The sequence below is a fragment of the Stutzerimonas tianxiuensis genome (genome assembly GCF_053470365.1).
The window spans coordinates 1-45465 of the sequence record NZ_JBPVWS010000018.1 but is presented as its reverse complement, the minus strand read 5'-3'; the positions used below and the strand labels follow the sequence as shown (position 1 = coordinate 45465).

General features: G+C 59.2%; 42 protein-coding genes. 24 read left to right on the top strand and 18 right to left on the bottom strand.

The window, feature by feature from the left end; genetic code table 11:
- Nucleotides 1-12 precede the first annotated feature (12 nt).
- The 3 genes from ispE to ACSSNI_RS19285 are packed head-to-tail and all read right to left on the bottom strand — an operon-like array spanning nucleotide 13 to nucleotide 3224.
- Entirely contained in the window at nucleotides 13-873 is an 861-nt protein-coding gene (ispE, locus tag ACSSNI_RS19295; protein WP_200637355.1) for a 4-(cytidine 5'-diphospho)-2-C-methyl-D-erythritol kinase, read from the bottom strand.
- Nucleotides 873-1493: a lipoprotein insertase outer membrane protein LolB gene (lolB, locus tag ACSSNI_RS19290; protein WP_159967341.1), complete on the bottom strand. Its 621-nt coding sequence runs from the start codon at nucleotides 1491-1493 to the stop codon at nucleotides 873-875. The genes ispE and lolB overlap by 1 nt, the downstream gene beginning before the upstream one ends.
- A gap of 3 nt (nucleotides 1494-1496) precedes the next feature.
- Nucleotides 1497-3224, bottom strand: coding sequence for a tetratricopeptide repeat protein (locus ACSSNI_RS19285; protein ID WP_200637357.1), 1728 nt, complete (start codon nucleotides 3222-3224; stop codon nucleotides 1497-1499).
- Nucleotides 3225-3406: 182 nt separating this feature from the next.
- Here ACSSNI_RS19285 and hemA point away from each other — a divergent pair, with 182 nt between their 5' ends.
- The 6 genes from hemA to ACSSNI_RS19255 all read left to right on the top strand — a co-directional run bounded on the left by hemA (nucleotide 3407) and on the right by ACSSNI_RS19255 (nucleotide 8818).
- Nucleotides 3407-4675, top strand: a complete 1269-nt coding sequence (gene hemA / locus ACSSNI_RS19280) for a glutamyl-tRNA reductase (RefSeq protein WP_102838013.1) — start codon at nucleotides 3407-3409, stop codon at nucleotides 4673-4675.
- Nucleotides 4672-5754 (top strand): peptide chain release factor 1, encoded by a 1083-nt coding sequence (gene prfA / locus ACSSNI_RS19275; RefSeq protein ID WP_102838012.1) that lies wholly within the window; start codon nucleotides 4672-4674, stop codon nucleotides 5752-5754. The genes hemA and prfA overlap by 4 nt, the downstream gene beginning before the upstream one ends.
- Before the next feature lie 70 nt (nucleotides 5755-5824).
- Nucleotides 5825-6655, top strand: coding sequence for a peptide chain release factor N(5)-glutamine methyltransferase (prmC, locus tag ACSSNI_RS19270; protein ID WP_200637358.1), 831 nt, complete (start codon nucleotides 5825-5827; stop codon nucleotides 6653-6655).
- A gap of 19 nt (nucleotides 6656-6674) precedes the next feature.
- Nucleotides 6675-7430, top strand: a complete 756-nt coding sequence (locus ACSSNI_RS19265; RefSeq protein ID WP_200637359.1) for a molybdopterin-synthase adenylyltransferase MoeB — start codon at nucleotides 6675-6677, stop codon at nucleotides 7428-7430.
- Entirely contained in the window at nucleotides 7423-8214 is a 792-nt protein-coding gene (gene murI / locus ACSSNI_RS19260; RefSeq protein WP_200637360.1) for a glutamate racemase, read from the top strand. Before ACSSNI_RS19265 ends, murI begins: the two co-directional genes overlap by 8 nt.
- Nucleotides 8215-8299: 85 nt before the next feature.
- Complete coding sequence (locus tag ACSSNI_RS19255) at nucleotides 8300-8818, top strand: acyloxyacyl hydrolase (RefSeq protein WP_159967347.1); 519 nt, start codon at nucleotides 8300-8302, stop codon at nucleotides 8816-8818.
- Nucleotides 8819-8851: 33 nt separating this feature from the next.
- Here the strand turns inward: ACSSNI_RS19255 and ACSSNI_RS19250 are convergent, their stop codons facing one another.
- The 3 genes from ACSSNI_RS19250 to upp all read right to left on the bottom strand — a co-directional run bounded on the left by ACSSNI_RS19250 (nucleotide 8852) and on the right by upp (nucleotide 11165).
- On the bottom strand, nucleotides 8852-9169 hold the full coding sequence (locus ACSSNI_RS19250) for a YkgJ family cysteine cluster protein (RefSeq protein WP_200637361.1): 318 nt from the start codon (nucleotides 9167-9169) through the stop codon (nucleotides 8852-8854).
- Nucleotides 9170-9261: 92 nt separating this feature from the next.
- Nucleotides 9262-10524, bottom strand: a complete 1263-nt coding sequence (locus ACSSNI_RS19245) for a uracil-xanthine permease family protein (RefSeq protein ID WP_448259980.1) — start codon at nucleotides 10522-10524, stop codon at nucleotides 9262-9264.
- Between the two features lie 2 nt (nucleotides 10525-10526).
- Nucleotides 10527-11165, bottom strand: coding sequence for a uracil phosphoribosyltransferase (upp, locus tag ACSSNI_RS19240; RefSeq protein WP_102838006.1), 639 nt, complete (start codon nucleotides 11163-11165; stop codon nucleotides 10527-10529).
- Between the two features lie 174 nt (nucleotides 11166-11339).
- On the opposite strand from upp, the gene ACSSNI_RS19235 reads away from it, so the two are divergent.
- The 4 genes from ACSSNI_RS19235 to ACSSNI_RS19220 all read left to right on the top strand — a co-directional run bounded on the left by ACSSNI_RS19235 (nucleotide 11340) and on the right by ACSSNI_RS19220 (nucleotide 18626).
- Nucleotides 11340-11897 carry a hypoxanthine-guanine phosphoribosyltransferase gene (locus ACSSNI_RS19235; RefSeq protein WP_148924479.1) on the top strand — a complete coding sequence of 186 codons (558 nt, stop codon included), beginning with the start codon at nucleotides 11340-11342 and terminating at the stop codon, nucleotides 11895-11897.
- Between the two features lie 483 nt (nucleotides 11898-12380).
- Complete coding sequence (locus ACSSNI_RS19230; RefSeq protein WP_200637363.1) at nucleotides 12381-14258, top strand: DUF1302 domain-containing protein; 1878 nt, start codon at nucleotides 12381-12383, stop codon at nucleotides 14256-14258.
- 108 nt (nucleotides 14259-14366) lie between these two features.
- Nucleotides 14367-15728 (top strand): DUF1329 domain-containing protein, encoded by a 1362-nt coding sequence (locus ACSSNI_RS19225; RefSeq protein ID WP_159967350.1) that lies wholly within the window; start codon nucleotides 14367-14369, stop codon nucleotides 15726-15728.
- 276 nt (nucleotides 15729-16004) lie between these two features.
- Nucleotides 16005-18626: a LuxR C-terminal-related transcriptional regulator gene (locus tag ACSSNI_RS19220; protein WP_200638148.1), complete on the top strand. Its 2622-nt coding sequence runs from the start codon at nucleotides 16005-16007 to the stop codon at nucleotides 18624-18626.
- A 141-nt stretch (nucleotides 18627-18767) separates the two neighbouring features.
- Here ACSSNI_RS19220 and ACSSNI_RS19215 read toward each other — a convergent pair whose 3' ends face one another.
- From ACSSNI_RS19215 to ACSSNI_RS19200, 4 genes are all read right to left on the bottom strand, one after another.
- The gene (locus ACSSNI_RS19215) at nucleotides 18768-19037 is read right to left on the bottom strand and encodes a DUF3509 domain-containing protein (protein ID WP_200637364.1); all 270 of its coding nucleotides are present in this window, start codon (nucleotides 19035-19037) and stop codon (nucleotides 18768-18770) included.
- A gap of 130 nt (nucleotides 19038-19167) precedes the next feature.
- Entirely contained in the window at nucleotides 19168-19431 is a 264-nt protein-coding gene (locus ACSSNI_RS19210) for a YebG family protein (protein WP_200637366.1), read from the bottom strand.
- 107 nt (nucleotides 19432-19538) lie between these two features.
- A complete protein-coding gene (locus ACSSNI_RS19205; protein ID WP_200637368.1) occupies nucleotides 19539-20003 on the bottom strand; it encodes a multidrug transporter in 465 nt (154 codons plus the stop codon).
- A 130-nt stretch (nucleotides 20004-20133) separates the two neighbouring features.
- Complete coding sequence (locus tag ACSSNI_RS19200) at nucleotides 20134-20595, bottom strand: DUF721 domain-containing protein (protein WP_200637370.1); 462 nt, start codon at nucleotides 20593-20595, stop codon at nucleotides 20134-20136.
- Nucleotides 20596-20833: 238 nt separating this feature from the next.
- Between ACSSNI_RS19200 and secA the strand changes: the two genes are divergently transcribed.
- The 7 genes from secA to ACSSNI_RS19165 all read left to right on the top strand — a co-directional run bounded on the left by secA (nucleotide 20834) and on the right by ACSSNI_RS19165 (nucleotide 30493).
- The gene (gene secA, locus ACSSNI_RS19195) at nucleotides 20834-23572 is read left to right on the top strand and encodes a preprotein translocase subunit SecA (protein WP_102837997.1); all 2739 of its coding nucleotides are present in this window, start codon (nucleotides 20834-20836) and stop codon (nucleotides 23570-23572) included.
- Nucleotides 23573-23683: 111 nt separating this feature from the next.
- Nucleotides 23684-24901, top strand: coding sequence for a bifunctional glutamate N-acetyltransferase/amino-acid acetyltransferase ArgJ (argJ, locus tag ACSSNI_RS19190; protein ID WP_200637372.1), 1218 nt, complete (start codon nucleotides 23684-23686; stop codon nucleotides 24899-24901).
- A 78-nt stretch (nucleotides 24902-24979) separates the two neighbouring features.
- The gene (locus ACSSNI_RS19185; protein WP_200637374.1) at nucleotides 24980-25918 is read left to right on the top strand and encodes a Nudix family hydrolase; all 939 of its coding nucleotides are present in this window, start codon (nucleotides 24980-24982) and stop codon (nucleotides 25916-25918) included.
- Between the two features lie 192 nt (nucleotides 25919-26110).
- Nucleotides 26111-26674, top strand: a complete 564-nt coding sequence (gene ahpC, locus ACSSNI_RS19180) for an alkyl hydroperoxide reductase subunit C (RefSeq protein WP_102837994.1) — start codon at nucleotides 26111-26113, stop codon at nucleotides 26672-26674.
- A gap of 139 nt (nucleotides 26675-26813) precedes the next feature.
- Complete coding sequence (ahpF, locus tag ACSSNI_RS19175; protein ID WP_200637376.1) at nucleotides 26814-28379, top strand: alkyl hydroperoxide reductase subunit F; 1566 nt, start codon at nucleotides 26814-26816, stop codon at nucleotides 28377-28379.
- A 229-nt stretch (nucleotides 28380-28608) separates the two neighbouring features.
- Nucleotides 28609-29736, top strand: a complete 1128-nt coding sequence (locus ACSSNI_RS19170; RefSeq protein ID WP_200637378.1) for a DUF3182 family protein — start codon at nucleotides 28609-28611, stop codon at nucleotides 29734-29736.
- Nucleotides 29720-30493: an alpha/beta hydrolase family protein gene (locus ACSSNI_RS19165; RefSeq protein ID WP_200637380.1), complete on the top strand. Its 774-nt coding sequence runs from the start codon at nucleotides 29720-29722 to the stop codon at nucleotides 30491-30493. The genes ACSSNI_RS19170 and ACSSNI_RS19165 overlap by 17 nt, the downstream gene beginning before the upstream one ends.
- Here ACSSNI_RS19165 and ACSSNI_RS19160 read toward each other — a convergent pair.
- From ACSSNI_RS19160 to ACSSNI_RS19140, 5 genes are read right to left on the bottom strand one after another with little or no spacing between them, the layout of a single operon-like run.
- A complete protein-coding gene (locus ACSSNI_RS19160) occupies nucleotides 30490-31515 on the bottom strand; it encodes an ion transporter (protein ID WP_200638149.1) in 1026 nt (341 codons plus the stop codon). The two genes, ACSSNI_RS19165 and ACSSNI_RS19160, sit on opposite strands and share 4 nt — an antisense overlap.
- Nucleotides 31508-32098 carry a cob(I)yrinic acid a,c-diamide adenosyltransferase gene (locus tag ACSSNI_RS19155; RefSeq protein WP_148924492.1) on the bottom strand — a complete coding sequence of 197 codons (591 nt, stop codon included), beginning with the start codon at nucleotides 32096-32098 and terminating at the stop codon, nucleotides 31508-31510. Before ACSSNI_RS19155 ends, ACSSNI_RS19160 begins: the two co-directional genes overlap by 8 nt.
- A 14-nt stretch (nucleotides 32099-32112) precedes the next feature.
- Nucleotides 32113-34128, bottom strand: a complete 2016-nt coding sequence (locus tag ACSSNI_RS19150; protein WP_200637382.1) for a sensor histidine kinase — start codon at nucleotides 34126-34128, stop codon at nucleotides 32113-32115.
- 42 nt (nucleotides 34129-34170) lie between these two features.
- Complete coding sequence (locus ACSSNI_RS19145) at nucleotides 34171-35088, bottom strand: putative 2-dehydropantoate 2-reductase (RefSeq protein WP_200637383.1); 918 nt, start codon at nucleotides 35086-35088, stop codon at nucleotides 34171-34173.
- Nucleotides 35085-36053 (bottom strand): response regulator, encoded by a 969-nt coding sequence (locus tag ACSSNI_RS19140; RefSeq protein ID WP_200637384.1) that lies wholly within the window; start codon nucleotides 36051-36053, stop codon nucleotides 35085-35087. Before ACSSNI_RS19140 ends, ACSSNI_RS19145 begins: the two co-directional genes overlap by 4 nt.
- 142 nt (nucleotides 36054-36195) lie before the next feature.
- On the opposite strand from ACSSNI_RS19140, the gene ACSSNI_RS19135 reads away from it, so the two are divergent.
- Together ACSSNI_RS19135 and ACSSNI_RS19130 are read left to right on the top strand one after the other, a co-directional pair.
- Nucleotides 36196-36675, top strand: a complete 480-nt coding sequence (locus ACSSNI_RS19135; RefSeq protein ID WP_073302618.1) for a YajQ family cyclic di-GMP-binding protein — start codon at nucleotides 36196-36198, stop codon at nucleotides 36673-36675.
- 87 nt (nucleotides 36676-36762) lie between these two features.
- The gene (locus ACSSNI_RS19130; protein ID WP_200637385.1) at nucleotides 36763-37587 is read left to right on the top strand and encodes a mechanosensitive ion channel family protein; all 825 of its coding nucleotides are present in this window, start codon (nucleotides 36763-36765) and stop codon (nucleotides 37585-37587) included.
- A 42-nt stretch (nucleotides 37588-37629) separates the two neighbouring features.
- On the opposite strand, the gene ACSSNI_RS19125 is transcribed toward ACSSNI_RS19130, so the two are convergent.
- The gene (locus ACSSNI_RS19125; protein WP_200637386.1) at nucleotides 37630-39330 is read right to left on the bottom strand and encodes an AmpG family muropeptide MFS transporter; all 1701 of its coding nucleotides are present in this window, start codon (nucleotides 39328-39330) and stop codon (nucleotides 37630-37632) included.
- A gap of 36 nt (nucleotides 39331-39366) precedes the next feature.
- Nucleotides 39367-39738, bottom strand: a complete 372-nt coding sequence (locus ACSSNI_RS19120; protein ID WP_200637387.1) for an MGMT family protein — start codon at nucleotides 39736-39738, stop codon at nucleotides 39367-39369.
- 129 nt (nucleotides 39739-39867) lie between these two features.
- On the opposite strand from ACSSNI_RS19120, the gene ACSSNI_RS19115 reads away from it, so the two are divergent.
- Nucleotides 39868-40884, top strand: coding sequence for a DUF481 domain-containing protein (locus ACSSNI_RS19115; protein ID WP_200638150.1), 1017 nt, complete (start codon nucleotides 39868-39870; stop codon nucleotides 40882-40884).
- Nucleotides 40885-40940: 56 nt separating this feature from the next.
- On the opposite strand, the gene ACSSNI_RS19110 is transcribed toward ACSSNI_RS19115, so the two are convergent.
- A complete protein-coding gene (locus ACSSNI_RS19110; protein WP_102837983.1) occupies nucleotides 40941-41699 on the bottom strand; it encodes an SDR family oxidoreductase in 759 nt (252 codons plus the stop codon).
- Nucleotides 41700-41799: 100 nt separating this feature from the next.
- On the opposite strand from ACSSNI_RS19110, the gene ACSSNI_RS19105 reads away from it, so the two are divergent.
- The 4 genes from ACSSNI_RS19105 (at nucleotide 41800) to groL (ending at nucleotide 45347) form a co-directional block, all read left to right on the top strand.
- Complete coding sequence (locus ACSSNI_RS19105) at nucleotides 41800-42504, top strand: HugZ family pyridoxamine 5'-phosphate oxidase (RefSeq protein ID WP_200637388.1); 705 nt, start codon at nucleotides 41800-41802, stop codon at nucleotides 42502-42504.
- A gap of 126 nt (nucleotides 42505-42630) precedes the next feature.
- Nucleotides 42631-43095 carry an FxsA family protein gene (locus ACSSNI_RS19100; protein WP_148924499.1) on the top strand — a complete coding sequence of 155 codons (465 nt, stop codon included), beginning with the start codon at nucleotides 42631-42633 and terminating at the stop codon, nucleotides 43093-43095.
- A gap of 251 nt (nucleotides 43096-43346) precedes the next feature.
- The gene (locus ACSSNI_RS19095; protein WP_019340746.1) at nucleotides 43347-43640 is read left to right on the top strand and encodes a co-chaperone GroES; all 294 of its coding nucleotides are present in this window, start codon (nucleotides 43347-43349) and stop codon (nucleotides 43638-43640) included.
- 57 nt (nucleotides 43641-43697) lie between these two features.
- Complete coding sequence (groL, locus tag ACSSNI_RS19090; protein WP_019340747.1) at nucleotides 43698-45347, top strand: chaperonin GroEL; 1650 nt, start codon at nucleotides 43698-43700, stop codon at nucleotides 45345-45347.
- The last annotated feature ends 118 nt before the right edge of the window (nucleotides 45348-45465 follow it).

Here is a 45465-nt window from a genome sequence, read left to right as displayed (position 1 = left end):
AACGTACAACCTCTAACCACTTACTTCCTGTGCCAGCTTTGCGAGCTTTCGGTGCAGCATCGAAATGTTGCGACCTTGAGCAGTGAATGCTGGTAAATCGGCTGGAAGTTGGCGGCAAACTTTATCAGCCTCACCTTTGTTTGGGAAGCTCCCAAACACACAAGCTCCAGTGCCGGTCATTCTTGCTGGAACAAATTTGTTCAACAAGCTCAAAGCGTTACGGACTTCTGGGTAACGCCTCTCGACTACCGGCTGACAGTCGTTATGACCGCCCCCTGCAAGAAGGCTGCGAACTGTAATGGCCGGGGTATTGCGTGTCAACTCTGGGTCGGAAAATATTTCCGCTGTACTAACAGAGACTTGCGGAGCGACGACAAGGTACCAGGGTTCGCTCAATTCAACCGGTTGCAGGCGTTCACCGACCCCTTCTGCAAAGGCCGCATGGCCTCTGACAAACACTGGCACATCGGCGCCCAAGGTCAGGCCGATAGCCGCCAGTCGATCTACGCCAAGGCGAGTCTGCCAGAGGTAATCCAGGCCCAGCAGGGTAGTGGCCGCGTCGGAGCTTCCGCCGCCGATGCCGCCGCCCATGGGCAGGCGCTTGATCAGTTCTATGTCGGCGCCGAGGGTGCAGGCGCTGTGGGTCTGGAGCAGGCGTGCAGCGCGGACGATCAGGTTACTGTCATGGTCGACGCCGGGAAGGTCCGTGTGCAATCGAATCTGCCCATCGGTTCGAGCTGTAAAGGTCAGTTCGTCACCGTGGTCAAGGAACTGAAACAGCGTTTGCAGCTCATGATAGCCCTCGGCGCGACGGCCGAGGATATGCAGCATGAGATTGAGTTTGGCTGGGGCGGGAAGTGTCAGCGCGCGCATCAGTGTCCGAGCTGGCGCGGTTGCCAGTCCTTCACAACCAGTGTGATCTTGAGGTCCCGGCCTGCCAGTTTGATGCGGTTTGGCAGTGTGTACCCGTCCTCCTCGGTGTAGCCCAGATACTGCACATCCCAACCATCCTGCTGCAAGCTGGCAAGTCGCCCGTTGGGATCAAGCGCAATGCGGCTGCGGCTATCCGGCGCCGGAAGGCCGCGTACCCAATAGAGAAGGTGGGAGACAGGCAATTGCCATCCCAGCTGGCTTTCAACCAATGCCTCTGGCGATTCGGCCTCGAAGCGTCCCTGTCCGGCAACCTCCAGCGCCACCGCATCAGGACGTCCTGTCAGGCGCGTGGCGCCACGCCCCAGAGGGCCAGAAAGGCGGATGTCGAAGTAGCCCTGGCGCTGCAGCCAGAACAAGGTGCCGCTGCCTGAATCCTGCGGTGCCTGGATTCCAATCTTGCCGCTGATCTGCCAGCCATCGATCTCGCTGATGTGGGCCTTATGGGCTTTCCAGTCCTCGGCATTGCCGGGGCCTTCCACGGACTCCTGCGGACCAAGACCGGCGCAACCAGCCAGCAGCAGGGCAAAGGTGGAGATCAGCAGATTACGCATCAGCTTCATGGGTCAGGGTTTCTCCGAGCCTGTCAGGCGTTTGATGGTTTCGCGCAGCACTTCGCTGTCCGAATTGTCCTTCAGCGCTTTTGCCCAGATGGCGCGCGCTTCGCGCTGCTTGCCAGCAGACCACAGTACTTCGCCAAGATGAGCGGCGACTTCATGGTCGGGAAAGCGCTCAAGCGCCTTGCGCAGCTGGGCTTCTGCTTCCTGCAGATTGCCCAGTCGATAGTTGACCCAGCCAAGCGAGTCGAGAATTGCGGCATCGTCAGGGTTGATACGATAAGCCTGTTCGATCAGATCAAGTGCTTCCTGGTATCGGTCGGTGCGGTCAGCCAGGGTGTAGCCGAGCGCATTGATAGCCATTGCATTGTCGGGCTCATGCTCGATGATGTAGCGCAGGTCTCGCTCCAGCTGAGCCAGGTCGCCACGCTTCTCCGCAATCATGGCCCGGGTGTAGAGCAGGTTCAGGTCGTCGGGAAATTCATTCAGCGCCTGTTCTGCCAGTTCCCATGCCGCATCTAGCTGTTGCTGCCCGGACAGTGCTTCCAGCTCAATGAGGTATAGCTGAATAGCGTAGTCAGGCTGCTCGTCACGAGCGCTTGCCAGCAGCCTCGACGCTTCCTGGTTGCGGCCGAGGGCAAACAGCAGCTCCGCCTGCATCAGTTTCGCCGGCAGGTATTCATTGCCAGGCCCGACCTTGGCGAACGCGGTCAATGCCTGTTCATTTTTGCCTAGCTCACGGTAAGCGCGGCCGAGGTTGAAATGAGCGGCGTCCAGATGGCTCCCGCGGTCGATCAGCTCTTCCAGATAGACGATCGCCTCACGCCAGGCCTGCGCTTCAAGGCATACCAGCGCCAGTGAGAAGCGCAAGTCATCGTCGCTAGGGTGCTGCTGAACCAGCGTAGCGAATTCGCCCATTGCGTCCTCGAACCGATCCTGCTCCACCAGAAGGCGCGCATAGGTCAAGCGCAAGCGCTTATCTTCGGGATGCAGGCGGAGGCTGTTTTCCAGAAGCGGCATGGCCTCGTTGCCACGCTCGAGAATCTGTAACAGGCGTGCCTGGAGCAAAATCGACGGAATTTCCTGCTCGTCGGACGGTTGCTCCTCAAGCAGCGCGAGTGCCTCTTCAGGGCGAGCGTCCTGCTGCAGCAGGACGGCCTTACCGAATTTCAGTTGAGGATTATCGGGATGCTTGGCCAGCAACTGGTCGAAGCTCTTCAGCAGGCCGCTGCGCGTGTCCGGATCGGTTTCAGCGGCGGATAACGCGAGGAAGTCGAAATGCGTATCGCCTTGGCCCCTGAGCACCTTTTCCATGAAAGACAGCGACTCTTCATAGCGCCCTGCGCGTGCCAACTGAATGGCTGCCGCTCGCTGGGCATCGAGATTGTCCGGTGCATTGTTCGCCCAGATAATCGCCGTATCCAGCGCAGCCTGGTCGGCGCCGAGGTATTCGGCGATACGGAATCCGCGCTCTGCCACGCCGGCATCCTGGGTCGCGTTGGCCTGTTGGACATAGCTGCCCAAGGCGATATCGAAGCGGTTGCGCTGGCCGGCCAGCTCTGCCACCAGCAACGCATAGAGGGTATCGCCGCTGAACGAGCCGTACTCGCTTGGGCTTTTTGCCGCAGGCTCCGCCGTGGCTTCCTCGATTGGCGGGCTGCTGTCAGGGGGGCTCTGCATGAAGCTTTGGCAGCCACCGAGAAATAGAGCGGCGCTGAGGGCGAGGAGTTTTTTCATAGGAAACTTAGGCTGATCTGCGGTCGCGGCATGATGACACAAGCCGCCAGGCAAGCACACGGCTCGGCGTGGGCCCAGCGTTTTGTGGGTTTGGTCCGTAACAGACAATGTCTGGCAATGGTTGTTCTGAGGCAGGCGAAGTAGGAGAATCGCGCGCTCCGTTTTCGAATCAGCGATCCTGCATGGCTTTCATCGCGCTTGGCATTAATCACAAGACCGCATCGGTGGACGTGCGCGAGCGTGTGGCGTTCACGCCCGAACAGATGGTGGAGGCGCTGCAGCAGCTGTGTCGTGTCACGCCTACGCGTGAAGCCGCTATTCTGTCGACCTGCAATCGCAGCGAGCTTTACCTGGAGCAGGAGCAGCTCGAGGCCGAGACGGTGTTGGCCTGGTTGGCCAACTACCATCGCTTGAGTCTCGAGGACCTCAAAGCCTGTGCCTATGTGCACACCGACGACCAGGCCGTGCGGCACATGATGCGTGTGGCCTCCGGTCTGGATTCGATGGTGCTGGGCGAGCCGCAGATTCTCGGGCAGATGAAGTCCGCTTATGCTGTGGCGCGCGAGGCCGGTAGCGTCGGCCCGCTGCTGGGGCGTCTGTTCCAGGCGACCTTTAGTACCGCTAAGACCGTACGTACTGACACTGCCATTGGTGAAAACCCGGTTTCGGTCGCCTTCGCTGCGGTCAGCCTGGCCAAGCAGATCTTCGCCAATCTCGATCGCAGCCAGGCATTGCTGATCGGCGCTGGCGAAACCATCACCCTGGTTGCTCGGCACCTGCACGAGCAGGGCGTCAAGCGCATCGTGGTTGCGAACCGTACCCTCGAACGCGCAAGCGCGCTGGCCGAGCAGTTCGGTGCCCATGCCATCTTGCTTGCCGACATCCCGCAGGAACTCTACAACAGCGATATCGTCATCAGTTCGACAGCCAGTCAGCTACCAATTCTAGGCAAGGGGGCGGTCGAGCAGGCGTTGAAGAAACGCAAGCACAAACCGATGTTCATGGTGGATATCGCGGTGCCGCGCGATATAGAAGCGCAGGTCGCCGATCTGGATGACGTCTATCTCTACACCGTCGATGATCTTCATGAGGTGGTCGCAGAGAATCTCAAGAGCCGCCAGGGCGCAGCCCAGGCCGCTGAAGAGCTGGTTGCGGTTGGAACTGACGATTTCATGGCGCGGCTGCGTGAGCTGGCCGCCGTGGATGTGCTCAAGGCCTATCGGCAGCACGCTGAGCGCCTTCGTGATGAGGAGTTGCTGCGCGCCCAGCGGTTGCTGGCCAATGGGGGCACAGCCGAGGATGCGCTGGCGCAGCTGGCGCGGGGATTGACCAACAAGTTGCTGCACGCGCCTAGCGTACAGCTGAAAAAACTTTCTGCCGAAGGGCGAGTGGAGGCACTGAGCATCGTCCAGGACCTCTTCGCCCTGCAAGACAGCACGGACAAACCATGAAAGCGTCACTGCTGAACAAACTCGATACCCTGCAGGACCGCTTCGAAGAGCTGACAGCGTTACTGGGTGACGCTGAAGTGATCAGCGATCAGACCCGTTTTCGCGCCTATTCGCGCGAGTACGCCGAGGTCGAGCCGGTTATCGCCGCTTACCGCGAATTTCTCAAGATGCAGTCCGACCTTGAGGGGGCTCAGGCGCTGCTCAAGGACAATGATCCAGACGTGCGTGAGATGGCCGAAGAAGAGGTTGCCGAGGCGCGCGGCAAGCTCGAAGCGATTGAGGCTCGGCTGCAGCGTATGCTCCTGCCAAAGGATCCCAAAGATGGGCGTAACGTGTTCCTCGAGATTCGGGCTGGCACTGGTGGCGATGAAGCCGCGATCTTCTCCGGGGATCTGTTTCGTATGTATTCCCGCTACGCCGAACGGCAAGGCTGGCGCGTCGAGATTCTGTCTGAAAGCCCGGGCGAGCACGGCGGCTACAAAGAAGTGATCTCGCGGGTCGAGGGCGACAACGTCTTTGCCAAACTCAAGTTCGAGTCGGGCGCGCATCGGGTCCAGCGCGTTCCTGAAACCGAGTCTCAGGGACGTATTCATACCTCGGCCTGCACCGTGGCGGTTCTGCCCGAGCCAGACGAGCAAATCGCGATCGAAATCAACCCGGCCGACCTGCGCGTCGATACCTATCGTGCCTCGGGTGCCGGCGGACAGCACATCAACAAGACTGACTCGGCGGTGCGCATCACTCACATGCCCAGCGGTATCGTCGTCGAATGTCAGGAAGAGCGCTCGCAGCATAAGAACCGTGCGCGGGCCATGTCCTGGCTGGCAGCCAAGCTGCAAGATGTGCAGGACAGCGCGGCGCACAAGGAAATTTCCGATACGCGCAAGCTGCTGGTGGGCTCGGGCGATCGTTCCGAACGTATTCGGACCTACAACTTCCCGCAGGGGCGCGTTACGGACCACCGTATCAACTTGACGCTCTACTCCCTCAACGAAGTGGTCGGCGGTGCCGTGGAGCAGGTAATTGAACCACTGTTGCAGGAATATCAAGCCGATCAGCTCGCCGCGCTGGGTGATTGACTGCTCTATTTATCGGCGGACCGGTTTGGTTCGCCGACTGCGGTACAACTAAATCCGGGATACCTCGAGCATGGCGACAATTGACTCCCTGCTGCGTGCCGCCCAGTTACCCGACTCGCCGAGCGCCAAGCTCGATGCCGAGTGGCTGCTTGCCGCCGTGCTGGGCAGGTCGCCGAGCTATCTGCGCACCTGGCCTGAGCGCGAAGTACTGCCTGAGGACGAGGCCCGCTTTGTCGCCCATCTTGAACGTCGTCGCCTTGGCGAGCCGGTAGCCTACATCCTGGGTCGCCAGGGCTTCTGGAGCCTTGAGCTCGAAGTGGCGCCGCATACCCTAATTCCAAGACCGGACACTGAGCTGCTGGTAGAGACAGCGATGAAGGTGCTGCCTGCCGGTGGTGCGGCGAGCGTGCTCGATCTGGGTACGGGAACCGGTGCGATTGCCCTGGCGCTTGCCAGTGAACGTCCGGCCTGGCAGATCACCGGTGTGGACCGCGTCACCGAGGCCGTTGCGCTGGCGGCTCGTAATGCCCAACGGCTCGGGCTCGGCAATGCAGCCTTTCACGGGAGCCACTGGTTTTCGTCACTTAGGGGCCAGCGTTTTGAGTTGATTGTCTCCAATCCGCCGTACATCCCCGCCAGTGATCCCCATCTGTCGCAGGGTGATGTGCGTTTCGAACCGAGCAGTGCGCTGGTGTCGGGTGTTGATGGCCTAGACGACATTCGCCTGATCATTGCGCAGGCGCCCGATTACCTGAGCTCATCCGGCTGGTTGGTACTTGAGCACGGTTACGATCAGGCGTCAGCGGTGCGGAGCCTGTTGAGCGCCGGTGGTTTCGTTGATGTCGCCAGCTGCAGGGACTTCGGTGGCCACGAGCGTGTCAGCCTCGGGCGGCTGCCATGAATCAAGAGAGGAAATGTGCATGCTGACCGACGACGAGCTGCTGCGTTACAGCCGGCAGATCTTGCTGCGACAGGTCGATATCGAGGGTCAGCTCAGGCTTAAGCAAAGCCGCGTACTGATCGTCGGGCTTGGCGGGCTCGGCTCACCGGTCGCGCTATATCTGGCTGCGGCCGGGGTTGGCGAATTACATCTGGCGGACTTCGATCGTCTCGATCTGACCAATCTGCAGCGGCAGATTGCTCACGACACCGCATCGGTGGGGTTGCACAAAGTGGATTCGGCAATGGCTCGACTATCTGCCCTTAACCCTTTGATCAAACTGGTGCCGCACCGCGCCGCGATGGACGTCGATACGCTTGAAGCGGCTGTGTCAGCAGTCGACCTGGTGCTCGACTGCACGGACAATTTTGCTGTTCGTGAAGCGGTAAATGCTGCCTGTGTGGCCGCGGTGAAACCACTGGTGAGCGGCGCGGCTATTCGGCTCGAGGGGCAGCTGTCGGTGTTCGACCCTAGAGTCGAGACCAGCCCCTGCTATCACTGTCTTTACGGCCATGGCTCCGAGGCCGAGCTGACCTGCAGCGAAGCCGGTGTTCTTGGCCCAGTCGTTGGAATGATCGGCAGTTTGCAGGCGCTTGAAGCGATCAAGCTGCTAGCCGGCTTCGGTGAACCTTTGGTTGGCCGGTTGCTGCTGGTAGATGCGCTTTCCAGTCGATTCCGCGAGCTCAAGGTCAAGCGCGACCCGGCTTGCACCGTCTGTGGCCACAGCCGTGACTGACAGCCGGCCGATAGGGGTTTTCGATTCCGGTGTGGGTGGGCTGTCGGTGCTTCGGGAGATCCGTGCACGCCTGCCCCATGAGTCGTTGTTGTATGTGGCGGACAGTGGTCACGTTCCCTATGGCGAGAAAAGTCCGGAATTTATCCGTGAGCGCTGCCGGGCCATCGCTGCTTTCTTGGTTGAGCAGGGCGCCAAAGCGCTGGTGCTGGCCTGCAACACCGCGACGGCGGCCGGCGTGGCTGACTTGCGAGAGCAGTATCCACAGCTTCCCGTGGTTGGGATGGAGCCTGCGGTCAAACCTGCCGCTCGGGCCACCCGCAGTGGGGTAGTTGGGGTGCTGGCAACGACTGGCACGCTGAAGAGCGCTAAATTTGCAGCGTTGCTTGATCGTTTTGCCAGTGACGTGCGTGTGATCACGCAGCCATGTCCAGGTCTTGTCGAACGCATCGAGGCAGGCGAACTTGCTACGCTAGGCACCCGCATGCTGTTGGAGAGCCTGGTTCAGCCTCTGATCGAGCAAGGGTGCGATACGCTGATTCTCGGCTGCACCCACTATCCGTTTGTAAAGCCTTTATTGCGCGAGATTCTTCCCGCAACGGTCGCTCTAGTCGATACCGGAGCTGCGGTCGCGCGGCATCTCGAAACCCTGCTGGCAGCCAGCGGACAGCAAAGCGAATGCGAGGCCGTGGTGCACTTTTGGAGCAGCGGCGATCCTCTGCGATTGGCTGACGTTCTGCCGGTACTTTGGGGTGAAAACGGTACAGTTTCCTACTGTTCTGCTTAGGAACTCCCCGCTGCGCTAGCCCTCTGTACTTAAGCAATACTGAAAAAAACGAAAAGCTTGGCCAATTTCGATAAGGAAATTTCGCATGAACAAATTGATCTCCTTTGCTGCAGTTGCGGCAATTTCGCTGGGCCAGGTAGCTGCCGCCCATGCTCTTGACCTGACCGCTGCGGTTGGGCGTACCGGCGAGTCGACGATGACTTATCGACTGGGAGCGCAGATGGATTTCAATCGTAGCTGGTTCGAGACGGGCGTGGGCCGGCTGACCGGGTATTGGGATGCGGGCTACACCTACTGGGAAGGTGATGAGACCTCGAGCAATCACAGCATCTCACTTGCGCCAGTGTTCGTGTACGAGTTCAGCACGGGATCGGTAAAACCTTACCTGGAAGCGGGTATCGGAATCGCGGCTTTCGAAAACACCGAAATAGAAAACAATGATCTTGGGTCCTCCTTTCAGTTCGAGGATCGATTCGGTGCCGGCCTGCGTTTCGCTGGCGGCCAGGAGATAGGCTTGCGGGCTATTCACTATTCCAACGCTGGCATCAAGGACCCCAACGACGGCATCGAAACTTACGCGCTGCACTATCGAGCCTCGTTCTGACAGCTCGACTACGAAGCTGATTGGTGGAAGCCGTCAGCCGTCCAGATAGGCCCGTGCTGAGCCCTTGCGCTCTTCGAGGCAGTCATCCGAGCCCAGCTCGAACTCTCGACAGATAAGCGGGCGCCGGCTGTAGATAGTGCAGCGCATGCTGTCCCGGTCCAGCGCCGCGCACCAACCGTCGTCCAGCCGGCGCATGACCTGGCCACCCCAATCGTCTTCATCGATGAAGCGTTCCGGGACGCCGGTGTCGGTCAGCAGCATGACTTCAAGGCGGCAGCAGCACGCGGCGCAGCTGCTGCAGCTGACTGTGTCGTCAGTCAATTGGAGGTGGGGGATGGCAGATTGAGTCATCGCGGCAGTCTACGCGTCTTGCGTCGGGATAGCTGCAAGCCAGGAGCGCCGCGAAAAGGGTAAAAGCCAGCACGGACGTGCTGGCCTAGAGACTAGCTGTTTTCTTCGATTTGCTTGTTTTTCCAGCCTTCACCGCCGGGTAGCACCACATTGAGCAGCAGCGCGATGATAGCGCACAGCGAGATTCCGGACAGGCTGAACTCGCCGTAACCGAACGCCATGCCGCCAATACCGAACACCAGCGTGACGGAAACAATGATGAGATTGCGTGCTTCCGCCAGATCCACCTGATGGCGAATCAGGGTGCTCAAGCCAACCACGGCAATCGAGCCGAACAGCAGGCAAAGGATGCCGCCCATGACCGGAACTGGGATGCTAAGCAGTCCAGCCCCGAACTTGCCGATAAATGCCAGAACGATGGCGAAGACTGCCGCCCAGGTCATGATTTTCGGGTTGTAGTTCTTGGTCAGCATCACCGCGCCGGTCACTTCCGCGTAGGTGGTGTTAGGCGGGCCGCCGAACAGGCCTGCGGCCGAAGTGGCCAGGCCGTCGCCGAGCAATGTGCGGTGCAGGCCAGGCTTCTTGATGAAGTTGTTGCCTGTCACGCCACCGATGGCAACAACACCGCCAATGTGTTCGATGGCAGGTGCCAATGCGACCGGGACCATGAACAGAATGGCGCCCCAGTGAAATTCCGGCGCGACGAAGTTCGGAACAGCCAGCCAGGGCGCCGCCGCAATCCCGGCTGTATCCACGACACCAAACATGAACGACAGGCCGTAGCCCACCGAGACGCCGGCGAGGATTGGCACCAGTCGAAACAGGCCTTTACCTAGCACCGCCACCAGCAGGGTGGTGAGCAGTGCAGGCATCGAAATCATCATGGCTGTCGCATAAGGGACCAGCTGAGCGCTGCCGTCACCGGCTTTGCCCATCGCCATATTGACCGCGACAGGTGATAGGGCGAGGCCAATGGAAATGATCACCGGAGCGATCACAACCGGTGGCAGCAGGCGGTCGATGAACCCAGGTCCTTTCAGGCGAACCGCAAAGCCAAGGAACATGTAGACGATACCGGCCGCCACCACGCCGCCAAGCACGGCGGGTAGACCGAAGTCTCCCTTGGCCGCGATGATGGGGGCGATGAAGGCGAAACTCGACGCCAGGAATACCGGAACCTGGCGTTTGGTGACCAATTGAAACAACAGGGTGCCGATACCGGCGGTGAACAGCGCAACGTTGGGGTCCATCCCGGTGATCAGCGGCATCAGCACCAACGCGCCAAATGCGACAAACAGCATCTGGGCGCCGGCTAATACCTGGCGCGCGAGCGGTTCTTCCAAGGGTTGCGACATGCTCAGATGTCCTTCTGCTTGGTGCCGAAGATCTTGTCTCCCGCATCGCCCAGGCCCGGCATGATGTAGCCGTTCTCGTCCAGACGGTCATCAATGGAGGCGGTGTAGATGGTGACGTCCGGATGTGCCTTTTCGACGGCCTCGATGCCTTCCGGTGCGGCGACCAGAACCAGCGCGCGGATTTCCTTGCAGCCTGCCTTTTTCAGCATATCGATGGCAGCAACCATCGAACCGCCGGTGGCGAGCATCGGATCGATGATCATCGCAAGGCGCTGATCAAGGTCATCAACCAGGCGCTCCAGGTAGGTGTGTGCCTGCAAGGTTTCCTCATTGCGAGCAATGCCGACCGCGCTGACTTTGGCGCCTGGAATCAAGCTGAGTACACCGTCAAGCATGCCGATGCCCGCACGCAGAATCGGTACAACGGTGATTTTCTTACCGGAAATCTTTTCGACCTGAACTGGACCGCACCAGCCATCAATGCTGTAGTTTTCCAGCGGCAGGTCCCGAGTCGCCTCGTACGTCAGAATCGAGCCCACTTCCTGTGCCAACTCGCGGAAATTCTTGGTACTGATATCGGCACGGCGCATCAGCCCAAGTTTGTGGCGAATAAGCGGGTGGCGGATCTCTCGAATGGTCATGGCTGGCTCCGGCGGTCGAATAAACCGGCGTAGATTAATGCATCGACGTGTTACCGGCTATTGATGTGTAGGAGAGGGCTTGCCCTGTGCGTGGCCGCATCGGTATCGTCGCGCCCCTTAATTTAGGGGCAGCCGCCGGGCTGCTTCATCTTCTAACTGCCCTGGAGCATCGCCATGTCCGTCGATCTAGCACACATCCGCCAGATCATGGCTGAAGCCGACTGTCTGTACCCCGACGCCGAGGTTGAAGCGGCGATCGATGCGATGGCCGCGAAAATCAATGCTGAGCTGGCTGACCGCAACCCTGTGGTGTTCTGTGTGATGAACGGGGGGCTGGTCTTCTCCGGCAAGCTGGTGACCAAGCTGAATTTCCCGCTGGAGCTTTCCTATCTCCATGCGACACGTTATCGCAACGAAACGAGCGGTGGAGAGCTGTTCTGGAAGGCGAAGCCGGAAATCTCGTTCATGGATCGTGATGTGCTGATCATCGACGATATCCTCGACGAGGGGCATACGCTTGGCGCGATCATCGATTTCTGCAGGCATGCCGGCGCGGCCGCTGTGCACACCGCGGTGCTGGTCGATAAGGACCATCAGCGCAAAGCTCGCCCAGATCTGAAGGCAGATTATGTTGGGCTAAGCTGTGTTGATCGCTACGTGTTTGGTTACGGTATGGATTACAAGGGTTACTGGCGCAATGCTCCTGGCATCTACGCTGTTAAAGGCATGTAAGTGATAGCGTTATCGCACGGGCAACGTCGCCGGCCCGTGCGCTTTCTCCTATTAGCGACTCCTCGAATGCCTGCGCATCAATTCACGCGCGCCATCTGTTTCGTTTCGCCTCACGCGTTGCGCTTTGGTAACGCTCCTGTGCATCACTCTATGCCCGAATGTTGAGACTGTATTGCACGCGCGCACGCCTGAGGCTCGGCTATCGAGCAGGCAGCGGCTAGTTGCGTGCAGCTCTGGCAAATTTCTCGCGAAAGGCGTCGCAACTGCTCTATTTAGAGGCTTGCGTCTGTATTGCTGGCGGCTAAGCTCTCGGATAGCCTCACAAGCGCCTGCGCTGCGGGCAGCCCTATATGCGGCTGAACACCAATGCTGGCAAGGCTGTTCATACTTAAGGATTACAGAGCAAATCAAACCTTAGTGCGCTTAACCCTCAACCTCCGTGTGGGTAGGGTGATCGTACTTCGAACCAACCAGGAGCGCCTCATGACAAAAACAACAAGGCAAGGAATCTTCCAGCCCAAAACCCTGGCCCTCGCGGTCGCGTTGGGCATTGCGTCACCCGCTTATGCTGTCACGTTCAATATTGGGGAAGTGGAGGGTCAGCTGGACTCGGCTATGTCGATCGGCGCGAGCTGGTCAACTACTGACCGGGATATGGATCTAGTTGGGGTTGCAAATGGCGGCACCGGATATACACAGACCGGCGACGACGGCCGGCTGAATTTCAAAAAGGGCGAGACCTTCTCGAAAATCTTCAAAGGCATTCACGACCTTGAGCTGCGCTATGGCGACAGCGGTGCCTTTATCCGCGGCAAATACTGGTATGACTTCGAACTCAAGGACGAAAGTCGTCTCTTCAAAGACATCAGTGACAGCAATCGTAAGGAAGCTGCGCAATCCTCTGGCGCTCAGATTCTGGATGCGTTCCTCTATCACAACTACTACCTAGGCGACCTCCCGGGTACTGTTCGCCTTGGTAAGCAAGTTGTCAGCTGGGGTGAAAGCACGTTCATCGGTAACTCGATCAACTCAATCAACCCGCTTGATGCCGCCGCGTTTCGCCGGCCTGGTGCTGAAATCAAGGAAGGGCTGATTCCGGTCAACATGCTTTATGTATCGCAGAGCCTCAGTGATCGGCTCAGTATGGAGGCGTTTTACCAGCTGGAATGGGATCAAACGATCATCGACAACTGCGGGACGTTTTTCGCCAGCAACGACGTAGCTGCTGACGGTTGCGATGATAACTATACCGTTCTGTCGGCTGCTCAGCGTGACGCAATCATTGGCGCTGGTGTAAGTATTGAGCAACTGAACGCTGCTTTCGGCGCCTTCGGTGCAAACTACCCTGGGCTGGACGATCTGGGAATCACCGTTGGGCCCGAAGGCGTAACCATTCCTAGGGGCGGCGACCGGGACGCGCGTGACTCTGGTCAATATGGTTTTGCCTTCCGCTGGTTGGGCGATACGGCTGAATACGGCGCATATTTCATGAATTACCACAGCCGCACACCGACGGTGGGCTACAAGAACGCATCGGCTGCTGAAATTGGCGCTCTGCTTGGTTTGCTTGGCACGCCATCACCTGCTCCGGGCCTCCCGGCGGGCGCCGCCTTCGGTGCTTTGGCATCTCCCGCGCTGCTGAGCAACGGTGAGTATTTCCTTGAGTATCCTGAAGACATCCGCCTATACGGTGCTAGCTTCGCAACGACGCTTCCTACAGGCACTGCGTGGTCGGGTGAAATCAGTTATAGGCCCAACCTGCCGGTGTCGCTCAACTCGACCTATACCACTGGTTTGCTTGCGACGGGCATCGGCGGTGCCATCGCGGTGGGTGATGTGACTGGGGCGCTTGGACAGGCTGGTGTGGAGCATAAAGGCTACAACCGCAAGGAAGTTACTCAGATCCAAACAACCTTCACGCACTTCTTTGATCAGGTACTTGGCGCGGGACGTGTCACGGTCGTCGGTGAGATTGGCTACGCGCACGTCGGTGGTCTCGAAAGTAAAAGCGAACTTCGCTATGGTCGCGACTCGATTTATGGGCTCGACACCCCGGAATACGGCAATGACGGTTTCGTAACAGCCAACTCTTGGGGCTACCGTCTGCGCGCGCTCGCCGACTATAGCAACGTATTCGCTGGCATAAACCTAACGCCAAACGTGTCCTTCTCTCACGATGTGGATGGTTACGGACCGAACGGTCTGTTCAATGAGGGCTCGAAGGCTGTAAGCGTTGGCGTCGATGCGGTTTACCAAAACCGTTATACGGCCAGCCTGTCCTATACCGATTTCTTCGGTGGTGACTACAACACGCTAGTTGATCGCGACTTTCTTGCCCTCAGTATGGGTGTGAACTTCTAAGGAGGCTATTTCAGTAACGCCGTACGGAGCTCTTTCGAGAGCTCCGCTACGCGCCAGTCTACGTACAAGGCCTCCGGCCAAAACAAGATCAAGAGGAACTGGAAGCGTATGAAAACAACAAAAAAATTATTCAGTGTCTTGGCTTTCTCGCTGCTGGCAAGCAGTGTGATGGCTGCAGTCTCCCCTGAGGAAGCCGCAAAGCTCGGCAATACATTGACTCCACTTGGTGCCGAGAAGGCGGGCAACGCTGAAGGGACAATTCCGGCCTGGACAGGCGGTCTGTCCACCGACGCTGCTCCGCTGGATAACGGCCATCTGACCAATCCGTTCAAAGGCGAGCAGCCTGAGTTCGTCATCACTGCTCAGAACGTCGACCAGTACAAGGACAAGCTCACGGCAGGCCAGCAGGCCATGTTCAAGCGCTATCCTGAAACGTACAAGATCCGCGTCTTTCCGACTCATCGCAGTGCTGCCGTACCAGATCGAATCTACGAAGCGGCTAAAACCAGTGCGTTGAAAACCGAACTGGTCGATGGCGGTAACGGTATCGCAAATTTCTCTGATAGCCGCTACTACGCGTTCCCCATTCCTAAGAATGGTCTGGAAGTCGTTTGGAACCACATCACCCGCTATCGTGGCGGAAATGTGCGACGTAATATCGTGCAAGCCACGCCTCAAACAAATGGCAGTTACACGCTGGTCCACTTCGAGGACGAAGTGGCGTTCCCAAGTGATATGTCCGATCTGGATGCTGAGCGTGCCAAGAACGCATTGCTGTTTTTCAAACAGCGTGTAACGGCTCCGTCTCGCCTTGCGGGTAACGTCCTGCTGGTTCATGACTCGCTGGATCAGGTGAAAGATCCTCGCCAAGCCTGGATTTACAACGCCGGTCAGCGCCGTGTGCGGCGTGCACCACAGGTGGCCTATGATGGCCCGGGCACGGCGGCAGACGGTATGCGGACGACCGACAACTTCGACATGTTTAGCGGTGCTCCTGATCGCTACGACTGGAAGCTGGTTGGTAAGAAGGAGCTGTACATCCCCTACAACAGCTATGAAATCAACTCTAGCGACGTGAAGTACAGCGACGTTCTGAAAGCTGGACACGTAAATCAGGATCTGGCGCGCTACGAACTGCATCGTGTCTGGGAGATCGAAGCCAACCTGAAAGAGGGTGAACGCAACATTTACGCCAAGCGTCGTTTCTTTGTTGATGAAGACACTTGGACCATCGTGCAATCGGAGCTGTATGACGGCCGCGGCCAACTGTGGCGTGTCGGTGAGGCGCATATGCTGCAGTACTATCAGCACAAAGTGCCGGCCTATGCCTTTGAAGCGCTCTACGACATTATCTCCGGTCGTTACATCGCTATTGGTCTGAGTAACGAAGAGCCAGCACACGAGTTCGGCTACAAAGCGTCCGCCCGTGACTTTACGCCGGCTGCATTACGTAATGCGGGGGTTCGCTAATCAGATAGCATCTCTAAGGTGAATAAGGCGGCCAGTTGGCCGCCTTTTTTATTTGTCGGTCAGCCGGGAGTGATACTTTTCAGCCACTAGAGAGCTCGGTACCCATCCATTCAGAGCGGTATGCTCATAGGGTGAGTCGACAAAAGATCCGCAATCGTGCAGGTTATTACGGCGCATGCGCATCGATTGAAAGACGTCGACTGCCCAGGAGTGGGTGTTGACAGCAGCGCTCAACGCGTTCCTCAATGGATTGATACGAATAAGAGAAACCTCGCTATGTCCGTACGCTTCAACCCTGGTGCCCTCAGCACAGAAGCCGCCGCGCAGGTTCAAATTGCGACTATCCCTCGGCTCCCGCCGTTACATGTACCAAGGCCTCGACTCGTCGATGCTTTACTAGAATCCCACTGCCGACTGCGTTTGATCTGTGCACCCGCCGGGTTTGGCAAGAGCGTGCTGATGAACGAGTGCGCGCGGCTGGTACCTGCCGATACGCATCTGGTCTGGCTTGATCTAGGCGGTAGAGGGTTCTCTGCGGAAGCTCTGTATTCCCAACTTCGTCGGGTATTGAACAACACAATTGAGGTGAGCGGTGACGTTCAGCAAGACCTCGTTAATCTGCTGAATGATTTTCCGCGACCGCTCTGGATAATGTTGGATGACTATCCGCGGGAGGTAACAGCGCCCTTCGACGCCTGCCTCGACTTGCTTATCGAGAGGGGCCCCGAATCCGTCAGCTGGTGGGTAAGCAGCCGTCGGCAGCCCGCTTGGAAGCTGCCCAGGCTATTGTTGCAGGGTGACTTGTTCGAACTGGAGGCTGAAGCGCTGGCGCTGACTGCGAGTGAGCTCCGGTTATTGCTCAAAGCGCACCGCCTAGAGCTCGCCGATGACACCTTCAAGCAATTGATGTTGGGCAGCGAGGGGTGGCTGGCCGGCGTCAGCTTGCTGTTATTGAATGCTGATGAGCAGGCGGTTCGTGAGCGATTGATTGCCGGTACTTCACTGTTACGAGATTACGTGCAGCGCGAAGTACTTGAGGGGCAGAGCGAGGATATTTGCCGGGCGCTTTTCGCGCTGGCGCGCATGCCGCGCTTTTCATCGCAGTTGTGTGAGCACGTCCTCGACGGCATCGGAAGCGATCTTCTCGATGTGCTCAAAACATCCCAGCTGTTTATTCGCCAGACCGACAATTGTGGTGAATGGTATCGCCTGTGGCGGCCGCTGGCGTTGATGTTACGACGCATGCCCGGGGTAGCATCGCCCACCCAGACGCACCTGCGTGCCTGCCAGTGGTTTGCCAACCGCGGCGAAATGCGCGAGGCGGTGGAGCATGCGCTGTGGGCGGGGCAGCCAGAAGTCGCAGCCAACTTCCTGCAGCGCTATGGGCAGGAGCAATTGCTCATCGGTGACAACGTTTCGCATTTCATGAAGTGGCGCAGTGAACTGCCGCAAGACTTGTTCAACAGTACGACCCGGTTGATCGTGCTGCATGGCTGGGCTTTGATTATCTCTGCTCGCTTAGATGAAGTGGATGACTGTCTCGCCGATCTGGCGAAGTTTTTTCCTCAGCCCGATGCAAGGCGCCAGGCGCAGCTACTTGCTCAGTGGCAAGCTTTGCGGGGTTTTTTAGCCCGTTTACGAGGTGAGCCGGAGGCTAGAGATTACTGCCTTCAGGCCCTGGAAGTCCTTTCTGATCACGCTTGGGCCCAACGGGTGCTTTGTTATCAGGCGTTATCTCAACAGGCGATAGCCGAAAGCCAGCTCGAATTGGCCCAGCATTACAACAGCGAAGGCATGAAGCTTGCCCGGCTCAAGGGCAGCGTACTGTATGAAGCGATGCTGAGCGTCGATCGAATTCAGCTGCTTGAAATTACCGGCGAGTTCGAGCGAGCCGTTGGGGTTCTCGAAGAGTCTTTGATGGTGCTACGCGACGGTGTCGGCCACAGCCCGATTATTGGTCGGCTAAAGCTGCTACGGGGCCATCTGCTCGCCTATCAGGGGCTCGATGAGCCGGCCCGCGAAGCGTATCAGCAAGGTCGAGCCGAGACTGAGACCTGCGGCGATTCGTACGTATTCTTCGGCTATGCAGGGCTGGCAGAGCTGGCAGCTCGCAGCCAGGAATTCCCTTCGGCTTACCATTGGTTACGAGAGGCCGAGCGGTTGGCCCAGTGGCGGCATGTGCCGGAAGCGCGTTTCAGGGGCATTCTGCCATTGATTACCGGCGTGACCTGGCTGCATCAAGGGCAGCTAAAGAAGGCCAGGGCCATATTCGTACAGGTGCTGGAACTCTACGATGGCCACACCTATATCGCACCGTCCGGGTTTTACGAGTTACTTCCACGAGTTCATCGCTATCTTGCGGTTATCGACATACTGTCCGGCCGTGGCTCGCTGGCTATCGACACGCTGCGCGAACTGATCGACCAAAACCTCCGTTCTCAACGGTTGGGCCTGGCCTGTGAGTGTCGTTTTACGCTGGCCGAAGCGCTCCAAGTGGATGGCCAGCATGACGAAGCAGAACTGGAGTTACGCAAAGCCCTCGCTGAGGCTGCGAGGCAGCATCTGGTCAAGCCGCTGTACGAATTGCAGCATCGTCAGCCGCAATGGCTTGCTAGCATGTTGCCTGCTGGCAAGGGGGAAAGCCTGCGTGATCGATTGTTGCAATTCGAGCGAGAACCAGAAGAGAGCGCTGCTTCAGGCGATGAAATCATCCTGAGCAACCGCGAACTCACGGTCCTGCGTCTCATCGCCCAGGGATGCTCGAATCAAGAAATCGCCGAGCAGTTATTTATTTCGCTGCACACGGTTAAGACCCACGCGCGTCGAATCAACACCAAACTCGGGGTGGCCAGACGTACGCAAGCGGTGGCGCGCGCTAAGGCTTTGGCCTGGCTTTAGTCTGATCAGCAGTGGCAGACCTAGATAAGCGCGTGTGGTAACGAGGGGCGCTGCCTGCCGCTGCGCCGGCAGAGAAATTGCCATTTTTCAGCTGTGTCAGAAGATCGGCAGCGCAAAGCCTACCGGCAACAACGTTGACCTTTACTGTGCTGCTGAATGTGAAAGCTTGGTCAGGCGATAAGAGGTGGTCTGCCCGCCTCGTTCGATGGCGAGGCTGAACTGGAGACTGGTGATCAGGCGCTCCAGCTGCTGCTGGTCCCGCCATTGGCTGGAACTGATGAAGCGCTTTACCGCCACGCCCATCGTGTCGGTCAGCGTCAGCAGAATACTTCCGTCGGGTTTCTGAATACTGAAATTGACGTTGTAGTCTGGCTGAAACACATCACTGATTTTCTTGAATGGACTGTCCATGCCGGTTCCTGATTGGATGACTGCCCCCAATGGACCTGATGCTGTTTAACTAGTTTCGCCCGCTGAGCGTGTTGCCCTGTGGCAAAAGGAAGCACTAGCGGCCTGGGCTAAGCATAGCGCTCCGGCACTGTCAGGCCGGTTCGGAGGAAGCCGGCAGCTCCTGCAGTACTTCCGGATTGTTTTTAAAGGCCTTGGCAAAGAGGTCACGGTGTCGGGCCATGAAGATGCCAATGTCTTCAGCCTGCTGTTCGCTAAGTGACGGTGTGGCTTTCTGCAGTGCCGCAGCCAAGGCTTCGGCAAGCTCGAGCATTTTGTCGTGACGATCGGCTTCGGCTTTATCCATGAACAAGCGCTCCAGGTCCCGGCTGCTGCGGTACACAATTTCGACGGCCATCTGCCACCTCGGCTCAACTGAGAAAAATACTGTTTATCCATACAGCATATGCTGGCTGGCGCTGATTGAAAAGCCTCCGTGTGACGTCTGCGTGACAGCTGTTTACCTCAGTCAGCGAAGTGCCCCCGAAGCCGCTCGGCGCGAAAGTCGAGGTCGCGGCTGCGGTAGCCCGCGCGCAACGGTGGTAGCGGGGCGCAGGAGTGCCAGCGTTGACCGGGTTGCAGGTCGCCTGGGCCGCGGTATTTTGGCGCATCGTAGTTGGAGGTTACCAAGTTGAGGCTTGAGCCGGGCGAGTAGGCGGCTACTTCCCAGCTCAGGCTGCGCATCGGCTTCGGGCTATGGTTGTCCAGAATGATGCGCAGCGGCTGTCCGGCTGGGCAGCTAGTCGGTGAATACGACATCCGCAGCTCGAGCTGGCCAAGCAGATGTTCCTCACGTTGTTCTTGCCAGATCACCCAAGCGGCAACGACACCAAGGCCGAGCAGCGCTCCCAAAGAAATCGGCACCGCTCGAAGTGGATACCGAATCAGTAAGATCAGCCAGGCTGCGACTAGAAACGCGCCGATCAGCATGATGAGCGGGCGCGTGAATGGTTAGCCATTGAAACCTCTTTTTCAGCGTGATCCGGCAAACATCCTAACGCCGGCTCGCGAAGGGTGCGACTTTCAGATGTCGGCCTGTGGTCGTGTTGGTGGACGCACGTCAGGAATCCTTGTCGGAGCGGGCGTGGCTGGCGAGTCGCTCAAGCGCGGCCCTGAGCTTGGGATCTGTTATGCCGAGAGCGGTTTCCTGGATATTGTCTGCCGCTCGCACCGACAGTTCTGGCGCCGGTCCGGGCTTATGCCGCGGTGTTTCCGGGGGCTGAACCTTGAACTGAATACGGCTCAAGCCGCTGAACTCGTCCATGCATTGCAGCTGACGTTGTAAGCGTCTTTGCTGATAGCGCAGTCGCGTTGCCCAGTGGCCGTCGGTAACGATCAATAGCAGGGTACCTTCGCGCCATGAGGCGACACGGCAAAACTCCCGTGCCGCGGGCTGCAGTTGGCTGTCGACCAGTTTTTGTAGACGATCCAGCCGCCTCGCCTCGCCAAACAGCGCTTTTAGTGGTTTGGCCTCGCGCAGTAGCGCCGCGGGCGCTCGGGCCGGCAAAGGGCGAAACGACATGGCTGACGCTCGTAACTGAAGAGCCGACATGTTAGCAGAAGCTGCATTAGCCATCTGATCGAGGCATCACCGGCTAAACCTGCGACCGAATCGTCTGATTCCTGGCGCCATTGGCTGGCTCGCCTGCGCAGTAGGCACCTTTCCTCTCGAACGTTTCCGAGTAGAATGCCCCCTTTGCACGAAGCCGTGGTGGCCCTGCGGCCGTGCCTCCATCCCCAGCATGGAAGTCTTTGTCGATATGTTTGCGCCTTTAATGAAGAAGCTCTTTGGTAGCAAGAATGAGCGTGAGGTCAAGCGCATGCTCAAGGCGGTTCAATCCGTCAATGCGCTCGAAGAGCAGATGCTGTCTCTCTCCGACGAGCAGTTGCGGAGCAAGACCGAAGAGTTCAAGGCCCGCCTCGGCCAAGGCGAGACCCTTGATCAAATTCTTCCCGAAGCCTTTGCCGTCTGCCGCGAAGCCGGCAAACGCGTTATGGGGATGCGGCACTTCGACGTGCAGCTGATCGGCGGCATGACGCTTCACGAAGGCAAAATTGCCGAAATGCGTACCGGTGAAGGCAAGACGTTGGTTGCGACCTTGGCCGTATACCTCAACGCACTCGCTGGCAAAGGTGTTCATGTTGTTACGGTGAACGATTACCTGGCGCGTCGCGATGCCAACTGGATGCGTCCGCTGTATGAATTCCTGGGTTTGACAGTGGGTATCGTCACACCCTTCCAGCCGCCGGAAGAGAAGCGCGCAGCGTACGCGGCTGATATCACATACGGTACGAACAACGAGTTCGGCTTCGACTACCTGCGCGACAACATGGCATTCAGCCTGGAAGAAAAGAACCAGCGCGAACTCAATTTCGCGGTTATCGACGAGGTCGACTCGATCCTCATCGACGAAGCCCGCACGCCACTGATCATCTCCGGCCAGGCCGAAGACAGCTCCAAGCTCTATCAGCAGATCAACCAGTTGATTCCTCTGCTCAAACAGCACATTGAAGAGGAAGAGGGCGTCGTTACTCAGGAAGGTCACTTCTCGATCGACGAGAAGACACGTCAGGTCGAGCTGAACGAGTCTGGCCACCAGTTTGTCGAGGAAATGCTGACCAAGGCAGGGCTGCTCGCCGAAGGCGAGAGCCTGTATTCGGCCCACAACCTTGGCTTGCTGACCCACGTGTATTCCAGCCTGCGCGCGCACAAACTGTTCCACCGCAACGTTGAGTACATTGTCCAGAACAATCAGGTGTTGTTGATTGACGAACACACCGGTCGGACCATGCCAGGGCGTCGCCTCTCCGAGGGCCTGCATCAGGCCATCGAGGCCAAGGAAGGGCTGCCGATCCAGCCGGAAAGCCAGACGCTTGCGTCGACCACCTTCCAGAACTACTTCCGTCTGTACAAAAAGCTGTCGGGCATGACCGGTACTGCAGACACTGAAGCATTCGAGTTCATGCAGATCTACAACCTGCCGGTGATGGTGATTCCGACCAACAAGCCGCTGGCACGCAAGGACTACAACGACCTGGTCTACCTGACCCAAGAAGAGAAATTCGCTGCCATCATTGCGGACATCAAGGATTGCCAAAACAACGGCCGTCCTGTGCTGGTGGGCACCGCAACCATTGAAACATCGGAATACGTTTCGCGGTTGCTGGTCAGCGAAGGCATCGAGCACAAGGTGCTCAATGCCAAGCATCACGACAAGGAGGCCGAGATCATTGCCCAGGCAGGACGCCCAGGTGCGGTCACGATCGCGACCAACATGGCCGGCCGAGGTACCGACATCCTGCTCGGCGGCAACTGGGAAGTTGAAGTTGCGGCGCTCGACAGCCCCTCGGACGATCAGGTCGCTCAGATCAAATCCGACTGGCAGAAGCGTCATCAGGCGGTACTCGAGGCGGGTGGTTTGCATGTGATCGCGTCTGAACGCCACGAGTCGCGTCGTATCGACAACCAGCTGCGTGGTCGCGCCGGGCGTCAAGGGGACGCCGGCTCAAGCCGTTTCTATCTGTCGCTGGAAGACAGCCTGATGCGCATCTTCGCCTCTGATCGGGTGAAGAACTTCATGAAGGCGCTGGGCATGGAGTCCGGTGAGGCGATTGAGCATCGCATGGTGACCAACGCCATCGAAAAGGCCCAGCGCAAGGTCGAAGGCCGCAACTTCGATATGCGTAAGCAACTGCTCGAATATGACGATGTCGCCAACGAGCAGCGCAAGGTGATTTATCACATGCGCAACAGTTTGCTGGCGGCCGAAGAAATCGGCGAAACCATAGCCGAATTCCGCCGCGAGGCGCTCGATTACGCGATCAACCAGCACATCCCGCCGCAGTCGCTGCCCGAACAATGGGACATCAGTGGTCTGGAAGCGGTGCTCTACAGCGATTTCGGCGTGCGGCTGCCGGTCCAGCAGTGGCTTGATGAAGACGAGAAGCTGTATGAGGAGACGCTGCGCGAACGCATCCTTGAAGCATTGATAGCGGCCTACAACGAAAAGGAAGAATTGGCTGGCGCCGAGGCGTTACGCACCTTCGAGAAGCAGATTGTGCTTCGTGTGCTGGACGACCTGTGGAAGGACCATCTGTCGACGATGGACCATCTGCGTCACGGTATCCACCTGCGTGGCTACGCCCAGAAGAACCCGAAGCAAGAATACAAGCGCGAGTCCTTTACGCTGTTCCAGGAGCTGCTTGAGTCCATCAAGCGCGACAGTATCCGGGTTCTGTCCCACGTGCAGGTGCGTCGCGAAGACCCCGCCGAGGAGGAGCAGCGTTTGCGCCGTGAGGCTGAGGAGCTGGCGCAGCGTATGCAATTTCAGCATGCCGAGGTTTCGGCGCTGGAAGCCGACCAAGAGGAACCCGAGGCTGAAGGCGATGTAGCAGCCGCTGTGGCCCCGGCGCGTACCGAGCAGAAGATCGGGCGCAACGAACCCTGCCCCTGCGGGTCAGGTAAGAAGTACAAGCATTGCCATGGTCAGGTCCAGTAAGCGGATCCGTCTGTGTTGACCGCGCCGCGACCGGCTCAAGCCGCTCGCGGCGTTTTTCTCCCTGATTTTCGGTGGCCGAAGGCCATCCATTCCTTCTTAAGGAGCGCATCGATGGCTGTCGGTCTTGGTCCCCTACCTACACTGCACCCGGTTGCCGGATTCGAGCTTGGTATTGCTTCGGCGGGTATCAAGCGACCTGGACGCAAGGACGTCGTGGTGATGCGTTGCGCCGAAGGCTCAACGGTTGCGGGTGTGTTTACCCTCAATGCCTTTTGCGCCGCGCCGGTGATTCTTGCGAAGCAGCGAACTCAGGGAACCGTACGTTACCTGCTAACCAATACCGGAAACGCGAACGCCGGCACCGGCGAGCCCGGCATGCAAGCTGCAATCCGCAGTTGTGCCAGTTTGGCCGCCCTGGCCGGTGTCGAAGCCGAAGCAATCCTGCCGTTTTCAACTGGCGTCATCGGTGAGCTGCTGCCCGTTGAGAAGATCGAGGCGGCGCTTCCTGCCGCGTTGGCCGACCTGGATGAAAATCACTGGGCCGAAGCCGCCACCGGCATCATGACCACCGATACGCTGCCCAAGGGTGCGAGCCGTCAATTCGAGCATGAAGGCGTGACGGTCACAGTCACCGGCATCTCCAAAGGCGCCGGCATGATCCGTCCCAACATGGCGACCATGCTGGGTTACATCGCTACCGATGCAAAGGTTGCTCAGTCGGTTTTGCAGGATCTGCTACGGGACGCAGCCAACAAGTCGTTCAACCGTATCACCATCGACGGAGACACCTCGACCAACGACTGCTGCATGCTGATCGCTACCGGCAAGGCTGATGTTGTTGAGATCACTGATGCTAGCGGAGAGCTGTTCACCAAGCTCAAACAGGCGGTTTTTGAAGTCAGCATGGAGGTGGCGCAATCCATTGTGCGTGACGGCGAAGGCGCGACCAAATTCGTCACCGTTCAGGTCAACGGTGGTGGTAACCATCAGGAGTGTCTGGACGTCGGCTATGCCGTCGCGCATTCGCCGCTGATCAAGACGGCACTGTTCGCCTCCGACCCTAACTGGGGCCGTATTCTGGCCGCGGTTGGTCGTGCAGGTGTTCCCGATCTGGATGTGAGCAAGATCGATGTCTATCTGGGAGGCGTGTGCATCGCCAGCCAAGGCGGTCGTTCGCCGAGCTACACGGAAGAGCAGGGCGCCGCGGTAATGGCTGAGGAAGAGATCGAAATTCGTATCGAACTCGGTCGCGGTGATTGCAGCGAGACGATCTGGACCACAGACCTCTCTCACGAATACGTACGGATCAATGCCGAATACCGCACCTGATCCGCTGGCAGTGACCAGCGTGCGCAAACCGCTGCGGCAGGTCCCAGGGGCGCTCAGATCGCCGCTTGGTATTCGTAGATGAAACGGCTCCACGTCGCCGCGGGCGTGATCCGTGGCGCTAACGGTCATGTGCTGATCGCCAAGCGCCCCATGGACAAGCACCAGGGCGGCCTCTGGGAATTTCCTGGTGGCAAGGTGGAAGAGGGCGAGAGTGCGGAGTCCGCACTTGCTCGGGAGCTGGCCGAAGAGCTGGGGATTGCCGTAACTGCCGCGAGGCCCCTGATACAGGTACGCCACGATTATCCGGACAAGCAGGTGTTGCTCGACGTCTGGGAAGTGCTTGAGTTTGTCGGCGAGGCGCACGGCGCAGAAGGGCAGCCTCTGGCTTGGGTCGCGGCAGAGGATTTGCCGCGTTATGACTTTCCGGCGGCGAACCGGCCAATCATCGCTGCGGCTCGTTTGCCGAAGTCGTATCTGATTACCCCGGACCGCTTGGCGCCACAGCAATTGCTAAGCGGATTGGCGCTCGCGCTTGATGCGGGGACTCGGCTGCTGCAGTTACGCTGCCCCTCTCTACCTGATGCCGAGTATCTGGCGCTGGCGTCTCAAGTACTGGAAATGAGCGCCGGGCGCGCGCAGGTGATGCTTAAAGGGCCATTGGAGTGGGCCGATGATTTTCCGGACGCCGGCTGGCATCTGACGGCCTCGCAGTTGGTTAGGCACGCCGGCGCCGGAAGGCCGATCGAGCCGGGGCGATGGCTTGCTGCGTCATGCCACGACAGGGCGGAGCTGGAGCTGGCAAAGCAGATGGGGGTTGATTTCATCGTGCTCTCGCCGATACTTGCTACGGCCTCGCACCCAGAGGCGACCCCCATGGGGTGGCAGTGCGCCGCTGATCTGCTGCTAGGCTTTGCACAGCCGGCATACCTGCTGGGCGGCCTTGGTCCAAGCGATATGGCAAGGGCTTCGCAGATCGGCGCGCAGGGCGTAGCAGGCATTAGCGCTTTCTGGCCATAGCGGCAACAGAGTGAAGTCGGTTCAGCAAGTTCGAATTGTCGCCGCCACCAGGTGTCATAGCTGCCGACGCCGAGGAGGAGGGCTCCGATAGCTTTGTTCTATTGGGTTAATTTCCTCAATCAATTAACCATATCTCGCTGCCTGCGCTATCTTAGGCGGCGTTAAATTCTGAATCCCAAAAGGAGTTAGTAGATGTCTCTGATCAACACCCAAGTCCAGCCGTTCAAAGTTAACGCTTTCCACAATGGCAAGTTCATCGAAGTCACCGAAGAGTCCCTCAAGGGCAAGTGGTCGGTGCTGATCTTCATGCCGGCAGCCTTTACCTTCAACTGCCCGACCGAGATCGAAGACGCTGCCAACAGCTATGCCGAATTCCAGAAGGCCGGTACCGAGGTATACATCGTTACCACCGATACCCACTTCTCTCACAAGGTCTGGCACGAGACTTCCCCTGCTGTCGGTAAAGCTCAGTTCCCGCTGATCGGTGACCCGACTCACCAGCTGACCAACGCTTTCGGCGTTCACATTGCTGAAGAAGGTCTTGCCCTGCGCGGTACTTTCCTGATCAACCCGGAAGGCGTGATCAAGACCGTTGAGATTCACTCCAACGAAATCGCTCGCGACGTTTCCGAGACCCTGCGCAAGCTGAAGGCTGCTCAGTACACCGCTGCGCATCCAGGCGAAGTTTGCCCAGCTAAGTGGAAAGAAGGCGAAGCCACTCTGGCCCCGTCTCTGGATCTGGTCGGCAAGATCTAAACAGCCGAGAGGCGCTGCGCTCGGCGCAGCGTCCAAGCTGCTGTTTTTCGGACGATTCATCAGTCCGAGCTCCAACGCCTGGGCGTGAACCGTCCGGGCGTTTTATTACCTGAATTTCTTAAAAAGGGGATCGCTGCTCATGTTGGACTCCAATCTCAAAACGCAACTGAAAACCTATCTGGAAAAGGTCACCCAGCCGTTCGAGATCGTCGCGTCCCTCGGTGACGGCGCCAAGTCCCAGGAAATGCTCAACCTGCTGGAAGATATCACCAGCCTGAGCGACAAGATCACTCTGCGCACCGACGGCAATGACGTGCGTAAACCTTCGTTCGCCCTCAATCGTATTGGCGGCGACATTAGCCTGCGTTTCGCTGGCATTCCGATGGGCCACGAATTCACCTCGCTAGTCCTCGCCCTGTTGCAAGTGGGTGGGCATCCGTCAAAGACTGCTCCGGAAATCATCGAGCAGATCAAGAACCTCGACGGCGAATACAACTTCGAAACCTATTTCTCGCTGTCCTGCCAGAATTGCCCCGACGTGGTTCAGGCACTGAACCTGATGGCCGTACTTAACCCCAACATCCGTCACGTCGCCATCGACGGAGCCTTGTTCCAGGAAGAGGTCACGGTGCGCCAGGTGATGTCCGTGCCCAGCATCTACCTCAACGGCGAGCTGTTCGGTCAGGGCCGCATGGGCGAAGAAGAGATCCTCGCCAAGCTCGACACCGGCGCCTCGGCGCGTGATGCCGAGAAGCTCAGCGCCAAGGACGCCTTCGACGTGCTCGTGGTCGGCGGTGGCCCGGCCGGCGCTGCAGCGGCCATCTACGCGGCGCGTAAGGGTATCCGTACCGGCGTCGCCGCCGAGCGCTTCGGCGGTCAGGTGCTGGACACCATGGCCATCGAGAACTTCATCTCGGTCAACGAGACCGAAGGTCCGAAACTGGCCCGTGCGCTGGAAAACCACGTACGCGAATACGACGTCGACATCATGAATCTGCAGCGTGCGGCGCAGTTGATCCCCGCTTCAAGCGAAGGCGGTCTGCACGAGATCAAGCTCGAAAATGGTGGCTCGCTGAAAGCCAAGACGCTGATTCTGGCGACCGGTGCGCGCTGGCGCGAAATGAACGTCCCGGGCGAGCAGGAATACCGTGGCCGTGGCGTGGCCTACTGTCCGCACTGCGACGGCCCGCTGTTCAAGGGCAAGCGCGTCGCGGTGATTGGCGGCGGCAACTCGGGCGTGGAAGCGGCGATCGACCTGGCGGGTATCGTCGCTCAGGTCACCTTGCTCGAGTTCGACAGCCAGCTGCGTGCCGATGCGGTGCTGCAGAAGAAGCTGCACAGCCTGCCCAACGTCACCGTGATCACCAGTGCGCTGACCAGTGAAGTCATCGGCGACGGCAAGAAGGTAATCGGCCTGACCTACAAGGACCGCAACTCCAGTGAGTTCCATGAGCTGGAACTGGAAGGCATCTTCGTGCAGATCGGCCTGCTGCCCAACTCCGATTGGCTGAAAGGTACGGTAGAGCTGACCTCCCGCGGCGAGATCATCGTCGATGCGCGTGGCGAGACCTCACTACCCGGCATCTTCGCTGCGGGTGACGTCACCACGGTGCCGTACAAGCAGATCGTCATCGCCGTTGGTGAGGGCGCGAAAGCCTCGCTGAGTGCCTTCGATCATCTGATTCGCAGTTCAGTCGAAGACTGAGCGTCCGGGTAGAAAAGAAAGGGGGGCAGGCTTAGGTCTGCTCCCCTTTTTTGTTTGTGGCTGCGGACGGTCGAGATGAGTCCGCGACCGACTCTAAGGATAGATAGCCGATATCCAAGGTCTACCTTATTACACCGGATCCGCTTTGGCTCGGGTGAGAACGAGCGAAACGGGCGGCTTTTGACCGCTCGCCGTGCATGTACCAGCAGTCCATGGAGCGAGCCCTCAGATGATCAATGCGGATGCGCCGCACATGCCCCGCGGGGCAGTAGTGACTCTGGCCAACAGAGCCAGAGATCCCAAACATGAAAAGGCCGTGCACGAGCATCTGGCCAAGCGTCTTGCCGCAGTTAAGGGCCTGACCTTTTTAGGTGAGTACGACCAGGCCATCGAGTATTCGCACCCACTGTATTTCGTGCCTTCGGGCACCATCATCGGTACCGATGCAGCCCGTGAACTGGGCCTTGATGATGAGGAAGACCTGTTCGGTGGCGTGGTGCCTCAGGGGTTCATAGAAACCAAGGCCATCACACATCCGCTTGTGCGGCCCGAGGCGGATGCGCCGAGGGGCTGGTCCCGTGACTTCGCGGCTCGTGTCAGCGGCAGCGTGCTGCCTGGCTATAGCGTCTTTTCACTCGACGATGCTCGCGAAGCAGGGCGACGGCTGCTGCACGAAGGTTCGCTGAGGCTCAAGCCGGTGCGGGCCACTGGCGGGCGAGGTCAGGAACGAATCAATACCGAGCAGCAGCTGGATGATGCTCTGGAACACGTTGATGCCAAGGAGATGGCCCAGTATGGGCTGGTGCTCGAGGCCAATCTGGAGCATGTAACGACGTTCAGCGTTGGGCAGATCCGGGTGGCGGGAAGAACACTCAGCTACTACGGCACCCAGCGGCTGACGCCTGACAATTCTGGCGAGACGGTCTACGGCGGATCGGATCTGGTCGTCTCGGACGGTGATTTTGAGGCGTTGCTGAAGCTCGATTTGCCGGAGAAGGCTCGACTGGCCGTGATGCAAGCGCAGGTCTATGACGATGCCGCGTCGGCGTGCTTCCGTGGTTTCTTCGCGTCCCGTCGTAACTACGATATTGCGCAGGGCGTTGATGGCCGTGGTCGTGCTTGCTCCGGTGTGCTGGAGCAGTCCTGGCGAATCGGGGGCGCAAGTGGTGCTGAAATCGCTGCGCTTGAAACATTCATCAAGGGCGAGCGCGGAGCAGTACGGGCGTCCACCGTAGAGGTCTATGGTGAGTCGCAGGCCGTTCCGCCTGGGGCGACCGTCCTGTTCCGCGACGAAGACGCCGACGTAGGTTTCATTACCAAATACGTAGTGGTGGAGGATTATGGCAACTCAGAGTGAATGCGTAGACATCCTGGTTGATGATGAACATATCGCCGGTACGTTCCTCTCACCGCCCACCAAGCTGCCTGGGGTGCTGTTCGTGCATGGCTGGGGGGGCAGCCAGGAGCGTGACCTGACGCGTGCCCGTGGCATCGCGGGCTTGGGCTGCATCTGCTTGTCCTTCGACCTGCGGGGGCATGCCTTGACGCTGGCCCAACAGCAGACCGTCACCCGCGAGCAGAATCTGAATGATTTGTTGGCCGCCTACGATCTGCTGGCGCAGCATCCTCATATCGATCCGTCCGCCATCGCTGTGGTGGGAACCAGCTATGGCGGCTACCTGGCGGCGTTGCTGACAACTATGCGGCCGGTGAAGTGGCTGGCTATGCGGGTTCCGGCGCTGTACGGCGACGATGACTGGATGGTGCCCAAGCGTCAGTTGAATCGCGATCTGCTCAATCAGCTGCGCGGCAGACGGGTCGTGCCTGAAGAGAATCGTGCACTGGCGGCTTGCGCCGCGTTCCGCGGCGACGTGCTCATCGTCGAGTCTGAGCACGATCATCTGGTCCCGCACAGCACCATCATGAGTTATCGCGCCGCCTTCCATCAGACGCACTCGCTGACGCACAGGATCATTCTCGGCGCTGATCATGCGCTGACAAGCGACTGCTGCCAGAAGGCCTATACCGACATCCTTGTCAATTGGGCGACCGAGATGGTGGTCGGGGCTCGACTCGATCAGCAGGAAGGTCTGGCCGCAGCCAGCCGGAACTAGCCTGGCGGCGACGGTGGCTGAATGGGGCCGACGAACCGGCTCCAGCGACGATCCAACACCTGCTGTTTGAGCACCTCGATGACGTCCACCAACAGCTCTTCGAGCGCCAGGTCGGTGTTTTCGTCCTGGTAAACCCAGGCCTCGAAAAACTCGTCCGCCAGGTTGCGCGCAAGTCGTCGGAATTGCGGGCTCTGGAGTCCTTCAGCAGCGCCTTGAAGGAGTTGTGCTGCAATGTCGGCGAGCGCTTCATCCAGGGTATCGGCGACCCGTCCCCCCATGGGCAGACGACGCAACCGGATCACCTCAGGATTGTTCAGCAGCGCCTGGTGGATCAGTCCGCCCACATAACCTTCGATGGCGCCGCGATTATCCCGGTAACCGCTCTCCAGCATGCTGTGCATGCGGCGTGAAAGGTCGTTGAGCAGGCGCTCTTTGCGCGGCCTGACCACCTCCTGCAGCAGGCGCCGGGACAGGTCGTCACTGGCTCCGATTTCCTGTTGCATACGGCTGAACAGGCGAACCATGACGCGATCGGACAGCTCCTCGAGCAACAGCAGGTAGTAGCGATTGAGCAGGCCAAACACCGCCCAGCGACGCATGTCGATCAGACCCAGCCGTTGCAGGCGGATCAGCAGACTGCCGACGCGCAGCACCCGCAACCAGCGGAAGCCGCTCAACGGAATGCAGCCGAGCACGTCATACCAGTGAGCGAAGGGGTAGTAGTACCAGCGGGCGTAGCGGCGCTCGAACAATGCGACTGTCCAGCCCAGCAGCACGTCGAAGATGAAGATCGCGACGAAGGCGAGGTCGATGTGCTGGAAGTTCTGGTGAATCAGCGTGTCGTAGCGTTGATGCAGGACAGGCGCCCATTCGGCCAGTGCGTCGTTGATCGGCTGCAAGATGAACAGGCTATCGAACAGGATCAACCCAAGGTTGATGCACACCAGCAAGACGATCAGGACTTCCCACGCCGCATGCGTCCCGTCGATGACGCGCTCGCGCCGCCGCGTTGGCTCAGGCATCTGCATTGGCGGGTGCGTCGGCAGCATGCCAGAGGATTTCCGGGCAACCCTGACGCCGAGCGATCAGCCGGGCCACCACGAAAAAGAGATCGGAAAGTCGGTTGAGATAAGCCAGACCAACTGCGCGCAGCGGCTCGATCGCATTGAGCTGCTGGCAACGGCGCTCGCTGGTACGTGCCATGCTCCGGCACAGATGGGCCAGGGCAATCAGGCGTGAGCCACCCGGCATGATGAAATCTTCCAGCGGGCCGAGCTCTTGATTCCAGTGGTCGATTGCAGCTTCCAGACGCTCCACCTCGACCTCCGTCAAGGCCTGATACTCGGGCATCGCCAGCTCGCCACCCAGGTCGAACAGGCGATGCTGGCATGGGCTCAATACTTCAATCAGCTCGGCCAGTTGTGGCCAGCGGGCCTGGCCCTCGGCGAGCTCTGCCAATAACAGGCCCAGTTGGCTATTGAGAGTGTCGATCTCCCCCATCGCCTCGATTCGCGGGTGATCCTTGGGCACTCGGCGGCCGTCGGCCAGGCCGGTTTCTCCGGCATCACCGGTGCGGGTATAGATCTTCGAGAGTCGGTTGCCCATCTGGATTCCTTTATTCAGCTGATGGTGGGTTCACTAGGCGAGACCAGCGGCAGGCGCAGGGTAAAGCAGGTGCCCTGGTCCGGCCTGGATTGCACTTCCATCTGGCCCTTGTGATTGTTGGTGATGATGAAATACGAAACGGAAAGCCCCAGCCCGGTTCCCTGACCCACCTCTTTGGTGGTGAAAAACGGCTCGAAAATTCGCTTGCGGATATGTTCAGGAATGCCGCTGCCGTTGTCTTCGACCTGGATTTCAGCCCAGGGTGGATTGAGGCGTGTGCGCAAAGTGATCTGCCCGCGGACTCGCTCGGGTTTTTGGTGGATGGCCTGCGCCGCGTTTTTCAGCAGATTCAGCAATACCTGCTCCAGCTCGTTACCGATGCAGGGCACTCGATCAATCTGAGGGTCGAAATCACGGACGATTTCGATAGCACGGAAATCGAAGCCTTCGATCAGCGCGAAGTCATTACCGGCGATTTCCAGTGCCTGGTCGATCAGCACCCCCAGCTGACATTCGGCCAGCTGACGGTTGCTGAGCCGGGTAAAGCTGAGCATATGGCTGACGATCTTCGCTGCACGAGAGCCTGCCTGCTGAATGCCATCGAGCAGCTGAGGTATTTCGCGTCGTTGCAGGTACTGGTTCACCGCCTCCAGCAAAACACCGGTTTCGTCGGCAGCTTCTCGGTTGCGCTCCAGGTCGGGGGAGAGGCGTCGGCGGATGTTCTGCGCGTTGTGCAGGATAGCTCCTAGCGGGTTGTTGATCTCGTGCGCCATCCCCGCGGCGAGGCTGCCGACCGAGAGCATCTTCTCCGACTGCACCATGATCTCTTCCATATTGATCCGCTCGGTAATGTCGTCGATGCGGATCACCACGCCGCGCCCGCCACCCCCCATCAAGGGATACAGCGTCAAGGCGTAGTGCCGAGGCTCGTCGTTGAACGCCCAGGTGACCCGTTCAATCTTTTCGACCTGATGATGTTCGGATGTTCGGCGGATCTGAGTGAGGAACGGGCGCAGCGGCTCGAAGGCAATGAACACCGGTTGGTTCAGGGCGTCGTCAATCGACGTTCCGGATAGCGCACTGGCCTGTTGATTCCACTGAGTCACGTAGAGTTGCTCGTCCAGGGCGATAAGCACCGAAGGCATCGAGTCGATGATGCTGTTCAGGTAGTTTTGGAAGCCGGTGAGTTTCTTTTCGATCTTGCTGCGAACCTGTACTTCCAGTTCCAGTTTGCGGTTGGAATGGCGGGTTTCCTCCGCCAGGCCCTGGGCGTGATCAAAGGCTTCCTGGGCCTCGTCGCGGGCGCGTTTGAGCTGCTGCTCGCGGGCCTCCATGCGCGACAGCATGGTGTTGAAGGCATCGGCCAGATGGCCGATTTCGTCCCGGTTTTTCGGTGTTGCCCTCAGGGAATAATCCTCGTCTCGCGTCACCTGCCGGGACAGGGCTTCCAGGTCGCGGATCGGGCGGGTGATCAGACGACGAATCTGCCGGGCCACCAACGCCCATAGCAGCAGGCTGGCAAGAAGGATCGCGAGGCTGGCGGTAAAGGTGCCGGTGTAGAACGCGCCTGGCAGTTCGCTGCTGGCGACCATCAACAAATGGCCAGGTGGCCCGGCGGCTTGCGGCAGCTCGATCAGCAGATTGGCGCGCATCTCGCTCTTCTGCCAATCCGGCAGGTCGCTCACCTGGTGCGGCAAGTCCAGCGGATCGCCACGATACAGCTCAGCCAGGCGGCGTCCGGTGCGGTCATAAACAACGGCGGCCCGCAGCGGTGCATATTCGTTCAGCTTGCCTAGCAGCTCATCAGCGGCGGCTTTGGATTCCAGCGCTCGATTACTCAGTTCGGGTGTGGCGAACAGCGCACCGAGCGTATGCATCGCCTGGGGCGCGACGCTCTGGCGTGAAATCCAGTAGGCCGCGCTGATAAAGGTGAGGTTGGACACCAGCAACAAGGTAGCCAACAGCACGAGCAGGGCGATCAGCAGCTTGCGGCCGACCGGAAGATTTTCGAGGCGCTGGCGCAGGGTCATGGCAGGTACGGACGAAGGGTGTTTCTGCAGGGTAGCGGCGGCTCAGTCGTCGGGCAATTCGTGACGGCGAAGTAGCGCCTGGAGCCGATCAAGCAATTCGCGCAGCTCGGGTGTCACCACCCCATGCTGATGTGCGGCGCGACAAGCCTGGCCCAGCAGAAAGCTGACTTCAGTCCGGCGCCCGTTCTGCACGTCCTGATGCATCGATGAAAAATTCTGAGCGGTCGCCTGGATGATGCGCAGCACTTCAGCTTCGAGCCCATCGGCTGCGTCCACCTGGTCGCATGCTCGCAGCACTTCGCTGAGCTCGCAGCAGAGCCTGTGCAGCTGCTCAGGGTGATTCAATAGCTCGCCGTTTCGGCAATCGTTCAGCACGCTAAGAGGGTTGATGGCGCAGTTGATCGCCAGCTTGCGCCAGAGCTTGGCCATGATGTCTTCGGACCAGCTATATGGAATGTCTGCCAGGTTCAGTTCAGCAAGCCACAGCGGCGGTTGGCGGTTGACCGGGTCGCCGAGCCAGTTCTGCCCCCGACCGGCATGCACGATTTGAAAGCCGGCTTGGCGGTAGGCCCCTTCGGTGCTGGAAATGAAGATGCAGCGGCTCTCCGGCCACCGTTCCGCAATGGCCTGCTGGCTGCCCAGACCGTTCTGCAGGAGCAAGATCTCCGAATGTTTGGTAAGTCGCGGTGCAACCTCGGCGACAGCGGCTTCCGCATCATAGGCTTTGCAGGCGACCAGCAGCCGTTCTATCGGCGTGGTGGCCTTTGGTAGCTCCGCAGGTATTGGATAGAGACGGCTCGTACCGTTCTCGAGCAGCTCAAGACCACCCGCGGCGTGATATTCGGCTAGCCGATGTGGATTACGCAGAATCAGATGCAGCGGCACGCCAGCGCGGAACAATCGCGTAGCCCATAGCCCGCCCAGACTGCCGGCGCCGAGCACATGCCAAACTCCTGTCATAACACGGGCTGCTTGTAGCGCAGGGGCACGATACGTCCCGTGGCGTATGCGTCAGGTAATAATGCCTCCGCCTGTTCAATCACTCGCTTGGGATCAACCGGTAGCGCGCTCGCATCAAGGCTGACCATGGCGATACCGGCCTTGATCGAGATAAAGCCCTCACCGGTCTTGAACGCTTTGAGGTTAAGTCCTTCGTGGAGTCGCTTGAAACTGCTTGGTGAGCAGCCGCGCAGGTCGTCGATCAGCGTCAGCACGCCGAAATGTCGATCATCCAGGCGTGTGAGCACGTCGAGCGGACGTACTAGCTGCTGAAGGCGTCGCGCGACACCGCGCAGCAGTTCCTGATGAAAGTGCTCACCGTAGCGTTCCCGCTGGCTGGGGATCTCCGGTAAGCCTATCAGCAGATAGCACAGCGCACCGCCGCGGCTCTCGACCTGGCGCAGGCTGTCGCCAAGGCGCTGATGGAGGTAGCGGCTGTTTCCAAGCCCCGTGATCGGGTCGATCAGGTTGCGTTTCTCCAGGCTGGCGATGTTTTCGGTCAACAGGCGGTTTTCCCGCATCAGCCGCTGCAGTGAGCCGCACAGTCGATCGGCGGCATACACCCGGGGCACGAGCTGGTCGTTCATCACCGACTTGCCGATAAAGTCATCCACGCCGTGATCGAAGGCCTTGCTCAGCACATCCTGGCCGTCGCGGCCGGTCAGGAGAATGATGTAGGTGTAATGATCGGACATCTCATCCTGCTGTCGGACCTGGGCAGTGAGCTCCAGGCCATCCATTTCCGGCATCAGCCAGTCGGCCAGCAGAACATTGGCAGGGCGTTGTTCGATCAGCTCCAACGCCGCGCTGGCACTGTTGGCGAAACGAATGTCTTCGTATCCGGCCTTGGTCAGCGCGCGACCTATCATGACGCTGGAAAATTTGGCGTCGTCGACCACCAGGATGCTGAGTTGGGGGTTGGGCATTCAGGGACTCGGAGAAGGAGAGGGCTGTCACTGGGAAGGGGAGGGCCAGAGCAGAGCGAACAGTTATAATGATGGCGCATTTGAACCGTCAAGCTAAGCGCGCTGGGTCACACCCTTGCGCCGTTCCCAAAGGAGGAAGCCCATGCCCTCGTTCGACGTGGTGTCCGAACTGGACAAACACGAGGTAACCAATGCAGTTGATAACGCGGTCAAGGAACTCGACCGTCGCTATGACCTGCGTGGCAAAGGCAGTTTCGAATTCAAGGAACTGACCATCAATCTGACCGCCGACGCGGATTTCCAATTGGAGCAGATGCTGGAAATCCTCAAGTTGAGCCTGGTCAAACGCAAGATCGATATCCAGTGTCTGGAGCTGAAGGATCCCTATCCGTCCGGCAAGACCGTCAAGCAGGAAGTGGTGCTGCGCGAGGGTATCGACAAGGAGCTGGCCAAGAAGATCGTCGCGTACATCAAGGAAGCCAAGCTCAAGGTGCAAGCGGCTATTCAGGGCGAGCAGGTGCGTGTGACCGGCAAGAAGCGCGACGACCTGCAGGAAGCAATCGCCCTATTGCGCGCCAAGGACTTCGGGATGCCCCTGCAATTCAACAACTTCCGCGATTGATCACCCCGCGCACGTTCTCGTGCCACTTCCCGCATTAGCCGAGCGCCTCTAACCGGGACGCTCGGTGCCCCATGGAGACCCTTTTCAATGGATTTCAGTGTCGATTACCTGGTCGAGCTTTCCGAGGCCTGGTTGCCTGTTGTCATTCAATACGGCGCGCAAGTCACCTTGGCGCTTCTCACTTTTCTCATCGGCTGGTGGCTGATCAACAAGCTCGTCGGCAAAGTGGGTACGGTATTGAATCGCCGCCAGGTAGACGCTTCGCTGCATGGCTTCATCGAAAGCCTGGCAAGCATCATCCTCAAGGTACTGCTGTTGATCAGTGTCGCGTCGATGATCGGCGTCGAGACCACATCCTTCATCGCCGTGATAGGTGCAGCCGGTCTCGCGATCGGTCTGGCTTTGCAGGGCAGCCTGGGCAACTTCGCCGGAGGCGTGCTGATCCTGATCTTCCGCCCCATCCGGGTTGGCGAATGGATTGAAGCTCAGGGCGTGTCCGGCACCGTGCATTCGATCCAGATCTTCCACACCGTCCTCAAGTCTGCTGACAACAAAACCATCGTGGTGCCCAACGGCAGCCTTTCGAACGGCCATATCACCAACTATTCCCGCGAGCCGCGACGTCGCGCGGACATCAATATCGGTATCGATTACAGCGCCGATATCAAGCTGGCTCGCAAGATCCTGCTGGACATCGCCGAGGACGAGCGTGTTCTACGCGATCCTGAGCCGGTGGTTCATGTGGTCGGGCTGGCCGACAGTTCGGTGAATCTGTCGCTGCGGGTATGGGTCGCCACTGGCGACTTCTGGCCAGTGACCTTCGGCTTCACCGAATTGGTCAAGGAGCGCTTCGACGCCGCGGGGATCGGTATTCCGTTCCCGCAGCGCACCGTGCATCTGGTACAGCGCTGATCTGCGACGCGAAAAAATAGCCGGCTGATGCCGGCTTTTTTATTAGCTGTGCTCGGTCGAGGACATCGGTTCGGCGCTGCTGGGTTGCTGGCGGCTACGCGTCCACTGCCAGACAATCAGGACCAGTGTCGGTATGCCAAGCAACGCAGTCACAAGGAAGAAGTTGCTGTAACCCAGCTGCTCAACCATGACGCCGGAGTAGCCGCCCAACAGCCTGGGCAGCAACAGCATCAATGAGCTGAGCAGGGCGTACTGGGTAGCGGAGAATTTCAGATTGGTCAGGCTCGAAAGATAAGCAACGAATGCGGTCGAGGCCAGTCCGCCGCTGAAGTTGTCGCAGGAGATGGTGACGATCAGCATATTGAGGTTGGCGCCCATTTCCACCAGCAACATGAACATCAGGTTGGTCGCCGCCGATGCAGCGCCGCCGATGAACAGGATGGGCAGGATGCTGAAGCGCACGATCAGCAAACCGCCAAAGGCAGCACCTAGCAATGTCATGATCAAGCCAAAGAGCTTGCTGACGCTGGCGATCTGATCCTTGCTGAAGCCCTGGTCGATGTAGAACACGTTGGCCATGACCCCCATCACCGTGTCCGACATCCGATAGGTGGCGATCAGCCCCAGCAGCAACAGCGCCTGCCAGCGGTAGCGCAGGATGAAGTCGGTGATAGGCGTCAGCACCGGGCCCATCAGAATCCGACCCGGACCTGAGAGGCAGCCCCAACAGATCAGCAGATACATGGTGCCGCGTGGCCAGTAGCCGCCCCAGTAGGATTGGAACATGCCCGTGGTCGATACCATCAGGATGATCAGGACTATCACCGACACGGCCTGGTGGACGAAATCGAAGCGTGCCGGGCGCTGGCGTTGACTGGCTTGCTGGAGCATCTGGCGCACCGGAATCATCAGCGACCGCCCCCAGGGTGACAGCGAACCGATGATGAACAGCAGGTACAGCGTTGCCCGTGGCCAGGCCTGGGCAATCAGTGCGTTGATCATTGCCGGGACGGAAATCAGCAGTACCAGCAGCAGGCCGACCGCCGCCATCTGATGATTGAAACTGAACCTGGACGGCTCGTGCGGCAGTGGCGAGGCGCCTTGTGGCTCGGGGATCAACAGGCTGGTCACGAGGCCCGGAAGGATGAGGAGGGCGAACGCGATATAGGTCGTGGCCCAAGCGGCCTGGTTGTATTCGACGTTGCTGGAGCCCAGCCATTCGGCCAGAAACAGTGCGCCGGCGCTCGCCAGCAGCATGGCGATGCGGTAGCCGGTCATGTAGCTCGCCGCCAGCGTGGCCTGCAATTTGTCCTCGGCGATTTCCAGCCGATAGGCATCGATGGCGATGTCCTGAGTGGCCGAGGCGAAAGCCACCGCCACGGCAAGTGCGATCAGCATCGTCAGGTTCTGCTGCGGGTTGCACAAGGCCATGCCGATTAGGCCGATCGCAATCACTGCCTGCGACAGAACCAGCCATGAACGTCGGCGGCCCAGCCCGCCAATCCAGGGCAGCCGCCACTGGTCGAGCATCGGCGACCAGACCCACTTGAAGGCATACGCGAGGCTGATCCAGCTGGCAAAACCGATGGTCTCGCGGGACACGCCGGCCTCGCGCAGCCATACAGAGAGCGTGGAAAAAACCAGGATCGCTGGAAGCCCGGCAGCGAAGCCAAGAATCAGCAGAGTCAACGAGGCCGGACTGGCGTAGGCGGCTAGCGCGGCGCGCCAGGTTTCACGGGACATAAAGGCAGATCAGGGACTGAATATGAAGCGCGCACTCTACCCGCTGTGCTCCGCCGAATGCCAGCCGTGCCGACGTATGTCGACGCGGTCGTTGATCACCTGCACACCTTCAGCGCGAAGTCGGGCACGTTGCTCCTCTCCGGATACGGTGCCGGAGGCCAGGCTGAGGCGACCGCCTGCAGCCATCACCCTGTGCCAGGGCAGGCGGGTATCGTCCGGCAATTGCGACAAGATCCGACCGACCCAGCGCGCTGCGCGACCAAGCCCCGCTGCGGCGGCTAGCTCCCCGTAGCTGGTGACCTTGCCTTCGGGGATCTGAGCCAGCGCCAGATAGAGCGCTGCTCGGCGAGTTTCGGCATCTCCGGTGCGGGGATCGCTGTGAGGTGTGTCAGCCGGCTGGCTTGTCATGGAAGGGCTCCATTAGCGATGAGGTTTGCCACGACTCGAGGCTCCGTTTAGCGGCCAGCGCTTGTTGTCTTCGGTCGCATAAGGATAATGCCTGCCTTTCTCATTTACCCCACAGACACCCACTTGCCTATGTTCTCCCGTCCGCTTTCACGAACCTTGCTTTGCGTAACCCTTTCGACGTGCTCGCTGCCGATATTTGCCGATACCGTGTGGCTGAAAAACGGTGATCGCCTGACCGGCAAGATCAGCGTGCTCGATGGCGGCAAGCTGCTCATCGAAACCGAGTATGGCGGTTCCATTCCGGTGAAATGGAGCCAGGTCGCAACGCTGGAAAGCAATCAGCAGCTGCTGGTCAAGGAAGACGCTGCGTCTGGCGAGGTTGCGAAATCACTACAGGCGGCCAGTGATGGCATGGTCACGCTGAGCAACGGCGGCGCTCCGCGTACGGTCCCGTTGAAGTCGATCACACAGATCATCCACCCGAAGCCAATCATTCAGGACCTGACCTGGAAGGGCAACGTCGATATGGCGCTGGACTACAAGCGCGCCGAAACCGATACCGACGACTACGACATTTCATTCAAGACTTCGGCGCGGCATGGCCTCTGGCGTCATAACGGTTCCGGCGGCTACAACCGTGAGTACCGCGACGGCGTGACGGCCACCGATAACTGGGAAGCCGAATATGCGCTGGACCGCTTCCTCGACGAGCACTGGTTCTGGCAGGGTCGCCTGGAATACAAGCGTGACAAGATCGAGGACGTACGTCGCCAGCGCACCATCGGTACCGGTCCGGGTTACCAGTTCTGGGACAACGAGCTGGGCGCCTTCTCGCTGGCGTCACTGGTCAACCGCAGCGACTACGAGTTCGCCAGTGGTAACACGGAAGAGTTCTACTCGCTGGCGATGAAGTGGAATTACAACCGCTATCTGGTGGGCAAGACCTTCGAGATTTTCAGTAACGGTGAGATCGGCAAGCCGCTGGAAAACGTCGCCGACTATCAGTTGGACGCCGAAATGGGGCTGCGTTACAAGGTGACCGACTGGGCGTCGCTCAACATGAAAGCCGAAAAAGACATCGTCAGCGGCGCAGAGAGCGATCTTGACGAAACTCGTTACAGCATCGGATTCGGTGTGGGCTGGTAAGACTTATAGCGTGATCGACCGGGCGCCTCAGTGCGCCCGGCTTCGTTTCTGGTGTTCTACAGGCGCAAGCCGCCATCGAGCTCCAGAATGCGCCCGGTGTAGTAATCGTTCTCGAAGATGTACGCCACCGAATGGGCGATCTCCTGGGGTTTGCCCAAACGCTTGAGCGGAATTCCTGCCGTCATTTTCTCCAGCGCTTCGGGTTTCATGCTGGCGACCATCTCGGTCTCGATGAAACCGGGTGCAACACCGGCGACGCGAATGCCGTAGCGCGCCAGCTCTTTCGCCCAGACCACGGTGTCTGCTGCGACGCCCGCCTTGGCGGCCGAGTAGTTCGCCTGGCCCATGTTGCCGGCACGGGATATCGAAGAAATATTGACGATCGCGCCCTGGCGCTTCAGCTCGATCATCTTCGCCGCGACCTCGCGGGTGCAGAGAAACACGCCGGTGAGGTTGACGTCGATTACCGCCTGCCATTGCGCCAGGCTCATCTTCGACAGTTCGCCGTCCTTGAGTTTGATGGTCAGCCCGTCGCGGAGAATGCCGGCGTTGTTGACCAAGCCGTCCAGACCACCAAAATCGTCGCTGACCTGGCTTACCATGTGGCTGACCTGCTCTTCATTGGCAACATTGCACAGGTAGGCTCGCGCATCACCGCCGGCGCTCTTGCAGGCTGCCACCGCTTCGTCCAGTCGTTCTTGGTTGAGGTCGACCAGCGCCAGTCGGGCACCCTTGCTGGCGAGGTATTCGCCCATTGCGCGTCCGAGTCCTTGGCCACCGCCAGTAATGATGATGACCTTGTCTTTCAGCTGCATGCCCATCTCCTATCTATAGCTGCCAACGTCGAGAAACGACGTCCGCTGACGAAACCGTTATGCTGATGCCCTGCCGAATCGCCCCTTTTGAGGAACTCCCGTGAGCGTTCAAGCCGCCAAGCATGCCCGACAACTCCTGCTCAAGGAATACCGCGGCGTGCTCTCGACTCACTCCAAAGCCATGCCCGGATTCCCCTTTGGCTCAGCGGTCCCTTACTGCCTGAGCGAGGAGGGCTGGCCGCTGATCCTGATCAGTCGGATCGCTCAGCACACGAAGAATCTACAGGCAGATCCGCGCTGCTCGTTGCTGGTCGCCGAACGTGGTGCCGAGGATGTACAGGCAACCGGCCGACTGACAGTGCTGGCCGAGGCGGTGCCTCTCACGGACGAAGCAGCAGTCGAGGCCGCGGCCGAGCGCTACTACCGTTATTTCCCGGAATCACGCGACTACCACCGCGTTCACGACTTCGACTTCTGGGTGTTGCAGCCAGTACGCTGGCGCTATATCGGCGGCTTCGGTGCGATTCATTGGCTCGATCAGGTGGCATTGGCCAACCCCTTTGCACCTCCACGCGGGGGCGAGGTCGACATGCTTGAGCATATGAATCAGGACCACAGCTCGGCGATTGCTCACTACGTACAGCAGGCAGGCCTGCCGTCTGCTCCGGCGGCGCGCATGGTCGGCATCGACAGCGAAGGCTTTCACCTGAGCATCGGCCAGGCCATTCACTGGTTGGCGTTTCCGGATACCTGTACCAGCCCAGGCGCCGTGCGCCAGGCCTTGGTGGCGATGGCGCGGCACTGAATTAATGCCGCGTAAACGCAGCGGAGAATAATCCGGTTACAGCCTGTTTGGCGGATGGGTTGAATTCGCTGCAGCCCGCCGTCATCTACACAAAATCGGAAGCCGTACTTCCGCCAAGGATTATCGATGCGAATTTTCTTACTGCTGTTTCTCCTCTTCCCGCTGGCCGAGCTGGCGTTGCTGATCAAGGTCGGCGGCTCCATCGGCGTGCTGCCGACCATCCTGCTGCTGGTCATCAGTGGCATGGCCGGTATCCTGTTGATGCGCCTGGCGGGTTTCGCCACAGCGTGGCGTGCACGCGAGCGCCTGGCCCGCGGCGAATTGCCGGAACGGGAAATGCTTCAAGGCTTGATGATGGCTGTTGCCGGGGGGCTGTTGTTCCTGCCCGGATTTCTCAGCGACGTCATCGCGCTGCTGGTGCTCTTTCCGCCGACCCGCAAACTCTTCCTCGGGTTTGTCGGGCGTCGTGTAGAAGCTCAGGCACAGCGGCGGCGAGCCTTTGCCGATGACCTGCGTCAGCAGCAGGAAGATCAGCGTGGACCGCAACGTCCCAATGTGATCGAAGGCGAGTGGGAGCGTCGCGACAAATAATCACCGCTCCTGTTGCGAAGGCATGTCTCGGCATGCCTTTTTTATTGTCGTCAAATGCAAAAAATCCTCGCCGTCGCCCTTGAAATCATTTTCCGCGCCCGCATGTAGCGGTCACCGCAAGGTCGCTGTCGCGATTTGACAGTCCGTCTTCTGCGGCTCGCATTGCGGGCCGCAACCGGCACCGCCGGATTTGCCCAACCCGCCGATGAAATGCATCGGCATGGAAACCACTGTACTAGGAGAGATCGACAATGAAGCTTCGTCCTCTACATGACCGCGTCGTGATCCGTCGCAGCGAAGAAGAAACCAAGACTGCCGGTGGCATCGTTCTGCCGGGCTCCGCTGCTGAGAAGCCTAACCGGGGCGAGATCGTCGCTGTTGGCACTGGTCGCGTTCTGGACAACGGCGAAGTCCGTCAGCTGGCCGTCAAGGTTGGCGACCAGGTCGTATTCGGCCCTTACTCCGGCAGCAACACCGTCAAGGTCGACGGCGAAGACCTGCTGGTGATGAGCGAGAACGAAATCCTCGCCGTCGTAGAAGCCTGATCAGCGCTCGCTTATAGCGAACAGCGTTCCATCAACAGAATTTGAGGAAGAATCAACATGGCTGCTAAAGAAGTTAAATTCGGCGACTCCGCCCGCAAGAAAATGCTCGCAGGCGTCAACGTCCTGGCTGACGCGGTAAAAGCGACCCTCGGCCCGAAAGGCCGCAACGTGGTTCTGGAAAAGAGCTTCGGCGCTCCGACCATCACCAAGGACGGCGTTTCCGTTGCCAAGGAAATCGAGCTGAAGGACCGTTTCGAAAACATGGGCGCGCAGCTGGTCAAGGACGTAGCGTCCAAGGCCAACGACGAAGCCGGTGACGGCACCACCACTGCAACCGTTCTGGCCCAGGCCATTGTCAACGAAGGCCTGAAGGCCGTTGCGGCTGGCATGAACCCGATGGACCTCAAGCGCGGCATCGACAAGGCGACCATCGCCGTTGTCGCCGAGCTGAAGAACCTGGCCAAGCCGTGCACCGACTTCAAGGCCATCGCCCAGGTCGGCACCATTTCCGCCAACTCCGACAGCTCCATCGGCGCGATCATTGCCGAAGCGATGGAAAAAGTCGGCAAGGAAGGCGTCATCACCGTTGAAGAAGGCTCGGGCCTGGAAAACGAACTGTCCGTCGTTGAAGGCATGCAGTTCGATCGTGGTTACCTGTCTCCGTACTTCATCAACAAGCCGGACACCATGGTGGCCGAGCTGGACAGCCCGCTGCTGCTGCTGGTTGACAAGAAAATCTCCAACATTCGTGAGCTGCTGCCGGTTCTAGAAGCCGTTGCCAAGGCTGGCCGTCCGCTGCTGATCGTGGCTGAAGACGTTGAAGGCGAAGCCCTGGCTACCCTGGTCGTCAACAACATGCGCGGCATCGTCAAGGTCGCGGCCGTCAAGGCGCCTGGCTTCGGCGACCGCCGCAAGGCCATGCTGCAGGACATCGCGATCCTGACCGGTGGTACCGTAATTTCCGAAGAAGTCGGCCTGAGCCTGGAAACCGCTACCCTGGAGCATCTGGGTAACGCCAAGCGCGTCGTGCTGAACAAGGAAAACACCACCATCATCGACGGTGCTGGTCAGCAGGTTGACATCGAAGCCCGCGTTGCGCAGATCCGCAAGCAGGTTGAAGACACCACTTCCGACTACGACAAAGAGAAGCTGCAAGAGCGTCTGGCCAAGCTGGCTGGCGGTGTTGCCGTGATCAAGGTCGGTGCCGGCACCGAAGTCGAGATGAAAGAGAAGAAGGCCCGCGTCGAAGACGCCCTGCACGCCACTCGTGCAGCCGTTGAAGAAGGCGTGGTACCTGGCGGCGGTGTTGCCCTGGTACGCGCTCTGCAGGCCATCTCCGAGCTCAAGGGCGAGAACGAAGACCAGAACGTCGGTATCGCGCTGCTGCGTCGTGCCGTTGAAGCGCCGCTGCGTCAGATCGTTGCCAACGCTGGTGGCGAGCCGAGCGTCGTAGTCGACAAGGTCAAGCAGGGTGAAGGCAACTACGGCTTCAACGCCGCTTCCGACACCTACGGCGACATGATCGAGATGGGTATTCTGGATCCGGCCAAGGTAACCCGTTCCGCTCTGCAGGCTGCGGCCTCCATCGGCGGTCTGATGGTGACTACCGAAGCTATGGTTGCCGAGAGCATCGACGACAAGGCTGCTCCAGCCATGCCTGATATGGGTGGCATGGGCGGTATGGGTGGCATGGGCGGCATGATGTAAGCCAGCCTGTCCTGCTAAAAAAAGCCCCGCCTAGTGCGGGGCTTTTTTTTGGTGCGCCAGGCATGGCGCGTTGCGCGCAAGCGCAACCAGCTTGGCTGTGGTGGCCACGCTGGTGACT

Excerpts from the sequence above, each read along its gene's own strand:
- ACSSNI_RS19265 (WP_200637359.1), top strand. The coding sequence starts at position 6,675 with ATGCTGACCGACGACGAGCTGCTGCGTTACAGCCGGCAGATCTTGCTG.
- prmC (WP_200637358.1), top strand. The coding sequence starts at position 5,825 with ATGGCGACAATTGACTCCCTGCTGCGTGCCGCCCAGTTACCCGACTCG.
- ahpC (WP_102837994.1), top strand. The coding sequence starts at position 26,111 with ATGTCTCTGATCAACACCCAAGTCCAGCCGTTCAAAGTTAACGCTTTC.
- lolB (WP_159967341.1), bottom strand. The coding sequence starts at position 1,493 with ATGAAGCTGATGCGTAATCTGCTGATCTCCACCTTTGCCCTGCTGCTG.
- argJ (WP_200637372.1), top strand. The coding sequence starts at position 23,684 with ATGGCTGTCGGTCTTGGTCCCCTACCTACACTGCACCCGGTTGCCGGA.
- ACSSNI_RS19130 (WP_200637385.1), top strand. The coding sequence starts at position 36,763 with ATGGATTTCAGTGTCGATTACCTGGTCGAGCTTTCCGAGGCCTGGTTG.
- ACSSNI_RS19200 (WP_200637370.1), bottom strand. The coding sequence starts at position 20,595 with ATGTCGTTTCGCCCTTTGCCGGCCCGAGCGCCCGCGGCGCTACTGCGC.
- ACSSNI_RS19250 (WP_200637361.1), bottom strand. The coding sequence starts at position 9,169 with ATGACTCAATCTGCCATCCCCCACCTCCAATTGACTGACGACACAGTC.
- ACSSNI_RS19255 (WP_159967347.1), top strand. The coding sequence starts at position 8,300 with ATGAACAAATTGATCTCCTTTGCTGCAGTTGCGGCAATTTCGCTGGGC.
- ACSSNI_RS19225 (WP_159967350.1), top strand. The coding sequence starts at position 14,367 with ATGAAAACAACAAAAAAATTATTCAGTGTCTTGGCTTTCTCGCTGCTG.
- ispE (WP_200637355.1), bottom strand. The coding sequence starts at position 873 with ATGCGCGCGCTGACACTTCCCGCCCCAGCCAAACTCAATCTCATGCTG.
- ACSSNI_RS19115 (WP_200638150.1), top strand. The coding sequence starts at position 39,868 with ATGTTCTCCCGTCCGCTTTCACGAACCTTGCTTTGCGTAACCCTTTCG.
- ACSSNI_RS19160 (WP_200638149.1), bottom strand. The coding sequence starts at position 31,515 with ATGCCTGAGCCAACGCGGCGGCGCGAGCGCGTCATCGACGGGACGCAT.
- ACSSNI_RS19135 (WP_073302618.1), top strand. The coding sequence starts at position 36,196 with ATGCCCTCGTTCGACGTGGTGTCCGAACTGGACAAACACGAGGTAACC.
- ACSSNI_RS19110 (WP_102837983.1), bottom strand. The coding sequence starts at position 41,699 with ATGCAGCTGAAAGACAAGGTCATCATCATTACTGGCGGTGGCCAAGGA.
- upp (WP_102838006.1), bottom strand. The coding sequence starts at position 11,165 with ATGACCATTCGAGAGATCCGCCACCCGCTTATTCGCCACAAACTTGGG.
- prfA (WP_102838012.1), top strand. The coding sequence starts at position 4,672 with ATGAAAGCGTCACTGCTGAACAAACTCGATACCCTGCAGGACCGCTTC.
- ACSSNI_RS19165 (WP_200637380.1), top strand. The coding sequence starts at position 29,720 with ATGGCAACTCAGAGTGAATGCGTAGACATCCTGGTTGATGATGAACAT.
- ACSSNI_RS19205 (WP_200637368.1), bottom strand. The coding sequence starts at position 20,003 with ATGCTGATCGGCGCGTTTCTAGTCGCAGCCTGGCTGATCTTACTGATT.
- ACSSNI_RS19220 (WP_200638148.1), top strand. The coding sequence starts at position 16,005 with ATGTCCGTACGCTTCAACCCTGGTGCCCTCAGCACAGAAGCCGCCGCG.
- hemA (WP_102838013.1), top strand. The coding sequence starts at position 3,407 with ATGGCTTTCATCGCGCTTGGCATTAATCACAAGACCGCATCGGTGGAC.
- ahpF (WP_200637376.1), top strand. The coding sequence starts at position 26,814 with ATGTTGGACTCCAATCTCAAAACGCAACTGAAAACCTATCTGGAAAAG.
- ACSSNI_RS19120 (WP_200637387.1), bottom strand. The coding sequence starts at position 39,738 with ATGACAAGCCAGCCGGCTGACACACCTCACAGCGATCCCCGCACCGGA.
- ACSSNI_RS19285 (WP_200637357.1), bottom strand. The coding sequence starts at position 3,224 with ATGAAAAAACTCCTCGCCCTCAGCGCCGCTCTATTTCTCGGTGGCTGC.
- secA (WP_102837997.1), top strand. The coding sequence starts at position 20,834 with ATGTTTGCGCCTTTAATGAAGAAGCTCTTTGGTAGCAAGAATGAGCGT.
- ACSSNI_RS19210 (WP_200637366.1), bottom strand. The coding sequence starts at position 19,431 with ATGGCCGTCGAAATTGTGTACCGCAGCAGCCGGGACCTGGAGCGCTTG.
- ACSSNI_RS19125 (WP_200637386.1), bottom strand. The coding sequence starts at position 39,330 with ATGTCCCGTGAAACCTGGCGCGCCGCGCTAGCCGCCTACGCCAGTCCG.
- ACSSNI_RS19215 (WP_200637364.1), bottom strand. The coding sequence starts at position 19,037 with ATGGACAGTCCATTCAAGAAAATCAGTGATGTGTTTCAGCCAGACTAC.
- ACSSNI_RS19150 (WP_200637382.1), bottom strand. The coding sequence starts at position 34,128 with ATGACCCTGCGCCAGCGCCTCGAAAATCTTCCGGTCGGCCGCAAGCTG.
- ACSSNI_RS19140 (WP_200637384.1), bottom strand. The coding sequence starts at position 36,053 with ATGCCCAACCCCCAACTCAGCATCCTGGTGGTCGACGACGCCAAATTT.
- ACSSNI_RS19230 (WP_200637363.1), top strand. The coding sequence starts at position 12,381 with ATGACAAAAACAACAAGGCAAGGAATCTTCCAGCCCAAAACCCTGGCC.
- ACSSNI_RS19155 (WP_148924492.1), bottom strand. The coding sequence starts at position 32,098 with ATGGGCAACCGACTCTCGAAGATCTATACCCGCACCGGTGATGCCGGA.
- ACSSNI_RS19100 (WP_148924499.1), top strand. The coding sequence starts at position 42,631 with ATGCGAATTTTCTTACTGCTGTTTCTCCTCTTCCCGCTGGCCGAGCTG.
- ACSSNI_RS19170 (WP_200637378.1), top strand. The coding sequence starts at position 28,609 with ATGATCAATGCGGATGCGCCGCACATGCCCCGCGGGGCAGTAGTGACT.
- ACSSNI_RS19235 (WP_148924479.1), top strand. The coding sequence starts at position 11,340 with ATGTCCGTCGATCTAGCACACATCCGCCAGATCATGGCTGAAGCCGAC.
- ACSSNI_RS19095 (WP_019340746.1), top strand. The coding sequence starts at position 43,347 with ATGAAGCTTCGTCCTCTACATGACCGCGTCGTGATCCGTCGCAGCGAA.
- groL (WP_019340747.1), top strand. The coding sequence starts at position 43,698 with ATGGCTGCTAAAGAAGTTAAATTCGGCGACTCCGCCCGCAAGAAAATG.
- ACSSNI_RS19185 (WP_200637374.1), top strand. The coding sequence starts at position 24,980 with ATGAAACGGCTCCACGTCGCCGCGGGCGTGATCCGTGGCGCTAACGGT.
- ACSSNI_RS19245 (WP_448259980.1), bottom strand. The coding sequence starts at position 10,524 with ATGTCGCAACCCTTGGAAGAACCGCTCGCGCGCCAGGTATTAGCCGGC.
- ACSSNI_RS19145 (WP_200637383.1), bottom strand. The coding sequence starts at position 35,088 with ATGACAGGAGTTTGGCATGTGCTCGGCGCCGGCAGTCTGGGCGGGCTA.